Source organism: Streptomyces yerevanensis, from assembly GCF_000716805.1.
Taxonomy (GTDB): Bacteria; Actinomycetota; Actinomycetes; order Streptomycetales; family Streptomycetaceae; genus Streptomyces; species Streptomyces flaveus.
In genome coordinates this window covers 1-45,125 of sequence record NZ_JNWJ01000059.1, presented here as the reverse complement: position 1 = coordinate 45,125, position 45,125 = coordinate 1, and the positions used below count along the sequence as shown (strand labels likewise).

The following is a 45,125-nucleotide window of genomic DNA, read 5'->3' as shown; positions in this document are numbered from 1 at the left end:
CCGGGCGGTGGGTGATGAAACAGGAACCACCCGAAGGCCGTCGCTCAACAACGGCGGCCAGGCGGGAATCTCCCGGCTTCAGCCGGGAGAGACGTCAATTCCTCACGGGCGTCGCTTCGGTGTCGGCCGGAGCGTAGTGATCCAGGAACATCTCTACTCCCTGTGCGATCAGCCGGTCGGTCAGGTCGGCGTCGAGTTCGGTGCCGTACGTGCTGAAGACCAGGTGCGGATAGAGCAGTAGTGAGTAGAGCTGGATGATCGCCACCTCCAAGTCTGGGATGGCGAGTCGGCCCTTGGCCACGAGCTGTTCCAGTGCGCCTGCCATGGCCGGGTGGTGGTGTCCGGGGGGCTGGTGCTGCCAAGCCCTGCCGAGCTCGGGGAAACGGTGCAGCTCACGTGCGACGAGGTTCCGCATGGCCAGGACGTCGGGGTTGTCGCGGACGCTCGCGACCCAGGCCTGGGTCGCCTCGATGAGGGCCTTGCGCAGGTCGTCGGCCTCCGCGAGCTGATCGATCGCGGCGACCAGGGTTCCGCCGAGAGGGGCGTCGAGCGCATCCGCGATGACGGCGGTGAACAGCGCTTCCTTGCTGCCGAAGTGGTTGTAGATGGTCACCTTGGAGACGCCTGCCCTGGCGGCGATGAGGTCCATGCCGGCCGAGAAGCCTTCCTTGAGGAAGGTCTCGCGCGCGGCGGCGATGATCGCCGCGCGCTTCTGCTCGGCTCGCGCTCCGGAAGGCGGACGCTTGGCGGTGGCTGCCTCGTGATCCATGGCCGTATCTTACTTGGCAACTGAACTGAACTGTTGAGTTCAGTTGAAATGAACTGTACTGTGCAGTTCATGAGTGCTGTCTCTTTCGTTCAGGCGCCGGGCCTGCCGTTCTGCCGCCGCGTAGGCGCTGGCCGGGTGCAGCAGCCGCCGCCCCTGCCGTCCGCGAGGTGCTCACCGTGGGCCCGGCCGGCGATGTTCACCATCACCTCGATCGCCCTGCTCGGCGGGTGCCTCGGCCTTGTCCTTGCGGCATGTCGTGACGATTCCGCCAGCCTTCCTGAGGAGCAGTCATGAGCCACGTACCGGAATCAGCCCACTCGGATCCACACCCGCACGGGTCCTGCTCCTCAGCAGAACACCCGCATCGATGGCGGCTGTTGGCCCTGCTCTGCCTCGCCCAGTTCATGCTGATCGCCGATGTGACCGTCATCAACGTCGCCCTGCCGACCATCGGTGACGACCTCGACCTCGGTGGCTCGGGGCTCACCTGGGTCGTCACGGCGTACACGCTCTTCTTCGGCAGTCTGCTGCTGCTCGGCGGACGGCTTGCGGACGCGATCGGAAAACTACGCTCCTTCGTGGCCGGGTTGACAGTGTTCACCGCTGCGTCCATCGCCTCCGGACTCGCGGTGAGCGGGGAGATGCTCATCGCCGCCCGATCTGCTCAGGGCATCGGTGCGGCACTGATGTCGCCGGCCGCGATGGCGCTCGTCACAGCTCTCTTCCACGGACCCGACCGCAACAAGGCCCTCGGCGTGTGGGCCGCGATCGGCGGTGCCGGATCCGCGGTGGGTGTCCTGCTCGGCGGCGTCTTCGTCTCCGGACCGGGCTGGGAGTGGGTGTTCTTCATCAACGTCCCGGTGGGGCTGGTCGCGCTCTTCGGTGTGCCGGCCTTGTTGGGCAACTCCCGTTCGCTTGTGGCGCCTTCGGGTGTCGGCAGCTCGCTCGATCTGGTGGGTGCGCTTACCCTCACCGCCGCTCCTGGGCTGCTCATCTACGGACTGGTCCGGGCCCGCGACCACGGATTCGACGCACCGGGCGCCTGGCTGCCGCTCATCGGCGCTGTGCTGGCGGCGGCTGTCTTCGTCGCGGTCGAACGGAGGGTGCGTGAACCGCTCGTACGGCTCGCGCTGTTCGCACGTCGCTCGCTCGTCGGTGGCAGCGTGGTGATGCTGGCCGCGTCGGGCCTGTTGATCGCGACCTTCTTCCTCAGCTCCTTCTATGTCCAACATGTCCTGGGCTTCAGCGCGTTGAAGACCGGACTCGTCTTCTTGCCAGTGGCCGTGGCCATCACGCTCGGAGCGCACGCCGCCTCCCATCTCGTCGCCCGGCTGGGCTGGCGGCCGGTCGGCGTTATCGCCTTTGCGCTGACCGCTGCCGGTGCGGCAGTGCTGACCCGTCTGGACGCGGGCAGCGGGGTCTGGACGGACCTCGTGCCTGGATTCGCCCTGTTGTCGCTCGCTCTTGGTACCGCTTTCGTCTGCGCCACCACGGCCGCGATGAACGGCATGCCGCACGAAGACATGGGGCTGGCCTCCGGCCTGGTGAGTACGTCGCACGAGCTCGGCGCGGCGCTCGGCGTCGCCGTCATCTCGACCATCGCCGGAGCGAGCCTGGAAGGCGGCAGGGCAGGGGCGGCGGCCGGGACAGGCGGCTTCGACAACGCTTTCACGGCCTGCGCGATCATTGCCGCCGCGGTCGCCGCCGTTGGCGCGCTGCTGCTGCCGGCGGGACGCCCGGACCCGGCGCAGGGGCCGGTCGTGGCGCACTGAAGGTTTGTCGGCACGGCTTCGGCCGTGCCGACACCATGTAAGGGCAGCCCGGTGTCGAGGGCATCGGGAGGGGCGGATCCCCTGTTCGACTGCCAGCGGGTCTTGAGCATCGTCGCCGCACTTCCGCCCGGCAAACAGGGCGTCGCCTCCGCGCTGAACGACCTCACTCGCGAAATCGGGGGAGTTCTCGGGATCGCTGTCCTCGGCAGTGTCTTCAATGCCCGTTATCGCTCGGACACCGGCGACGCGGTCTCCGCCCTGCCCGCCGCGGCGGCGATGATCGTGCTTCCCCGTCGCCGCTGAGCGCGTCGGCAACGCCCTCCGACAGTGATGCCCCCAAAGTCAGGGTGGGACGGCATGTGCTGTCAGCGGGTGATCGGTGCGGTGAGCACGTCCAGCACAGGTCCGCCGGCGATCCCAAGCCCGAGGGAGACGACTGCGGCGGCGTACGCGACGACGCGCGCCGCACGGTCGCCTTCGGCCGGCTGCGAGGACCCGCCTCGGGATACCGCGGGCACGATCCAGCGCAGGTAGTAGAAGAGGGACGCCACGGTGTTGGCGGCGGCCAGGGCGACGAGCCAGGCGTAGCCGCCGTCGAAGGCGGCGCTGAAGGCTTCGAGTTTGCCGAGGAAGACAGAGGTCGGCGGTGTGCCGACGAGTCCCAGGAGGCAGATGACGAGGCTCGCGGCCAGCAGCGGGTGCTCCTTGGCGAGGCCCCGGTAGTCGTCCAGCGTGTGGGCGCGGGGGAGGGCGCAGACCACGGCGAAGGCGCCGAGGTTGGTGACGGTGTAGGCCGCGAGGTAGTACAGCAGCGCCTGTTGAGCGAGGTCCGAGCGGCCGGCCACGGCCACCGGCATGAGCAGATAGCCGACCTGACTGATCGTCGAGTACGCGAGCAGCCGCTTGACGTCCTGCTGGAAGAACGCACCGAGGTTGCCCAGCGTCATGGACGCGGCGGCTAGTACGGCGATCAGCGCCGGCCAGGGCAGCGGACTGCCCGCGAAGACCGCGTCACCGAGCCGGAAGAGCGCGGCAAGTGCCCCTGTCTTCGGCAGGGTTGTGAGGAGCGCGGCGACCGGGGGACTGCTGCCCTGCACGGCGTCGGGGACCCAGAAGTGCGCCGGCACACCCCCGGCCTTGAACAGCACGCCCGCCAGCAGCCCGATCGCCCCGGTGGCGATCAGCACCTCGGGTGCGTCGCGCAGCGCCTCCCCGAGCATCGGATACGCGGTCCCGCGCCCGGTCGCGTACAGGACGGTGATGCCGGTCAGCATGAGTACGCCGAGCAGGGCGCCGACCACGTAGAACTTGAGGGCGGCTTCGGTGCCCGGCCCGTCCTTGCGGAACCCGGCGAGGGTATAGGCGGGGATGCTCGCCAGCAGGTACGCGGCGGCGAGCAGCAGCAGGTCCTGCGCCCCGGCCATCATCAGCGCGCCGAGGGCGGCCAGCTGCACCAGAACGTAGAACTCGCTCTCCCTCGGATCCGCTCGCAGCGGACCGAAGGACACGCCGAGTACGAGGAGTGTGCCGCCGAGCACGACGATCCGGGACGTGCTGGTCACCGGATCGATGGTGAAGGCGTCACCGAAGGCGGTCCTGGCGGGCTCGGCGGCGGCCACCGCCGCGGCGACGATCCCCGCCACACACGCGACGGCCGCCAGCAGCCCCACGGCCCACTGCCGGGCGCGCGGCAGCCAGGAGCCGAGCAGCAGCCCGAGTACGGCCGAGGCTGCCAGCAGCACCTCGGGGAGGAGGTAGAGGGGGTTCTCGTTCATCTCGGTCATCGGGCGAGCAACTCCAGGACGGACCGCGAGGCCGGCTCGATGACGTCGAGCATGAAGCGGGGCGCCACGCCGAGGACCACGGCCAGCACGAGCAGCGGCACGACGGCGGCGCTCTCGTGCGCCCGGATCTCGGGGAACACCCGCGGCGTACCCGGCGCGTCGGGCAGCCGCAGTGGCCCGGTGAACACCTGCCGCAGCGCGCGCAGGAACAACCCGGCGGTGAGCAGGATGCCGAGCACCGAGAGGGACGTGGCCAGTGGCCGTGGCCCGAGGCTGCCCGTGAAGATCTGGAACTCGGCGATGAAGCCGGAGAAGCCCGGCAGCCCGAGCGAGGCGAAGGCGGCGACGCCCGTCATGGCGGCGAACGCCGGTGCCACGGCGGCGAGTCCGGAGTACGCGCCCATGTCATAGGTACGTCCGCGTTCGTACAGCACGCCCGCGAGCAGAAAAAGCGCACCGGTGAGCAGGCCGTGGCTGACCATCTGTGTCACCGCGCCGGTGACGGCCAGGGACCGGGCCTGCTCGGAACCGTCCGCCGTCGCGGCGGCCGCGCCGACCGCCAGCACGATGTACCCCATGTGGTTCACCGAGGTGTAGGCGACCATCCGCTTGAAGTCGGTCTGCGCGAGGGCCACCAGAGCACCGTGGAGGACCGAGACGACACCGATGACGACGAGGACGATCGCGTAGCGGCGCCAGGCCTCGGGGAGCATCGGCATGGCGATACGTACGAACCCGTACGTGCCCATCTTCAGCAGCACCCCGGCGAGGATCGCCGAACCGGCGGCGGGCGCCTCGACGTGGGCCGGCGGCAGCCAGGTGTGGAAGGGCACCGTCGGCGTCTTCACCGCCAGGCCGACGACGACGGCCAGCAGCACCAGGGCTCCGTAGACGGAGCGCCCGGCGAGCGGGTTCTGCTCCGTCAGCTCCACCATGTCGAAGGTGTGGGGCTCCGCCGCGAGGTAGAGGCCGATGAAGCCGAGCAGCAGGGCGAGTGACCCGATGAAGGTGTAGAGGAAGAACTTCAACGCCGCGCGGGCCGCGTGCCGGTGACCCCATCCGGCGATGACGAAGTACATCGCCACGATGGACAGGTCGAAGAAGACGAAGAAAAGGATCAGGTCGAGGGCCGCGAACAGGCCCAGGCAGGTGGTCTCCAGGAAGAGGAACAGCGCGGCGAACTCGCGGATACGGCGGTTCTCGCGCAGGGAGTACACCGCGCAGGCGAGGAACAGCAGGCCGGTCAGGGCGAGCAGTGGAAGCGACAGCCCGTCGACGCCGACGTGGTAGCCGACGCCGGCGCTGGGGATCCAGTGGGCGCGCTCCTCGTACTGCATCCCTTCCGCGGAGTCGTATCCGGCCCACAGGCCGATGACCAGGGCGAGTTCGACGGCCGACACCGCCACCCAGACGACGCGGAACACCGTCGGTGAGGTGCGGCGCGGCAGGGCGAACAGGAGCAGTGCCACGGCCGTGGGCGCGAAGACGAGGGCGGTCAGCAAGGGGGTCACCTCACGAGGACGAACACGACGGCGAGGACGGTGAAGGCGGCGACGGCCTGGGCGAGGTACTGGTGCAGTTGACCGGTCTGCGGGCGGCGGGACCAGCGTCCGAGGGCCCGGGTCCCGGCGGCGACCGCGCCCACGGTGCCGTCGACGGCCCGCTCCACGACATCGTCCGTCCAGCGTGCGAGCCGTACGGCGGCCGCGGCGGAACCGTCCACGGCGCGGTCGAGGACCCGGTCGTCGAAGGCCGTCGCCGCCCGGGCGAGCCGCATCGTCGGCGCGACGAGGAGGACATGCGCGGCACGTTCGAGGCCCAGCCAGTCACGGAAACCCGTCTTCGCCCGCTGGGGCAGGGGCAGTTGGCGTGAGCCCCAGACCCAGGCGACGGCCGCCGCGAGGAGGGCCAGTGTGCCCGAGAGCGCGAACTCCCAGGGATGCGGGGAGGGTTCGATTCCAGCGGGGAGACCGAGTACGCGCTCCACGCTGTCGCGCAGGGGAGCGAAGGCCAGTGGCGTCAGCGCGACACACGCCAGGGCCAGCAGGACCAGGGGCGCCACCGCTCCGCCGGGGATGGGCCGGGCATCGGGGCGGGACACAGCGGGGCGCCACAGGTACCACAGGACCTTGGCGCTGTAGACCGCGGACAGTACGGCGCCGGCGAGCCCGGTGGCGTACAGCCAGGGGCTGCTCTCCAGAGCGCCGGCGAGCAGGACGTCCTTGGCGGCCCAGAGCGAGAGCGGCGGTAGCCCGGCCAGGGAGAGCGCGGCCACGGTGAAGGCCACACCGGCTGCCGGGTGCCGGCGCGCGGCGCCCATCAGCCCGGGGAGTCGCTGCGTGCCCAGTGCGGTCAACCACGCGCCCGCCCCGAGGAAGAGCAGACTCTTCGCCCCCGCGTGGGCGATGAGCTGGAGTGTGCCGCCAGAAGCGGCATGAGCCCCCGCCGCGAGCACCATGAAGCCGATCTGCGCGCACGTCGACGCGGCGAGCAGCTGCTTGAGATCGGTCTGCGCCACCGCGACGAGCCCGAGGAAGAGGGCGGTGGCCGCGCCGGTCCACGCGACCACGTCGTCACCCCAGCCGGAAGCGTCCAGTAGCGGCCCGGTCCGCAGCAGCAAGTACGCCCCGGCGACGACCATGGTCGCCGAGTGCAGCAGCGCGGACACCGGGCTCGGACCCTGCATGGCCTTCGACAGCCAGAAGCTGAAAGGCAGTTGGGCGGACTTGCCGAAGGCGGCGACGATCAGGCCCGCGGCGACGAAGGACAGCCACGGCTCCTCGGCGCGCGCCAGCCCGTCGAGTGACAGCGCCGAGTCATGACCGCTCGCGAGCGCCGCGCCCGCCGCCAGATAGAGGCCGAGGTCAGCGGTACGGGTGGTGAGGAACGCGGTGTCGGCCGCGCTCGTACGCTCCGGATCCCGCCACCAGTAGCCGATCAGCGCCCACGAGGTGGCGCCCATGACCTCCCAGCCCATCAGCAGGACGGGCAGGGTCGTGGCGGTCACCGTGACGAGCATGCTCCCTGCGAACAGCAGCATCAGCCCGAAGAAGCGCGCCCGCGCCTCGCCCGCCCCGAACTCCGCCGCGCTGAAGAGGAGTACGGCGAGCGTGACCGCGGTGATCGTGACGGCCAGCAGTCCGGACAGCCCGTCCACCGCGAACCGCACCGGCAGTCCGTCGAGGAACGGCGCCCGCGCGGACGGATGCCGGAACGCCGCGGCGACGGCCAGCCCCAGGGCGGCGACCGCGGCAGCGAGCGCCATGCCCGGCGCGGCACGATCGGCCCGCCGCCCGACCATCAGGAGCAGCGCACCGGCACCGAGCGGCAGGACGACCAGCGCCCACATCAGGGCGCTCACTCCTTCAACTCCGCCGCCATGTCGGTCATGTCGACCTCCCGCGACCGGAACAGCGCGGTGACCACGGCGAACCCGACCGCCATCTCCAACGCCATCGCCGTGACCGCCAGGACGATCAGCACCTGACCGTCGGCCGCCGCAGGCGCGATGTAGTGCCAGGCGGCCGCGGCGGCCAGGATGACCCCGCCCAGCATCAGCTCGAGCCCCATCATCAGCATCACGATCGACTGCTGGGTGAGAGCCCCGAACAGGCCGACGCAGAACAGCGCCGCGGCCACCAGCAGAAGCAGTTCCAGAGTCACCGGCCGACACCGCCCCGTACGGGATCGTCCGCGTGCCGTGCCCGCAGATCGTCGCCCAGCCGGTCGTACCGCCCCCGTCGGGTGGCCAGCACCACCGTGGCGACGATCGTCGCGAACAGCGCCAGGCCGAGCGTCATCATGGTGAGCATCTGCGGGCCCATCAGGGACATGCCGAGTTCCATGGTCGGATCGGCAGGGGCCTTGCCCCGGCGCGCGGGCCAGGGAGCCAGCAGGATTCCGGCGGCCAGAAGCGCGAAGACCAGACCGCAGACGACGGCCGCGCCCTTCTTGTTGTGCATCATCGTCATCGGCATGAGCCCGGCCGGGTTCATCATGTACATCACCATGAAGACCGCCATGATGGCCATCTCGATGGTCATCATCAGCACGATGACGATGCCCAGATAGTCGAGCCCCAGCAGGATGACCAGACCGCCCACACACAGCAGCGAGGTCAGCAGGGAGAACGTCGCTCTGGCCATGGAGTCGAAGCGGAACACCCACACGCCGCTGACGACCGCAAGGACGGCCAGGATCCAGAAGACCGCGACATCCATTTGCGTACGTCACCTCGCTCTCGTCACGGAGTTCACGGAGTTCATGGAGTTCATGGAGTTCATGGAGTTCACCGGTTCAGCACCACCACGGCCACCACCAGCGCCTGAGCGATGGCGAGCGGGGTCAGCACGACCCAGGCCAGCTCCAGATAGCGCTCCATGCGCAGGGTGGGAATCCTGCGCCGGGCCCAGACCAGGAAGGCCAGCACGGCGGCCGTCTTGAGTAGGGTCCATGCCCAGCCGGGCAGCAGTGGCCCGTGCCCGCCGCCGAGGAAGAGCGGCACGCTGAACGCCGCTGCCACGACCAGCAGCAGCCATCGGCCGCCGAGGAAGAGCACGCGGTCCGCGCCCGACAGTTCGGCGGCCGCACCGCCCGCCACGTCCTGTCCGGCGGGCTGGTCGAACGGACCCCAGAAGGCCATCGCCATGGCGCTGAGCAGATAGATCCCGAAGGCCGCCGGCATCCACACCGCGAACCACAACTCCGCCTGGACGTCGACGACTTCGCCGACCCGCAGCGACTCCGCCCCGAGCGCGGCCGTGGTGATGGCCAGCATGTGCGGGAGCTCGTACGCCAGCCCCTGTGCGAGGAAGCGGTAGCCGCCGATGAGCGAGAGGGTCGAGTTCGGCCCCCAGCCCGCCAGCCACACCGCTGCCCAGGCCAGCGCCTCCATCGCGTTGAACCAAACGATCCCGTCCGGCAGATCGCTCACCGACCGGAAGCCGAGCGGCAGTACGACGGCGGCCAGGACCGCGGCGACGGGAAGCAGGGCCGCACCGATGCGGGCGAGCGGTACATCGGACGCGCGCGTCCGCCGCGGCTGCTGCACCAGCTGCCGCAGTACCTCACGGCCGGGACCTGCCGCCCGTACGGCCACCTCGCGGAGTGACGCGGGCCGCCCGGTCCGAGCACCGGCCGCGAGTACGGCATCGACGCCGGCCGTCACCAGCGCCACCGCGACCAGGAGGGCAGGCAGGACGAAGACCGCCCACAGCGGCGTGCGTTCAGCCATGGAGCATCCCTGCAGCCGGTACGTGCGCGAGCTCGTCGGGGTCCGGGTCCAGGCTCGCGACGATGATCCGCGCGCACGCGAACTCGATGCCCTCGAGCAGGCCGGGCAGGACGTCCAGCAGCGCCTGCGACGGGGGCACGGGCCCGTCGACGCGCCCGCGGGGCCCGATGGCCTCGGCCCCGTCCAGGTCCAGCGTCTCGGTGTCGTCGCAGGCCGCCGCGCTCCGCCCGACCGCGTCGAGCCACACGAGCATGCGGCTGTGCGCATCGCCGTCAGCGACCAGGGCCGGTCCGGTCACTCCGGCGTGACGCGCCTGCCCCGTACGCAGTACCCCGAGCCCCGTCGTGAGTCGGCGCAGGGTCCACGAGCGCTCGGCCCGACGGATCAAGGGACGTACGAGAGAGGTGAGTTCGGCGGCGTCGGCCCCAGCCAGGGCTCGATCGCGTACGTACCGGGTACGGGCGGCCATGTCGGCCCACCCGGCCACGGCGAAGAACCTGCCCAGGCTGTCCAGATGCGCCGCACACAGCCGTCGTGCCGCGTCGCCCTTCGAGACACGTTCACCGGCGGCGGTCCGCAGCCAGGGTTCGTCCCAGAAGTCCCAGGAGGGGGGACGCGGAGACGGCGGAACGGGCACCGTCTCGACGGTCACCTCCTGAACGACGTCACCCTGCAGAGCCATACGCAGAATCAGCCCCGCGGGCCAGTCGGCGAGCGCGGGCCCGAGCGGCACGTGCAGCCGGTCGAGCCTCAACCCGTCCCGGTCATCGGCCCGGTCGGCCATGGGCAAGCCATCCACGAGACCGCCCATGTCGTGGCCGGCGTGCCCGTGATGTCCACCGTGCATGTCGTGACCGCCATGCATGTCGTGGTCGCCGTGCGCCTCGTCTCCGCCGTGCATGTCGTGACCGCCATGCTCGTCGTGTGCCTCGTGTGCCTCGTGTGCCTCGTGTGCCTCGTGTGCCTCGTGTGCCTCGTGTGCCTCGTGTGCCTCGTGTGCCTCGTGTGCACGATGCATGTCATGACCGTCGTGCTCATCATGCGTCTCGTGTCCGGTGTGCATGTCGTGATCGCCGTGGTCACCGTGTACCTCGTGCCCGCCGTGCTCTGCGTGCTCGTCCGCCTCCGGCCGCTCGCCATGCCCGGCGTCCGCACCATGATCATGGTCCGAGGTTTCGGCCGGGCCTCGGAGTTGGCCGTGCGCAAGCTCGGTCAGTCCGCGATCGAGGGCGTCGGCGGTGCGGTCGGGATGCGTGACCTCCACTCGGGCTTTGGGTGCCGGAATGGCGTGCCACAGGTTCTCGACCCAGTCACTCTCCTCGGCCTCGCGATCACCCAGGACCACCAGCAGGTCCGCCGCCGCTGGAGCGCTCACACTCGGCCATCCGCGACGCGCCAACTCCGCCTCGACGGCGAGCCGCTCCCGCGTGGCACTGGGACAGACCGCGAGCAGAACTCCCGGCCGGGACACGGCCGTTCGTAGCAGCCTGCGCCTCAACTCCACCGGAACGCCCCTTCCCGCCAGGCGTATCCGACACCCGCGAGCAGCACGCCCAGGAAGAGGAACATCTCGACGACCGCGGTCGTGCCGACGGCCGAGACGACCTTTGTCCACGGGTACATGAAGAGCATCTCCATGTCGAACGCGAGGAAGACCATCGTGACGGGGTACCAGCGCACGTGGAACCGGGAAAGGGGATGCTCCCGCGGTTCGAGACCTCCGCTGAACGGGCCGGTGTGCAGCGGCTCGCGGACGGCCCGCAGTGTGATGGAGAGGGCGTGCAGCAGAACGACGGCTGCGACGACGAGCACGAGCAGGATCAGTACCGGTTGCCAGTCGGATGTCTGCACACGGCCCCCTTGTCGACGATTGCTCCCGACGGTTACCCCTTCGGCAACGTGGCAGCCAACCGTGACGTGCGGAACGTACGACACCAGGGCTGACGAGGTGCTTCGCTCCGGCGTCAACTGCCTCCAGCGGTGGTGTCCGTCAACGGCGTACGCCGTGCCAGCCCTCCAGAGCCGGTGCCCACGGGCCAGGATCGCCAGGTGAGTGATGGTGATACGACGGGAAGTTAGCATACCCCCTCCGGGTACACCAGGACGGCTGTGCCCGGTGGAGCGGCCATCACGAAGGCACGGCGCAGACGTTCGCGGTGCGGCGCAACCGCCGGACCAGCGCGTGGACGAGCAAAGCTATCGACGCCACGGCGAGCGCCGGCTGCACCGGCGCAAAGTACGCCAGGGCGCCGGCTCTGGTGTGTGCTGACCAGGCGGGCTATGGCATAGGCGATCGTGCCGAGAATCAGGCCGCAGGCCCACGCCTGTCGGGCAGGCCAGGAGGAGTAGTGGATACAGGAATTGAGGCATCGGGCCTCCCGGGTGGGCCGTGGGTCGCTCGCCGAGCCCGCTAAAGAATCTACTAAGGAGTTTAGGTAATTGGGAAGGTCGGCGCCAGCCTGGCGTATGACGTTCCGGAATGTGGAGATCTGCTCACCAGATGTCAAGAGAGCTTGCGGCCACCGCTCGGTCCCTCGAAGGGGGCTGCCCTTCTGAAGGACCGTGCGGTGGCCGTCGAGTCGCCCGTGTCCACGGCGGTATCACACAGTTCCAATGGCCTCCTAGGTGCTCACGGATTCGTCCCGCGGCCGGGCAGCGGGCTCGTGCGTCCGCCGGCCGTTCGTGGACCTGCTGCCGCGCATGAGCAGTGCTGTCAGCAGGCCACCGGCGGCCGCGATGGCGGCGGCTGCCAGGAACGCGGCGCTGAATCCATCGGTGAGGGTCGGCAGGTCGCCGAGTTCGCCCGCACCCTGTGACGTGGCGAGCGCCGTGAGCGCGGCCAGGCCGAGGGCGGAGCCCACCTGGTAGGTGGTGTTGACGATGCCGGAGGCCAGGCCCGCCTGCTCCTGGGGTACGCCCGACATGGCGGCCATCATCGCCGGGATGTACGCCAGTGACATGCCGAGCGCGGCCACCAGCGAGGCCGGCAGGACATCCACCACGAACGTGCCGGTCGGCTCTACGGCGGCCAGCCACAGCAGGCCCGCGGCGAGGACGAACAAGCCTCCCACGATCAGCGGCTTCGGGCCGAAGCGGCCGAGTAGTCGCGCGGTGACCATCGTCATGAAGAGCATCAGCAGACCGGTCATCGGCAGCAGCGCGGCGCCGCTGGCGAAGGCCCCGTAGCCGAGTACCTGCTGCAGGTAGAGGTTGAGGAAGTACCACATCGGGATCCAGGCCGCGCCGAGCAGCGTCATCGCCAGGTTCGACGGGGCGAGGCCAGGGGTGCGCCACACGCCGAGAGGCATCAGCGGCGCCTTGATCGAGCGCTGGATGACGAGGAACAGGCCGAGCAGCAAGGCGGCGCCGATCAGCTCCAGGACGGTCTGACCCGCGCCCCAGCCCACCTCGGGGGCCCGGACGACGGCGAACACCGCGAGCGCGAGACCGGCCGTGACGGACGCTGCACCGAGAACGTCGATGGCGCCGCGTCGGCTCGCGACCGACGGCAACAGTCCGGTGGCCAGCAGGGTGGCGACGCCGATCGGGATGTAGATGATGAACACCCAGGGCCAGCTGGCCCATTCGGTGAAGACGCCGCCGAGGAAGACGCCCGCGGTGCCGCCGGCCGGGGCGGCTGCGCCGTAGAGCGCGAGGGCCTTGCCGAGTTCCCTCGGGTCGTGGCTGAAGAGCATCATCAGCAGGGTCATGGAGGCAGGTGCGATGAGCGCGCCGCCCACGCCCTGGACGGCGCGGCCCAGGACTTCCGCCCAGGCGGTCGTCGCGGCTGCGGCCACTACGGAGCCGGCGATCAGTACGGTCCAGCCGCTTACGAAGATCCGTCGGGCGCCGAGCAGGTCGGAGAGTCGGCCGCCGAGGAGCAGTAGGCCGCCGAAAGCGATGACGTACGCGTTGAACACCCACTGGAGATCGCCCTGGGAGAAGCCGAGATCGCGCTGCATCTCGGGCAGGGCCACGCCGATGATTGAGGTGTCCATGATGACCATGAACTGGGCGGTGGCGAGCACGAGGAGTGCCCACCAGCGCCGGGGGCTGACGGTTGACATGAGGTTTCCCTCCCTCTCTCTATACCCCTAGGGGGTATGACGGGAAGGCAAGTTAGCATACGGGTGGGGGGTATGTAAGGGGGCTAGTGCTGTTTTCTTGTTACCCCCTAGGGGTATGCTCCGCTGTATGGGTATCGGAGAGCTGCCGCTGACTACCTCGAGCCGCTCCTGCCGTTCGGTATGCGGGGTGGGGTCTGCCGAAATCGTCCTGCTCAAGAGGATGTTGGGGCTGTGTCTGAGACTGCGGCTCGTCGTGTCCGGTGACTGCGCAAGGAACACCGGCTGACATGCCGAGCGGGGCCCCAGGAGGCGAGGTAGGCGTAGCCCTTGTGGACACCGATGTCGGCGATCTTGCCTTCTACCACGTTGCTCAGCTTGAGTTTGCTGACCAACCGGACGTTCTTCTGAGTGGCAGGCAGATGTCCTTCGCTGCCGCCGTGTTGGTCGTGGCCGTCAGCTGAGCGCGGCGAGCGTGCCGATGGATGCCAGCGTGTCCATGGTGGCGGCGCCGTGGCGGGTGTTCGTCCAGGCGGCCTTGTGGAAGGGGAAGGCGCCCCAGACGACGACCGGAGCGGCCAGCGTCAGCGACAGCCGCTGCCAGTTGTCGAACTGCAGGGCCGGCACCATCGCCATCAGGACCACGGGCACGGTGAGAACCAGTGACACGTACAGACGTTGCCGGAGGGGCAGCAGTTCACCGTCCGCCGCCGGAGCGGCCTGCGCCTCCTGGGCCTCGCCTGCGGTGCCGGACGCGGGCAGGGGCGGCTCCTCGGCGGTGTAGCCGGTCTTCTCGACGGTGGCGATGAGGTCGGTGACCTCGGCGCCTTCCGGGAACGAGACCTTCGCCTTCTCGGTGGCGTAGTTGACGGTCGCCGTGACGCCGCCCATGCGGTTGAGCTTCTTCTCGATGCGGGCCGCGCACGAGGCGCAGGTCATGCCGCCGATGGAGAGCTCGACCTCGGAGGTGGGGGCGGGTGCTGTGTCGGGGACTGCCTTCTCGGGAGCCGTGCTGGTCATGGGCGCATTTCCAGGGGCGAGGCCGGGACGTACGGCGTCCGTATCAGCGGAGCGGTACGTCCCGGCGGGGAAGAATCGCGTGTCCGGGGCCGGGGCCCCGGAGGCGGTAGTCAGACGCGGCCGACGAGTTCGTAGCCGGCCTCGTCGACGGCGGCGCGGACGGCCGCCTCGTCGAGCGGCGCGGCGGAGGTGACGGTGACCTCGCCGGTCTTGGCGACGGCCTTGACCGCGGTGACGCCGTCCAGAGCGGATACCTCCTGGGAGACGGAGCTCTCGCAGTGGCCGCAGGTCATGCCGGACACCTTGTAGGTGGTGGTGACACCGGCGCCCTCGATGTCGACCGTGGCGCCGGAACCGCAGGAGCCGCAGCAAGAGCCGGAGCTGGAGCTGGAGTTCGTCTGGGTGGTCATGGCTACTTCCTCGGAGTGTGGGTGTGTGGACTGCTTTCAGGGAGGGGTGTTGTCCCCGGCCCTGTCCGCGACATCGAACACTATACCCCCTAGGGGTATCTCCGTAACCTGTGGGGCTGCATACACGGTCGGTCCAGCCGGTTTCTGTCTCGCCAACCGTTGAGTAGATGTCGCGGCCCGCGATGACACCCGCTGCGAAAAGGGCTGTCGCTGCCGAAGCGGAGGATTCTGGTGGCTGCTCGCCGAGCCGGTACTGGACCGGGCGGTGAACTCAAGGCGGCTTGCGAGGGTGCGAGGGGTACGAAACCCGCCGCGGCCGAGATCTTCTCCCGTTCCACGCAGGACGCGGGTCTGCAGGTGACAGCCGTCCTCACCTCTTCGCCGTGGAGTACGCGATCCTGCATTGCCGGGGTTCGGACGAGGCGCCCTGGCGGCGGTCGTTGGCGGGTGCTGCCCTTCCTCCGTTCCCCGTCCAACCGCCGAATGCGAAACGGCTTCGCGGATGCCGGCCCCTGTTGAGCGATACAGGTCCCTGCCGAGCTGTACGAGCCTGTGCTGAGGCCACTCCGTGGGGCGTGATGCCGATCACGGTGCCGCGCTCGCCCATGCGCGGCGTCGTCCTACCGGTCGGCGACGACTCGACCGGCTTTCACGCGGCCATCATCAGCAGCATCGCGGACATGGTCGCGCCCATGCCGATATGCGCTGCCAGCGCCGCGTCGTGCGCGGCTCCGAGTTTGCGGCGCCGCCCGTGGCCTGACCGCTGGCCCGTCCTGGTCCTGTCCCACACCGAGAGCGTCAGCGACGCCAGGTAGACGAGCACGGTGTCCGGCATGGCGAGCAGCCAGCGGCCCCAGCCTCCCCGGGAGCCGGCACCCCGACCACCTCGCCGCGTGCCCCGGATCCTCGCCCACACGGACGCGCCGATCGACAGCAGGAAGTAGACGGCGAGAGCCGCGACCACGAAGCGCCATACAGAACTGGATCCGGCGGAGGAACCGGCGTCGGCCGCGGCGTTCGTCATGCCCGGCATGTCCATTCCGTGCATGGACCCCATGTCGTGCGTGGACTCCATGCCGTGCGTGTGATCCATGCCCTCCATCTCGTGCGTGCTCGTCGCGCTCGCCGTGTTCTCCATGCCCGGCATGTGGGCCATGGAGTGCCCGCCGCCCAGCGCGAGCACCGGACCGGACGACGTGCTCGTCATGGCCAGCGTCATGATCACCATGCCGAAGCTACCGACGATCAGGTGCACCCAGTGACGGCCGTGCTTCCACCCCCCAGTGCGCGCGTGCTTGACCGCCATCGCCACACCCCCGAGCCCGAGGATGCCGAACGCCACCGCCCACCACATGCCGTAGCCCGCGTACCAGCCGACCGTCGCCGGCAGGGCCATGGCCGCCATGCACAGCCCCATCAGCAGGTCGCCGCCCGCCGCGAACCGGGTCTCACCGCTGGTGGTCGCCATCCGGACCGCGCTGACGGCGGCCACCAGGGCGGAGACCAACGCGATGGCCCAACTGAGCGCGAGGATTCCCATCTTCACCTTCCCGTTCGTTCGAGCCGGCGGGCCTGCGCTGCTGGCGCCGCCTCGTCGTACGAAGCACCGCGAGGCGCCACGTGGGGCGTTAACTGCTAGTGCCCTTAGTACGTTTCGGAGTCGGAGGGCGTTCAGGCGGCCGGTGGGATTGCGTACCGCGGTCCGGTCGACGGCTTGTAGGAGTACCGGAACGGCCTGCGGCCGGACGGCCTCAACCGAAGTCGTTGACCTGGTCGACCGTCCTGGGGCCGGTGTCGGCCCTTCCCGGGAGACCTTGATGAAGACCTGGCCGAAGACAGCTGGCTTCGCCGCGACGCTCGCCGTCGTGTTCGGCGCGGCATACGGCGTGGGCAGCCTCGCCGGATCCGACGACGCGGATACCGAACCGGGTACGCAGACCGGCCGTGAGACCGAGGGGGCGGAGGCCGGCGGCGCGGACGACGCCGCAGAAGTACCCGAGGGGCTGCAGGTCTCGGCCCACGGCTACTCGGTCGACCTGAAGACCCCGCGGATCGAGCGCGGGCGCAGCGCCGAGATCCGGTTCGCCATCCTCGACGCGCAGGGGCGGCCGGTCACCGATGCCGATGCCGATGACATGGTGTGAGCGGGACTGTGACTGCTGGCGCTGCCCCAGTCTGCGCGCCCAGCGAAGCCGCGGCCGGCTCCGACTGCCCGGGCTGGTCGAGGGCGCCTTTTCCTCGCGGCGGACGACCGGGACTGTTCTCAGGAAGTACTAAGGTGATTCGTGCTTCCGCTGCCGCATCGACGGCACAGCGGACCCCGGTCGCGCTCGCGCGCGACCGGACGATGAGCGTGGCCGTGGATGGTGCGACAGGAAGCAGCGCGCAAGTGCTGGCACCGCCCGCGGCCACGTCTCGGACGAACTCCAGACCTTGTTGGGCGACGGCCCCGGGGTTGCCGGTAGCGGCCTCAAGGTCGACCTGACCGGGCGGGATTGCCATCTCGCTGATGCCGGCGCTCCTGTTGGGGCTCGGTCCTTGCCCGCGGGCGGACTCGTCGTACGGAGGGCTCCGGGCCGAGAAAGATCTCATCGGGCCGTGAAGCCGCAAGTACCCCCGGGGGGTAGGATGCGACTCCGGTGACCAGTCGGCACGGCACAGGTGGAACTCATGGCGATACGGGCGGCTCACAGCGGCGGCATGGCCGTCCGCTGGGCGTACGGGGTGTTCCTCACCCTGTGCGTCGCGCTGGCCGTGCTCGTCCATCACGAGACGTCCATGACGTCCGCCTCGCCCATGTCCGGCTCTGCTCGCATGCCGGCTTCCGCCCACGCGACTCAGGCGATGGCGCACACGGGTCATGTGATGGCGGGCGAGGCAACACCCTCCGCCTCGGAAACGTCCAGGCACGGCGTGGATTCCGGCGCCTGCGCCATGTCCGGTATGCAGCACTGCGCCACGGCGAGTGTCGGTTCCGTTCAGCTGGCCGCGCCAGGCCAGAGCGCGTTCGACCCGCCCGCGGACCTGGAGCGTGCCGTGGCAGGGCGTGCCCCCACCGGTACGGTCGGCCGTGCCCCGCCCGATCTGTCCGTCCTCTCGCAACTGCGCATATAGGCCGCGCCGGACGGCGCGCGATGTGCCGTCCCTCCGCGACCACATCGGCAGTTTCGAAGCAGAGGACACAACACCATGAACAGCATCAACCGCCGCTCCGTCCTGCTCGCCGGGCTGGGAGTCGCAGGCGCCGGAGTACTCACCGCCTGCACCGATGCGAGTGGCTCCGGTAGCAGCAACGCCCTGGTCACCCCTTCCGGCTCGGCGGTCGCCGCCGCGGAGAAGAAGCGCAAGAGCACCGGACGCCAGCAGAAGGTCACCCTGACCGCGGCGCCCGCCACGATCGACCTGGGCGGCGGCGTCATGGCCAAGACCTGGGCCTTCGACGGCCGCGCCCCGGGCAAGGAGATCCGGCTCTCCGTCGGCGACACCCTCGTCGCCGAGCTGTCGAACCAGCTCCCGAACAAGACGACCACGTCCATCCACTGGCACGGCATTGCCATGCGCAACGACATGGACGGCGTGCCGCCCACCACCCAGACCGCCGTCCGGGTCGGCTCCACCTTCACGTACAGGTTCATCACCGACGCGCCCGGCACGTACTTCTTCCACCCGCACGTCGGTGTCCAGCTCGACCGCGGCCTGTATGCCCCGCTGATCGTCGAGGACCCCAGGGAGCCGCTGTCGTACGACGACGAGTGGGTCGTCCTCCTCGACGACTGGGTCGACGGGGTCACCGGCACCCCCGACGAGGTCTTCGCCGAGGTCGGGCAGGGCATGGGCGGCATGGACATGGGCACGGGGGAGAGCAGCAGTTCCAGCTCCAGCGGCATGGAGGGCCACGACATGCACGACATGGGCGGGATGGAGATGGGGGACTCGGCGTCACCCTCAGCCTCCGCGTCCTCGGACTCGGACGGCATGTCGATGAAGTTCATGCTCATGGGCGCCGAGAGCGACCTGCTCGGCGGTGATGCCGGCGACGTGAAGTACCCGCACCACCTGATCAACGGCAGGGTGGCGGCCGACCCGGACGTCTACACCGGCAAGCCCGGCAAGAAGGTACGGCTGAGGATCATCAACGCGGGCGGGGACACCGCCTACCGTGTCGCCCTCGGCGGCCACAAGCTGACCATCACCCACACCGACGGCTTTCCGGTCCAGCACCAGGAGGTGGATGCCCTGCTGGTCGGTATGGGCGAGCGCTACGACGTCCTCGTCACTCTCGGGGACGGGGTCTTCCCGCTCGTCGCCGAGGCCGAGGGCAAGAACGCGAACGGCTTCGCCCTGGTGCGCACGGGCTCGGGGAGCGCCCCGAAGCCGACCGTCCGCCCGAAGGAACTCGACGGCATGATCATGACGGCCGCCCAGCTGCGCGCCGACGACGACGTACGGCTCAAGTCTGCCAAGTCCGACGTGACGCACCAGCTCAAACTGACCGGCGGCATGGACAAGTACGACTGGGCCATCAACGGCAAGCCCTTCGACATGGACAGCCCCGAGGCGAACCCGATCATGATCGAGGAGGGTCAGCGCGTACGGCTCGACTTCGTCAACGACACCGACATGTGGCACCCGATGCACCTGCACGGCCACACGTACCAGATCGGCGCATCCGGCCCCCGCAAGGACACCGCGATCGTGCTGCCCAAGAAGAAGCTGTCGGTCTTCTTCGACGCCGACAACCCGGGTCAGTGGATGCTGCACTGCCACAACGCGTACCACGGCGAGGCCGGGATGATGGCGAACGTGGCCTACCCGGCCTGACGTTCACCTCACGCCGTCCGGGCGGGCCCATCGGCTGGCGGTGGGCGCGTCCGGACACGGCGTGCGGGATGGCTTCGCAGCTCTCCGGCCTGCGCGCGACGTCGATGACGCAGGGGAGTTGGGCGCCGTACGGCGATTGAGGAGAAGCTGACATGCCGGGCATTCAGCGGGAGCCGTGGGTGCGGAGGCCCCGCGCTTGTCGGCCCGCCGGCTATCGCGGATCAAGAAGTGCTCGGACGCCTCCTCGGGGGAGTGCGTGTCGTCACAGACGAGAGTGCAAGCAACGCGGCAGTCAGGGCCGCAAACACGACCCATGCCGGCTTGCCTCGTGGGCTACGCGGCAGAGACGTCTGCAGTGGTCCGCTAAATGCATTAGTACGTTGGCCTGGCCGGCGTCCGGACGGTCACGGTGAGATCTCACCCTCGCGGGCATCGGGTTGAGGGGCTGGCGTCGTCGGCTCTTCCTGCCTGCGCTGGCGCCTCTCTCTCCACGCCAGTTCCGCGGTCAGGATCAACACTATGGCGACTACCAGCGCCATTACGATGAGGCTGATGTTGGAGATCCCTGACAGGAGCTCGTTCTCCTCCTCCTTGATGTCTGACGCGATGTGTATGGCGCCGCTGATGCTGCTCTGGGTGTAGGCGTCGCTGTATCCGGTCATATCCCCTCCGGTCCCCCGTTCTTGGGGATGTGCGACGCCTATGTTACCCGAGCTTCTCTAAGGGGCTTAGTAGTTTCTTCATGCCGGGCCCCGCGTCTCAGTGGCCGTGTCCGTCCTCCACGCGGCCGGTCTCGGCGTCGGTTGACGCGCTCGTCTCCGGTGCCGTGGGTTCGATGGCGGGCGCCGGGGACTCCTCTGTGGTGGCGTGCTCGTCGGACGTCTCCGTACCGCCACCGTGGCTGTGTCCGCTCTCTCCAGGCGACTCGCCCAGACCGTCCGCCACCGCCCGCAGACCGAAGTAGCTGACGGCCGCAGTGAGGAGAACGGCCAGCCCCATGGGGCCGAGGATGCGACGCCAGGAGGACTGGGCGTCCTTGCGATCGCCGACGAGCTTCGGCTTCTCGCCCTAGGCCACGGTGTACAGACCGCTGTGGGTGGCGACGTACACACGCCCGTCAGCGGGGTCTACCCCCAGGCCGTGGACGTGGGACAGCGCCCCCGAGGACTCCGACGTGTCCGCCGCCGCGCCCGTGTCGACAGTGCCGCCTCCGCAGGCGGCGAGGACCATGGGGGCGATCGAAGCGCCTGCCATGGCGAGCAGGGTGCGGACGGCCGGGTATGCGGTCACTGAAGTTCCTCGGGCGGTACGAGCGTTGATGCTCAGGGCCGGCTCGCGGCGAAGAACGGCATGGAGTCCAGCGGGACGATCTCGATGTTCTTGCCGGTGCGCGGCGCGTGGATGGCCTTGCCGTTGCCGACGTACATGCCGTTGTGCTGGTTGTCGTTGTACCAGTAGATGATGTCGCCGGGCTGCAGGTCCGATCTGGCCACCTTGCGGCCTGCGTCGTACTGCTGCTTGACGGTGCGCGGGAGCGAGACGCCCGCCGCGCGCCAGGAGGCGCCCGTGAGTCCTGAGCAGTCGTAGGAGTTGGGGCCGGTTGAGCCCCATTCGTAGGGCTTGCCGAGCTGCGCGTACGCGAAGTCGAGTGCGGCCTTGCCGCGGCCGCTCGCCGGGCCGTTGTACGTAGCCGGGGAGTCGCTGGCGCCCGCGGCGGCGTCCTCGCGCTCCTGGTCGGCTTCCATCTTGGCGCGCTGGGCAGCGGTCAGGCTGTTCAGGAGTTCGCGCGCCTTGGCGAGCTTGTCCTGGACCTCGTCCTTCGTCTTGGCGGCCTTGGTGCGCGTCTCCTCCAGGGCCTTCAGACGCTTCTGGGCGGCCTCGCGTTCCTGGGCGATTTCGCGCTGTTTGCTCTGCATCGCCCGCAGGGCCTCGGCCTGCCGACTGCTCGTGCGGTCGAGCATCTGGGCCTTGTCGAGGTAGTCGTCCGGGTCACCGGACAGGAAGAGCTGCACGCTCGGGTCGATGCCGCCGCTGCGGTACTGCGCGGCCGCCAACGGGCCTATCTCCTCGCGCAGTTCGTTGATCTCCTGCTGCTTGCGGGCCAGGCGGTCCTGCGCACGGTCGGCCTCGCGCTGCAGCTTCTTCTGCTGCTCGCGGATGGCGTTGTACTGCTCGGTGGGGCCCTCAGCCTCCTCGTAGAGCCGTTCCACTTCTTTGCGGACCTCGTCCACCGTGGGGTTGGGGGCCGCCTGGCTCTGCGTCGGCAGGAGGCTGACGGCGCCGGCGGCCATGCCGAGCGTGGCGATCCTGGCGCGGCTGGGCGGCTTCGGCCGACGGTGCGTTCCCATCGTGGAGTGACTCCTCTGCGCGTCTGTGGAACGGGCGACGGGCTCTGTTCGTCGTGCGACACCAGTCGGCTTCGGCACTGTCCCCGTGGACCCGGTGCTGGGCACGGGCCGAAGCCCGTGCCCAGCACCGCATCATCGAGTGAGTTTAGAACTTAGTAGCTTAGTATTGCGCATCGCAAGTGAGCCGGAGTCACATGGGTCTCACGGGGAGCTGGAAAGCCCGGGCGTCAGCCCAGGCCGGGCGGGCAGGCGACCAGCAGCGGCAGCAGCGGCACCGTCACGACCGCGGCGGCCGCCGAACCCCAGAGGGCGGGGTGCGGGGCCTTGCGGGGGCCGAGGACTCGCTTCAGGCGGATCAGGACGTTCTGGCCGCCTGCCGCCAGCGCGCCCTTCGGAGCGCGGGCCGAGGCCATCTCGTACATCGCCGTGGCCAGCACCTCGTGGGAGTGGCTGCGCAATGCGCGGTCGTCCGCGACCATCTCCAGCAGGAGCGCCGTCTGCTCCCGGGCGTGGTGGGCCAGTGGGAGCCGGCGGAACACCGAGTGGAACGCTTCCACGGCGGCCAGGAACAGATGGTGGCGGCCCACGATATGGGCCTGCTCGTGCTCCAGTACGGCGGCGAGCTGCTCGGGGGACAGCTCGCGCACGGCCGCGTCGCTGATCACGATCCGGGGATCCCGGCCGGGAAGACAGTAGGCGGCGGGCACGTCGTACGGCAGGACGGTGGCGCTGAGCCGGGCCGAATGGCGGCCCACCAGGTCCACCGCTACCCGGTGCTCCGTCCGCACCCGACGGGCTCGTACGACATGGAAGACGAAGCTCGCGACCAGGGCGATCCCCATCACGGCGGGGACGCCGACGGCAAGCCGGTCCGCGGCGTTCGGGTCGGGCTGAGTCGTACCCACGTCCACTCCGCAGGTATGCAGCAGCCCTACCAGGCCCGCGTGCAGGTGCTCGGCCGGCATGGCCAGGCTGTACGCCGCCAGCGCGGCCCCGATCGAGAAGGAGACCGCCAGGGCGTGCCACACCGCTGCCGCCAGCGCAGGGGCCCGGTGCTGCCAGCTCCCACGCAGCATCAGGCGCGGAGCGACGAACCCCACCGCTGCCGTGTAGCCGACCAGAGCCGGGGCCGCGTTCACGACTCGGCCTTGGCCTGTCGTCCCACGGACCGCAGAGCCTTGCGCAGCGCGGCCTGTTCTTCATCGGACATGTTCTCGACGAAGTGGACCAGCGCGGCCGGGCGATCCTTGCTCTCCCCCAAACCGTCCTCCATCAGTGCGGCGGCATAGGCCTCGCGGCTGCGAACGGGTGTGTACAGCCAGGCGCGACCCTGCTTGCCCCGCAGCAGCCAGCCCTTGCCGTACAGGATGTTGGTGACGGTCATCACCGTGGTGTACGCGACGGGACGGGTCTTGTTGATGTCGTCGACGACCTCCCGCACCGTCGCCGGACGGTTCCATGTCCAGAGACGATCCATGATCTCTGCCTCGAGATCCCCCAGCCGCCGCATCGCCCTGACTTCCTTTCGCCACCGAATACGCAGATCCATAGTAGACGGCCGATCGGTCAGGATTTCGCCGCGAGGATGAACTCTCACACCCGCCCTGTGAGTTCGTAACCCGCCTCGTCGACGGCCTCGCGCACCCGAGTGTCGTCGAGCGGGGTGGCGGACGTCACGGTGACGCGGCCCGTGGGGACGTCGACCTGTACGTCGACGACGGTGTCGAGTGCTGAGACCTCGTCCGTCACGGCCTTCTCGCAGTGGCTGCATGTCATGCCGGACACGTGATACTCGGTCGTCAGTACGTCGGCCATGGCCCCTCCCGGCGAAAGTTGCAATACCCTGGCCGGGTATCACTTCTTCGTGTCTACTCTCGTGGCCTCCGGGATGCAAGAGGCTGTTGATCTATGCCTACGATGAGGCCGTGACCCGCTTCGGACAGCTCGCTCGACCGCACTCGACGGTGCGGTCCGGTGGGCTGCTCGTATGTGCTCTGCTGCTGGGCCTGCTCGGCATGCACGGAATCGGGCCGGTTCCAGACGTCACCGCTGCCTCGGGGCACGACCGGATGGTGTCGGTCGCGCACACGGACGTCATGGTGTCGATGCCGGGCGGGTGTGATCACGGCGAGGGCGGCTGTTCGGGTCACACGGACCATGCCGATCCGACCTGTGCTTCAGCCTCCGTCGCCGGAGGTCCCCTGGTGGCACCGGTGCTCCTGCCCGATGTGGCGGCCTGCGCCGGCGGGGTGGACGTGCCTGCCTCTTCGGTCGGCAGTGATCCCGACGGCGGTCGCGCTCCACCCTCACTCTCCGAACTCCAACTCCTGCGGATATAGAGCGACCCGCGCGACGCCGTACGCCCACAAGGGACGGCGCCGCGTCTCGGCATGCCCTTCACAGATCCGAACGCAGGAGTTCACTTCATGACTGCACACCGCAAGCTCATCCGCCGTACCGCTCTCGCCGCCACCGCGGGAGTGGCAGCCCTCGTCCTCGCCGCCTGTGGCGGCGGAGGGCACGACATGGGATCCATGGGCTCCGACTCCAGCCCGTCCGCGTCCGCCTCGGCCAAGGCCGGCAAGCACAACGACGCGGACGCCTCCTTCGCGACGGACATGATCCAGCACCACCGTCAGGCCGTCGAAATGGCCGACCTGGCTGCCGACCGTGCCTCTTCGCAGGAGGTCAAGGACCTCGCCACGAAGATCAAGGGCGCGCAGGACCCGGAGATCAAGACCATGTCCGGCTGGCTCACCTCGTGGGGCGAGGAGGTCCCCGCGGACATGTCCGGCATGGAGGGCCACGACATGGGTGACATGTCGTCCATGCCCGGCATGATGAGCGGCGAGGACATGGACAAGCTGGAGAAGGCCTCCGGCGCCGAGTTCGACAAGATGTTCCTCGAGATGATGATCAAGCATCACGAGGGTGCCGTCGAGATGGCCGAGACCCAGAAGGCCGACGGCAAGTACGGTCCCGCCGTGAAGCTCGCGGACGACGTGATCACGGCTCAGACCGCCGAGATCGAGCAGATGAACAAGATGCTCGGCAAGAACTGACGCGGCGGCAGAAACGGTGCGGCCCGGCGGTGCACATCGCCCGTCCGGCCGCACCGTTGTCCGTCCTCCATGGCCGTCACGCAGGGCCGAACAAGGCGTTTGCGAACAATGAAGTCGCCAGTCGTTGGGCGCGATTGGTCCCAACAGGTGCCCTGGCGTGACGTCATGTGGCTGGGTTCACGCGATGTTCTCCTGAGACGGCGTGCCGGGGCCTGGCGATCAGGTTAGGATCACAGCGTGATTACGGCCTGGTCTCCTTCTCGTATGCCGAGGAGCCGCTCATCAGCGGCTCTGTGGCGTGTGCTGGGGCTTGGCCTGTTCCTCTTCGGCTTGCTGTATACGCATGCCGCCAGCCCTGACATCACGGTCAGTCACCTCGCCTCCGACAGGGGCGTCTCGGCGTCGGGCGTTCATTTCGAGCCTCCTGCCGAACACGAAAACGTTGCGAGTGCCACGTCGGCGCAGCCTGAGGGCCATCACGACGGCCACGGACAGCAGCACGTCGATGCGGACTGTGCGATGGGGCAGCCTTCGCAGGGTCCCGCTGTGGCGGTGCCCTGCCTGTCTCCGCTGAGCTCGGAGAGCGGCGACGAGGCGTCCGGCTCTGCGCCCGCCCGTCAGGCCGCCGGGGCACGGGACTTCGTGGCTCCGAGAACGCAAACGGCGGACTCCGCGGTTCTTCGTATCTAGGTCAGCGCTTTCCCCGAACCGGTCGACCCTTTCCGGGATTTCTGGACGGCGACCGGTCATGGCGTCTGACCTCCTGCGCACAGCGCCCCACAGCGTGGCGCGGGGACGGTCGACGGCCCTCTTCCCTCACCCCCACCGATCCCTGCCCTGACCGGGAGAGTTCCCGTACAGGCAGTGACCGTCGCGCGGAGGACCTGTGCCGCCCACCCCTGGCCTTTTCCGTGCCCATGCGTCATGGGTACGTCCACTCCGGAGGAGTCGACTCGTCCGGGGCACGCTGTACGCCCTGCTGTTCATGCTGCTGACGTGCCTCGCCGATCAACACCATGCGCCGGAGTCGCCCGCTCGCTCAGCCGCAGCGTCGAGTGAAGCCCCTCTGCCCGCGGAGGGCTCCGATGGCGAGAATCTCGACCCGTCCGAGTCTCCCGACCGCTGCCACGGTCCCCGCCTCGTGCAGACCGTCTCCCAGCAGTCGTCCCCTCGGGTCCCGCCGCCCGCCGTCACCGCGCTGTCGCTGACGGACACCGCAGCAACTCCCGTGCGTCAGCCCCCTGGTGCCATCCGAAGACTGCTGCCCAGTGGCGGCCGGTCCGCTCTCACCGCCATCTGCCGGTGGCGCATATAGGAGCCACCCCGCGGGCCGGCCTGGTCGCCCCGCCGCGCGGCGTGCCTTGTCCGTCGCGCGAGATGAGCATCCGCACGCGTCCCATATCGATCAGAGAGCGAAATAAATGCACTCCTTGCCCCAGAGCGACCTCACTCCTGCCGGCTCCGGCTCCGCCCTCCGGGAGCTCGTCGGCAACACCCCAGTACTGCACGTCTCCCAGCCCTTCACCGAGCCGGGTCGCGGCTTCTGGGCGAAACTGGAGGGCTTCAACCCCGGCGGCATCAAGGACCGTCCGGGTCTGCACATGGTCGAGCGCGCCCGCGCCCGCGGCGAACTCCAGCCGGGCGCCAGGATCATCGAGTCGACCAGCGGAACCCTCGGTCTGGGGCTTGCCCTGGCCGGAATGGTCTACGGGCACCCCGTCACGCTGGTCACCGACCCGGGGCTGGAGATGTCCATGACCCGGTTGCTGACCGCATACGGGGCCCAGGTCAATCTTGTCTCCGAACCGCACCCCACCGGGGGCTGGCAGCAGGCCCGCCGCGACCGGGTCGCCAGGCTGATGGAGCAGAACCCCGGCTCGTGGTGCCCGGACCAGTACAACAACCCGGACAACACCACCGCGTACACCCCGCTCGCCCTCGAACTGGCCACGGAGCTCGGCCATATCGACGTGCTGGTGTGCAGCGTGGGCACCGGCGGACACTCCGCCGGAGTTTCCCGCGTACTCCAGCAGCTCTATCCGGACCTCAAGTTGGTCGGGGTCGACACCATCGGGTCGACGATCTTCGGCCAGCCTGCCCGCCCCCGGCTGATGCGGGGCCTGGGCTCCAGCATCTATCCGCGCAATGTCGCCTACGACAACTTCAGCGAGGTGCACTGGGTCGCCCCGGCGGAGGCGGTGTGGACCTGCCGCCAGCTGGCCGCCTCCCACTACGCCACCGGCGGCTGGAGCGTCGGCGCGGTGGCGATGGTCGCCGGCTGGCTGGCCCGCAGCCTGCCCGCGGACACCCGGATCGCCGCGATTTTCCCCGACGGCCCGCAGCGCTACCTCGGCACGGTCTACGACGACGACTACTGCGCCGCCCACGGCTTGCTCGACGCCCCGCCCGCGCCCGAACCGGAGGTGATCGGCCGCTTGGACGAGAAGGAGGTCACTCACTGGACGCGGTGTGAAAACGTCATGGACCCGCTCACGCTGGTCGACTCGGAGCCGCGGTCCGAGATGGCCGATCCGCTCGACGCATCCGACGCGGAAGCCGGGGCGTCCGTGGACAGCGACGCCGCCGAGCAGCTTGACGGCGTCGACGTGCTCGTGGAGGGGAACCGGTGAGGACGACCATCGCGCAGGTTCGTTCCTACGAACGCAGTGTCCAGTTGTTGATGGTGAATCAGTTCACCATCAACCTCGGCTTCTACATGCTGATGCCGTACTTGGCCGCGTATCTGGCAGGTCCTGTGGGCCTGGCGGGCTGGCTGGTCGGGCTGATCCTCGGCGTACGCAACTTCAGCCAGCAGGGCATGTTCCTTCTCGGCGGAACGCTGGCCGACCGGCTCGGCTACAAGCCCATGATCATCGCCGGGCTGGTGCTGCGCATCGTCGGCTTCGCGACCCTTGGACTCGTGGAGTCCGTACCCGCCCTGCTGGCCGCCTCGGCGGCGACGGGCCTGGCCGGGGCGCTGTTCAACCCGGCCGTACGGGCCTATCTGGCGGCGGACGCGGGTGAGCGGCGAGTCGAGGCGTTCGCCCTGTTCAACATCTTCTACCAGGCCGGGATTCTGCTCGGCCCGCTGGTGGGCATGCTGCTGACCGGCGTGAGCTTCCGCGTCACGTGCCTTGTCGCGGCCGGGATCTTCGCTCTGCTGAGCATTGTCCAGATCCGGGCCCTGCCCGCCCGCCGGGGCGACGACGCCAAGCGCGGACAGGATCAGGAGGGCGTGCTGTCCCAGTGGCGCGGCATCGTGTCCAACCGGCCGTTCCTGCTGTTCTCGGTTGCCATGATCGGCTTCTACGTCATGCAGTTCCAGGTCTATCTCGCCCTGCCGCTGGAGGTGCGCCGCCTGGGTGGCGACGGGACTTTCGGCACGGCTGCGGTGGCGGTGCTGTTCGCCGTCTCGGGCTTGAGCACCATCCTCTTCCAGACCAAGGTGACCGCCTGGTGCAAAGCCCGCATGGAACCGGGCCGCGCACTGACATGGGGGCTGCTGACCATGGGGCTGGGGTTTGTTCCGCTGCTGGTGGCCACCGCGGTCCCGGTACCGGACGGCGGGGTGGGGCTGTGGCTGCTCGCGGCCGTGCCGCCGGCACTCTCCGCGTTGCTCCTCGCAATCGGCACGATGATCGCGTACCCCTTCGAGATGGACACCATCGTCCGCCTCTCCGGCAACCGGCTCGTCGCCACCCACTACGGCCTGTACAACACCATCTGCGGCATCGGCATCACCCTCGGAAACCTGCTGACGGGTGCCGCGCTCGACGCCGCCCGGGACGCCGGGATGTCCGCGCTGCCGTGGGTGGCGCTGTTCGCACTCGGCCTCGCCTGCGCGGCCGCCCTCTACGGGCTGCACCGTACGGGCCGCCTGGCACCACCGGTGCGCGAGGCGCAGCCAGAGCCCGCGAACACATAACACGACGTCACCTGGTGGAGGGGGCGGACGAGTTCGCTTCCGTCCCCTCCGGCCGACCACGCTCACGTTGATGGCTGGGTGCGTGCGTCGGCGTATCGTCGCCGACGGAGGCCGCTCCCGCGTTCTGGTGCTGACCACCTTCGACCTGGACGAGTACGCCCACGCCGCACCGCGCGCCGCATCCATCTGCACCCGCTTCCGCGAGCACCGGCGACCGTGACCGAGGTTACCGCCATCCAACTAACTGGCTTAGTTGTCCAGGAGATAAGGTGTGTCGACCAGCCGAGGAAAATCGGCCCGGCGGCGAGACGGAACGGCACCGCCGCTCTCGGGTACTCCGGAGAACAGGAGTTGTCGTGTCCATCGCGCCGTGCTCGGCCCACCCCGCGCTGACTCGCCGCCCGCTCCGGTCGCCCGGGGAGTGCCTGCCTCACTCGGCCACCGGAGGCGGGTAGTGGCGGACCGGCGGGATGACCGACCAGGAGCTCGGGCCGGGTCGGCGTGCACGGGCGGCCCGTCGCGGCCGATCCCTCACAGCCCGGTGCCGGCTGTTCGTCGGCACTCGGTATCCCCGGCGAGATTCTCCTCAGGTGCAGGAGGAGTCGTTGGCGCAGGCGCGGGACCTGATCGGAAGTGCTGTCGTCGGCGCTCCTCCGCCCTCGGCCCGGCTCCGGCGGCTCGGGTCTCCGCTCGGCGGAACCGGCGGCCGGGCCTGTCCTCCAGTGCACCAATGCTCGGCCCGCAGGGAACCGCCATTCCGACGGGCGGTAGGCGGCGGCTCCGGAGTGGGACCGGTGACGCAGCTTACGGAATCGCCACAAACCTCTTCTTGTCATCACCCGGCAAGCGGCCCCTGTGGGGGCCCCGCCCGCGGCACGCGGCAGTCACAGACCAGGAGAACCAGTGAGTCGCCCATCCCTTCTCGACCCACCCGCCGACACCACGTCGGCCAGTCGTCGCCGAATAGGCCGCCGTGTCGCGCTCGTTGCGGGAGCGGCGGGTGTCGGTTTCGGCGGGCTGTATCTGGTGGGCCTGCTGATCTCCGGTGACGACATCCCCGAGGGCACCCGGGTGAGCGGTGTGGACATCGGAGGGCTGAGCAGCTCGCAGGCGCGGGAGAAGCTGGACAGCAGCCTGGGTGGGGCCTGGTCGGAGCCGGTGAAGGTGCGCCTCGGCGACAGTGACGGCACCGTCCGCGTGGCAGGCATCTCATTGGACAGTGAGGAGACCGGCGCTCGTGCCGCGCAAGCGGGGTCCGACCCGTTCACCGTGATCGGCCGCCTGTTCACGAGCGGTGACCGCGAGGTCGAGCCGGTGATCCGCGTGGACGAGGCGAAAGCCCGCGCATCACTGGCCGAAGAGGCCAAGACGTACGACCGGAAGACACGGGAGGGTGGCGTCACCTTCCATGCGGGCGAGCCGGTGCCGAAGCGGCCGGGCACCGGGCGGTCCCTGGACGTGGATGGCGCGGTCGAGGCTCTGGCGTCAGCGGTCCCGGGGCAGGGGAACGAGCCGGTGCGGCTGCCGGTCCGTACGGCCGAATCCCAGGTCGGTACGGCGGAAGTGAACCGCGCGATGAAGGAGTTCGCCACCCCCGCGATGTCGGCGCCGGTCACGCTCACCGCAGGCGGCCGGGAGATCGAGATCAGCGCGGCGACGCTCGGCAAGCACCTCACCATGAAGCCGGACGGGGACAAACGGCTGACACCCCTACTGGACGGCAAGGGGCTCCTGGCTGATCCGGCGCTGGCGACTCCGCTCGCGCTGGCCGGCGACGAGGCGGTCAACGCGAAGCTGCGCCTGGATGGCGGGCGAGTGGTGGTGGCCTCGGACGGCAAGACCGGACAGGAGGTCACGGCCCAGGCAGTCCAGAAGGCCGTACTGCCGCTGCTGACCGAGACCGGGGCGGCCCGCACAGGGGTGGTGGCCACCGAGGAGGTGGAGCCCAAGCTGACCCGCGACAACGTCGGCCGCCTGGGTGTCAAGGAGCAGATGTCGAGCTTCACGGTGGACTTCGAGCCCGAGGCCTACCGCGTCACCAACGTCGGCCGTGCCGCAGAACTGATCAACGGCTCGGTCGTACTTCCCGACGAGACCTGGAGCTTCAACCGCACCGTGGGCGAGCGGACCGAGGCCAACGGATTCGTGGAAGGCATCATCATCAACAACGACCAGTTCGAGAAGGCGGCCGGAGGCGGCGTCTCCGCGGTGGCCACCACGGTCTTCAACGCCATCTTCTTCGCCGGCGTGAAGCCGGTGGAGTACGGGGCGCACTCGTTCTACATCGAGCGTTACCCGGAGGGCCGGGAGGCGACGGTGGCCTGGGGCAGCCTCGACCTGAAGTTCAGGAACGATTCGGGCAACGCCATCTACATCGACGCGCGCGCCACGGACACCTCCGTCACGATCACCTTCCTCGGCACCAAGAAGTACGACTCCGTCGAAGCGGTCAAGGGCCCGCGCGCGAACGTGAAGCAGCCGGCAACCCGCGAGGGAGCATCCGGAGAGAAGTGCGTGCCGCAGACCCCGCTCGAAGGCTTCAACGTCGCCGTCGACCGGGTCTTCAAGAACGACGGCAAGGAAGCCAAGCGGGAGACCTTCAAGACGCGGTACGTACCCCGCGACGAAGTCACCTGCGACTGAGCGACCGCCGGGTGACGAGCGCCGGACCCGGCGGCGCACTACCGGGCCGGAGTCGGCCGACAGGCTTCGCGCACCGTAGTCGGCCGCGCGAGTGGCCCATGAGTGGCGCGCGAGGCGGCCGAAAGTACGGGGATCGCGCTGCTTCAGGCGTCCCGGAACGGGACCACCGACCCGTCCCGCCGTGGGTCGGTCAAACCGGCTCGACGGCCTTCGGCGGAGTGCCCTCGCGCCGCGTCGGCCCACCCGCCGACCGAGGAATCCTCAGTCCGCAACCAGGTAGTCATACCGACGCCTCCGGGGGGCGAAGTGCCCGCCCCCGCCCCGCCCGGCGGCGCCTGCGACACGGGCCGCCATGGTCCTGCGTCGCCTCACCGCCGTCCGCGGACAGCGCCGCGCCGCCGCTCGTCCCTCACCGGCTCCCTACATCCGGCAAGGTCCACCGAACCGGGTGATTGCTCTTGCAACGAGCGTGCCGGTGTTGCCCATGTCACCTTTTCCACCCAGGAGTTCAGCATGTCCAAGGGGTGTGGGCCGGTAACGTTCCGGTGTCGGTACGAGGAAGGCATCCGGGGGTCCGGTGGTGATGCGGCGCATGGCGGCAGCAGTCGTGCTGCTGGCTGCTGTCGTCCTGCTGCACTTCGGACTGCCCCACCACTCCTCGGCCACTCCGGGCGTGGTGTCCGCCGTGGCACCCGCAGCCGAATCGGAGTCCAGGAAGGCGCAGGGTTCCGTGTCCGCCGTGGCTCATGCCGGTGCCGGGTCGCAGTACCACGAGGCCGCCGACGACGCTCTTGCCATGCCGCCCCGGGCAGTTCACCTCGTCGAGCCGCCGTCGCTCGCCGAGGACGCGAGCGCGACGATTACGTCCCTCGTCATCGTGTCCGGCATGCCGCATCCCCGTGCGGCGAGAGACGCCTGGAACCCCGGCGGCGGACTCGCGCCCGACCCCACCACCCTGCAGACCTTCCGCTGCTGATCGGCAGCGTGCTCCGCGCACCCTCCCCAACGCCGGTACGCACCACCGTCGCCGACCGAGCATTCAACCGACCGCTCGCCACGGCTCGTTGACGCCCTGGAGGGACTGCCCGCGCACCGGCCCATCGAGCTGAACCTCGCCGGGCTGCGGCACCTCGACCACGCCTGCATGAGCGCCCTGCAGAACTGGGCGGATCAGCACAACGCGCACACCGTTCAACCCGAGCGCACCCGCGCCTCCGGAGTAAAGACCGGTCCGTGGGGCGGCTCCCCTACCGCCCTACGGACCTTTCATGACATACGGGGTGAACAGTAACCAGTGTTCACCCCGTACCCCTTGTCGTACTCCTGGTCGCTGACGCGGGCGGGACCAACCCGGATACGGAGAAACCCGTGCCACACAAGCCACAGCGAGACCGCGTCGGCCATCCCCTGCCCACCGCCCGGCTGGTGCGCGGTGCCGCGCTGGCCGCGAGCCTGGCTCTGCTTCCCCTGGCCACGGCCTGCAGCGGGGGAGAGGACGACGGTTCCGCGGCCAAGAGCAAGCCGTCGAAGACATCCGCGATGTCCGCGGCCCCCGCCGCCGGTGTCGTGGCACCGGCGAAGGTCGAAGTGATCGCGGGCCTGACCGGCTGCAAGGCCAAGATCCGCATCGAGGCGGAGCAACTGCGCCAGGGCCTCTGCCACACGAAGAAGGTCGACTACCTCATCACCACCTTCCCCGAGGAGAAGTACAAAGAGACCTGGCTGGACTCTGCCGCCATCTACGGGGGCAAGTACCTCGTCGGCTCGCGCTGGGTCGTCAGCGCGAAAGAGCCGGAGATGCTGGAGGGGTTCCGCGCCAAGCTCGGCGGGACCGTTCGGGAACTGAGCGGTCTGGGCCCGAACCCGGCCCCGAGCACGTCGTAGCGACAGCGGCGTCCCCGACACCGCACACCCCCCATATGGCGGCCACGGCCGCACGTACGACCCACCTACCTGGAGGCTGCTTCATGCCCACGGCACCGCGCCGGGCCAGGACACCGCTGACCGTCATGCTCCTGGTCGGCGCCGTGCTCGCCCTCCTCCTCGGCGGCGCCGGACCGGCCTTCGCCCACGCCACCCTGACCAGGTCCGAACCGGCCGACACCTCCGTTCTCAAGACGGCCCCGAAGCAGGTCACACTCACCTTCACCGAGACCGTCAGCCTCTCCGACGGCTCGCTGCGCGTGCTGTCGCCGAAGAACGAGCGGGTCGACCGCGGTGCGATCACGCACGTGGGCAGGAAGGGGAATACCGCCCGGGTGCTGCTGCGCGGGAAACTGGCCGAGGGCACGTACACGGTGTCCTGGCGGGTCATCTCCGCGGACAGCCATCAGGTCTCCGGCGCGTTCACCTTCTCCATCGGCGCTCCCTCCGCCACCATCACCGCGCCGTCGACCGAGTCCCCGGACGACACCGCCGCGACCCGCCTCTACGACGTCTTCCGCTACGTCGCCTACGGCGGCCTCGCCCTGCTCATCGGCGTCGTCCTGTTCATCCTCGTGTGCTGGCCCGCCGGCACGGGTCTGCGCCCGCTGCGCAGGCTGCTGCTGACCGGCTGGGTGGCGCTGCTCGCCTCCACCATCGCCCTGCTGCTGCTCCGCGGCCCGTACGAGACCGGCAAGGGTCTTGGCGCGGTGTTCGACGTGACTCTCCTGGGCCGGACCCTCACGGGCAGGTCCGGACTTGCCCTGGGGGTACGGCTGTTGCTGCTCGCCGCGGCGGGCATCCTCGCCATGTGGTGGGCGACCCGGCTCCGCCGAAAGCGCGACAGGACGCGGCAGGGCCCGGCCGCCGACGCCGCCTCACCGGCGAACACGTCGTCCGCCACCCGCGCCGACGCACCCGATCCGCCTGCCGGAGAACGGCAGTTCGGGATCGGGGTCTACGGGGTGGGTGTGCTGTTCGCCGTGGGTCTGGCCCTCACCTGGGCCGTTGCCGAGCACGCCGCCACCGGTATCCAGGTCCCGTTGGCGATCCCCGTCTCCGTGCTGCACCTGCTTGCCATGGCGGTGTGGCTCGGTGGTCTGCTTGCGCTGGCCGTCGCCCTGTTCCGGGCACCTGCCGGCACGGTGATCCCGGCAGCGGCGGTGGCGCGCTTCTCCCGACTGGCGTTCACCGCGGTTGTCGTCCTGGTCGTCACCGGCGTCTATCAGTCCTGGCGGCAGGTCGGCTCCTGGGAGGCTCTGGCCGCCACCGAGTACGGCAGGCTCCTCAATCTCAAGGTTGCCGCTGTGATCCTGGTACTGACCGCGGCGGCGTTCTCCCGTCAGTGGACCGCGCAACTCGGCCACCAGCCGCAACCGCCGGAAACCCTCCCGGCGACTGCCCCTCAGCGCGCCCGCCTGGCACAGGCCGTCGGCGCCGGTGCCTCCACGGGTGGCGGCACAACCGAGGACACGGATGCCGACGGGCCGCCCGCCCCGGCCGACAGCCCCGCCCCCGCCGACTCCCCGTCCGAGTCCGACCGCCACCTGCGTGGCCTGCGCCGGTCTGTCGCCGCCGAGGCCGTCCTCGGCGTGGTGGTCCTGGCGATCACCACGGTGCTCACCGGCACCCAGCCCAGCCGCGCCGCCGTGGAGAGCGCCGCCACGACCGCCGCAGCCCAGGCTCCCAAGGCGAGCGTGGCCGTGGTCCCGTTCGATGTCGGCACACCGAACGGGCACGGCAGAGCGCAGATCACCTTCGCGCCGGGGCAAGTGGGCGACAACACCGTGGAGGCTGTCGTGTACGGGCCCGACGGGGGCCCCTCCTCGGTTCCCGAACTCCGTCTCACTCTGACCCATCGTGCCCAGCGGATCGGCCCGCTGGATGCGAAACTCGCGAACAAGGGTGGCTATTGGGCTACCGATCGCCTGCGGCTTCCCCTGCCCGGCACCTGGACCCTGCGGGTCACGGTGCGCACCACCGACATCGACCAGGTCACCGTCTCCAAGAACGTGACCATCAGGCCGTTGCCGACCTGACCCGCAGTTCGTGGTGAGCACGGGTCAGGAGGTGAGCACGGGTCAGGAACAGGCGTGGGCCGCGATTCCTTCGACGCAGAGTCGACGTATCAGCCACCGGCGGGTTCGTAGGCGCTGATGATGTACAGGGCTTCGTCGTCGATCGCGTCCTTCTCCCAGTCCAGTGAGATCCGTACCGGGTGTCCGTCGGCCGCGTACTCCGCCTTGGCCGTGTCCGCCTGGTCGCGCCGGGCCTGCTTCAGCTCCTCCAACAGCTCGCCGATGGTGGGCACTTCACCGGGCAACCGCTTCACCACCCGCCGGCTGCTCTCGTCGAGGCCGACTGCCTCCGCCACCTTGCCGTCCCGGACTGTCACCCGGAAGGTCCCGAGCAGCGACCTTTCCCCTTCGCTCGACTTCAGCGTGTAGGTGTACGAGGGGGGCTCCTCCCAGGTTGTCTCGCTCTTCGGCTCGGGCCGCTCGGTGGCGCCCGAGGACGCAGGCGTCTCGGTGCCACAGGCGACGGCCGCGCACATCAGTCCACCGATCAGTACGGCAGCGGAGACAGAGCGGGCACGGGAGCGTACGGCAGTCATGGCGGCCCCTTCGAATACGGCTACTGCTATGACGCCGATCGGCCCGCGGACGTTCGCCGGGGCATGCGGTGTTGGCGTCCGTGCGTCCGGGGGGCGGAAGCCGCTCCGCCCCCCGGGAGACGGCAGGCACGGGTCAGCTCTGCGACGCCGCGGTGCGCCGCTTCACCAGCCACCACGCACCGCCGCCCAGGACGAGCAGCGCCACGACGACCCCGCCGATGACCAGGCCCGCCGAGCTGCCCTCGTCCTCCTCTGAGGCCTTGGCGTCGGTATCGGACCCCGTGGCCGCGACATCCGACTCCGTTGCCGACGGGTTCGGGCTGGGCGTCGCACTTTCACCGGGGTCGGCGCTGGGGCTGGGGTCGGCCGGCTTGGCGCCCGGGGCCGCGGCCTTCAACTTCAGGACCGGTGCCGGCTGTTCGGGCTCCTCGCCGCCGCTGGGCAGTTCGATCCAGCGGGAGACTTCGCCGTCGCCGTAGGTCTCGACGGTCTTGAATGCGAGCTCCTTCGCGTCCGGCAGCTGCCGGATCTTGATCTTGTGCTCGGCGTCGACGCCGGCCTTCAGGGCGGGGCCGCCGACGGTGTACCCGTCGCTGGTGGCCTTCAGCTTCCAGCCCTTGGGCGCTTCGTCGAGCGTGACGTCACCGGGAGCGATGCCCTCGGGCAGTACGACGCGCAGCTCGGTGAAGCCGGCGGTGTCGGACTCGGCCTCGGAGACGAAGTCGAGGGTGGCGTTCTCGGCCAGGGCCTGGGGCTTGTCGGCCTCGACCTCCGCGTGCGCGGCGGCCGGTGCGGCCAGGGTGAGCGTGGCAGTCAGCGCGGCGGCACCGGCGAGAGCGATGCGGCGACCGGCATGGGCCGCCAGATGGGTGGACATGGACACAGGGAACTCCTTGCTGGTACGGGAAGGACCGTCCCGCGGATGCCGGGACCGGTGACGGAGCGCAAGTACTCCCGCCGCGGTGGCCCCCTGCGCACCACCGAGTGCTCCAGTACGTCGTCCCATGCTTGGGGCGCTCCCTCGAAGGAAGCGCCCGGCCGGTCGGGCAGCGTGAACATCCCCCGGCCGGTGTCGTACACCGGTCGCGGCAGCACCTGGGCCAGAGCGGTCGCGGCCGCTCTGGCGAGCGTGCGGAGTGTGCCGAGCGCGGTCGTCATCCGCGCGTCCGCCCGGTGCAGCAGCCAGGCCACGACCAGCGCGGCGGCCGCGTGCACGGTCGTCATCGCCGCCCCGGAGTGATGCCAGGCGTGACCGTCCCCCGCGGCGGCAGCGAGATGCCCGGCGTGCATGGGGTGCCCCGGCACCGCCGCCTGCGTGTCGCCGTCCGCGAAGGACAGCACCAGATGCAGCAGCCCCTGCACCGCCAGCGTGACCACCACGGTCACGGCCGGCGCGTAGCGGCGGCGCGCCAGCGGCCAGACCGCCACGAACTGGGCCACAGTTGCCGCGCCCACCAGCCGCCAGGGCACCGTGCCTTCGGCGATCGCGTGGTGACCGAAGGTCGCGAGCACGGTGCCGAGCACGGCGAACAGGCCGGTCCGCGCGCACGTTCCCGCGCGGCTGGCCCGGCCTGTTCCGGCACATCCCTCGTGCCCGGTCACGTGATCACGCGGCACGGTCGCCCGTCGTCTCTACCGGTCGACGGCCGTTCTGGCAACAGCCGTGCGACGCCGTACGGTCAGTTGCGCGCACTGAGCGCCTTGGCGAGCCGGTCCGGTGCCCGGGTGGAGAGGTAGAGGTACGGAGTGGGGTCGTCGGGGTCGAGGATCTCGACGCGCACCGCGGTGGGGATGAAGCCGCGCATCACCGTGAAGGCCCGCAGATCGGCCTTGTACGTCCGCCAGGCCCTGGCCTCCTCGCCGACGAGGACCTCCGCCTGCCCCAGCGCGATCAGCGGGATGCGGGCGTCCGCCGCGAACAGGATGTCCGAGGTGATCCGGATGCGCGCCGATCCCTGGGCACTGACGAAGAGTCCGCCGAGGCAGGTGCCGGTGACCAGCGCGATGAGCGCGGCGATCAGCCCGTAGGGCAGGAAGACCAGCGCCAGGGAGAAGCCGAACAGGGCGGCGATGGCCCACCAGGATCCGGGAGCGGTCGGGCGTTCGTCGTAGAGGAGCGGGCTGGGAGAGGTCACTGGCGTTCACCTTGTCGTGTACGTCGGGTCGGACGGGGCTGTTCACACCGGCAGGAAGGCGCCGGCGCCTGCGTGAACAAGCGCTCCTGGTCGATCGGGTACTGCATGGTGCTGCCTCCGCACTCCGTCAGTCGGACAGCCGGTTGTCGATGACGGCCTTGAACGCCTCGTAGGAGCCGGGGGTCTGGATCATGGTTCCGTCGACGAAGAAGGTCGGGGTGCCTTGAACGCCCAGCCCGAGGCCGTCGCGCTGGTCGTCCTGGACGCGTCCGGCCGTCTGCGGATCGGTGAAATCGGCGTCGAACTTCTTCATGTCCAGGCCGAGTTGCCTGGCGTAGCCGCGGAAGACGGACTCCTTCCACTCCTGCGACTCGCCCCACTCCTTCTGGGTGGTGAAGAGCTTGGTGTACATCTCCTCGAACTTGCCCTGCCGGGCGGCGGCTTCGGCGGCGCGTGCGGCCGGCTCGGCGTTGCGGTGGCCGGGCATGGGGAAGTAGCGGGCGACGAAGGTGACCCGGTCGCCGTACTCCGCGCGCAGCTTCTCCACCACCGGGTACATCGCCCCGCACGTCTCGCACTCGAAGTCCAGGAACTCCACGATGGTGAGCTCGCTCTTCTTCGGGTCGGTGAGGCGGTGGCTGGTGTCGCGGACCGGCAGGGCCTCGGCGGCGGGCTGCACGTTCACGCCGCCGGCGTCGCGGTCGTCGGGGGAGAACAGCAGGAAGGCGCCGAGGGCGGCGGCGAACGCGGCGACGAGCGCCGCGGCGACGATGAGGTGCTTCTTGAGCTTCTTCACGATTCCTCGGTGGGGGCGGAGTTGGTGGTGCGGGCGGGCTGCCGGTCGCGGGCGTGCAGGCTCGCCAGATAGGCGTTGTAGGCGGCCAGCGGGTCGTTCTCGTCGCCGCGGTCGATCTTCCGGTCGACGCGGCGGGCCTCGCGCTGGTCGGAGCGGACCCACTGGATGGCCAGGATGATCGTGGTGATCAGGACGGGGATGTCGCCGGTGGCCCAGGCGATGGCCCCGGCGTCGTACTGGTCGTCCAACGGATACTCGACCCAGGGCCGGTCGAGCGCGGACCACCAGCCCTCGCCGATCAGCGCGGTCGAGCTCATCAGCGAGATGCTGAACCAGGAGTGGAACGGCATCGTCAGGATCAGCACGAACAGACGGCCCAGATGGGGCGGCCGGTGCGGTCCGGGGTCGATGCCGATGACGACCCAGAAGAACAGCAGTCCGACGGCCAGGAAATGCACCAGCATGAACATGTGGCCCAGATGACTGCGCATCAGGGTTTCGAAGAGCGAGCTGTAGTAGACGACGAAGGCGCTGCCGATGAACAGCACGCTCGCCACCACCGGATGCGAGACCATCCTGACGTAGCGGCTGTGCAGCAGCTTCATCAGCATCTCCCGCGGCCCGTCCGGTTCCCCCTTCGGCGCGGCGGGCAGGGCCCGCAGGGCGAGCGTGGCGGGCGCGCCCAGCACGAGCAGGATCGGCACCGTCATCGCGAGGATCATGTGCTGGCCCATGTGCACGCTGAACAGCACCTTGCCGTACACCGCCAGCCCGCTCATGGTCGCCAGCACAGTCACCATTAGGCCCAGCAGCCATGAAATGGTGCGCCCGACCGGCCATTTGTCGCCCCGGGCGCGCAACTTCAGTACGCCCGCCAGGTACAGCAGGGCGGCGGCCGCGGTGCCGAACGCGAACAGCGGGTCGAAGTGCCACTGGGTGAACAGCGGCGTCCACGGGAAGTCGCCGAGCGGTGGTGGCATGCCGAAGCCCAGCAGTTCCTCCGTGGGCGAGAGCGCGGCGTCGGCAGTGCCGGGCGCAGGGGTGCGCGACAAGCCGACCGCGAGGCCGATGGCCGCCGCCATGAGCAGGAGTTCACCGGCGGCGAGCCGGACGAACCCGCGCCACTTGCCGTCCTTGAGGGCGGACAGCGTGCGGCGGCGGTGCCACCAGCCGATGCCGCCCAGAGCGGCGAGCGCCACCGCCTTGGCGAGCAGCATCATGCCGTACCGGGTGGCGAACACATCGGCCAAGGACGGGAGCCGGACCGCGGCGTTGACGATCCCGCTGGCCGCAACCGCGAGCAGTGCCCACGCGGCGAGCGGGCTGAAGCGCCGTACCGCGTCCGGCGCCTCGCCCTCGCGGCGCGTGGCGACGATCAGGACGAAGATCAGGCCGCCCACCCACACAGCCACGCCCAGCAGATGCAGGGCGAGGCTGGTGACCGCGGCGTCGTGGTTGCCCGCCGCCGAGGAGTGCCCGGTGAACGCGGGCGGCAGCAGCCCGGCGAGCGCGGTCAGCAGCGCCAGGCGGGCCCAACGAGCCGTGCCGATGCCCACGCACAGCGTCGCGATCACGCCCGCGGCGGCCACCATCAGGGCGTACGAGCGGCCCTGGGCGTCCGTGCTGACGAAGTCCGCGAGTACGGCAGGGGATGCGACCTCGCCGACCGGCTGGGCGAACAGGTCCGAGAGCGTGAACACCAGGGCGGCGGCCGACGCTGCGGCCCACAACGCAGATGCTGCGGCAGCCCAGTTGAGGTAGCGCAGCTGGGTCGGACCGAGCCTCTTGCCGCCCGGCAGCAGCACCACGACCAGCACGAGCGCGCCGACCGTGGCCACGGCGGCGGCGTCCGCGACCGTACGGGACACCGGCAGACCCCAGGCGGTCATCGCACCGGCATCCGCAATCCCCGGGATCTCCGCCGCCGCGTCGCCACCGGCCCACACCACGACGGCGGTCACGGCGACGGCGACGCCGACCGACGCAGCCAGCACGAGAGACAGCTGCGGCATCCGCCGGGGTTTGGTTGCCTCAGCGGCCATGACCGGCTCGCCTCCGCCGTGACACGAACGCACCGATGGCTGCCACGGCAAGCGCACCGGCCGCGACGAGGATGCGGACAACTACGCCGGAGGACTCCTCGTCGCCCTGGTCCGTCACGGACTCCCGGGCCGCGCGGGGAGCCGCCCGGCCGACTGACTCCGTCGTACTCGGCGACGGGCTGGGGCTGCCCGTCTCCTTGACGGTGAAGGTGTACGAGCCCGAGACGGGGTGGCCGTCGGCGGACACGACCCGGTATCCCACCGTGTAGCGACCGGCCGGTGCGGCGGTGTCCAGCGGGAGCGTGACCGTCTTGCCCGTGATCTGCGGCTCGGCTGTCGCGGCCGAGGCGCCGTCCGGGCCGGTGACGGCGACCTTGGCGTACTTCTGGGTCATCGCGTCGCTGAAGGACAGCGTGACGCGCGGGGGCAGTCCGGCGAGCGTGGCATCGGCGCCGGGACTGCTGGTGTCGAGTTCGGTGTGGGCCGCGGCCTGCGGGGCCGGGCCGGCCAGGATCGCCAGGGCGGCGGCGGGTGCGACGAGGGTACGTGCCGCCGTGTGGGCGGCACGCCGATGGATGGCGTTCATGGTGCGGGACTCTCTGTGTCCCCCGGCGGGGTGCCTGCCGGGACGAAGGGGACCGGCCGCCGGGCGGTCATCCCCGCGTCGTGCCCGTCAGGGCAGGCAGGGGCCGCCGATCGGCATCGGCCGGACAAGGCTGAAAGGAGCGCGACCGTGGCGCGGGGGAGCCCTGCCCCCGTGCAGCCGCACCAGCAGCGCCGACATCAGCGGCGCGGTGCTCTCGGGGGCCGCGACCTGCGGACCGGTGCCGTGACGACCGCTCAACAGCGGCCACAGGAACAGCAGCAGGTGGCGTACGGCCGCCAGCAGCGGCCTGCTGTGCCACAACAGCCGCTCGGTGATGCCCAGCAGATGGGCGGCCGGCAGCAGCGTGACCAGGTGCCCGGCCAGTACGGCTCCGGGTGAGGGCCCGGCGACCACATCGTGCTCGACCAGCCGGGACAGGCCGCCGACGGAGCCGTCCTGATCCGCCACCGCCGCGCAGGCTCCGGGCAGGGAGTAGGCGGCGTGGTAGGCCAGCTGCGCGGCCGCGAGTACGGCCAGCACCTGGGCGTCCGTCAGCCGATGCCGCGTCAACACCGCCGCGCCGGGCACCGCCACCGCGGCCAGTCCGGCCACGATGATCCACCGGGGAGCATGGCACTGCACCAGCACATGTCCGGCCAGCGGCAACAGCACGCACAGCACCGCCAGCACTCCGGCCCGCAGCCCGCGCAGCCCGCGCAGCACGCCGGACGCCGGGGAGGCGGAGCCTCGCGGGCTGAGCGGACGCATCAGGTTCGGGCCTTCGAAAAGCCCCGCCCGGGATCGGGCGGGAGAGCGGATGGGCGGGCTGCGGGGCTGGAGTCCCCGTGGCGCCCTGGCAGCGTACCCACCTCACCGCCCGCTGGTTCATCGGAGGGCCGCACTCGCGACAGGGCTGCTTCGAAGCTGCTCAAGATCAGAAAGATTCCCCAGGTCAAAGGCCTGTTAACAGTCATGACAACGGTCACCGGTGCAGCCTTTGCCCATTCGGTTCGAGGCGTGTTTCCCTGACCCGGAAGACACCGGAAACGGGGAGGACACGATCATGAGCGGTCACAGTCACAACCACGGCGTCGGCAGCCACGCGGCAGGCCGGCACCGGTGGCGGCTGGCGGTGTCCTTCGCTCTGATCGGCTCCTACTTCCTGGTCGAGCTGGCCTATGGACTGCTGTCGGGCTCGCTGGCCCTGCTGTCGGACGCCGGGCACATGGCCGCCGATGTGGTGGCGCTGGGCGCGGCCCTGGTGGCGACCCGTATCGCCACCCGTTCCGATCCCACCGGCCGTCGCACCTACGGCTCCTACCGGGCGGAGGTGTTCGCCTCCCTGCTGTCGGTGCTGCTGATGCTCGGCGTCGCGGTGTACGTGGTCGTCGAGGCGATCGGCCGGATCGGCGCCGACGCGGAGGTGTCGTCCGGTCCGATGCTCGTCGTCGGGGCGATCGGCCTGGTGGTGAACCTGGTGGCGCTGTTCCTGCTGCGTTCGGGGGCGGCCGAGAGTCTGAACGTGAAGGGCGCCTACCTGGAGGTTGTTGCCGACACCGCGGGCTCGGTCGGGGTGATCGTGGCCGGCTGGCTGGTGGCCGCGACCGGGCAGCCCGTCTGGGACACCGTGGTGGCTCTCGCCATCGGCGTCTTCGTGGCCGTGCGGGCCATCGCTCTGGGGCGGGAGGTCCTGGCGGTTCTCGGGCAGCAGGCGCCGGCAGGCATGGAACCGGCTGCCGTGGCCGACGATCTGGCAACCGTCGACGGCGTACGAGAGGTGCACGACCTGCACCTGTGGACACTGACCTCCGGCATGCACGTGGCCACCGCCCACCTGGTCACCGACGACCACACAGATGGCCACACCGTGCTGGACCGGGCCGGCGATCTGCTGCGCGAGCGCCACGGTGTCGCTCACGCGACCTTGCAGGTCGAACCGGTCAGGCACGTCGGTTGCGACAAGCTCGGCTGGTAGGGCCCCGCGGAGGGCTTGCCCCGCCCTGGCCCGCTTCGGCCGCGCGCTCGCCGACCCGATCCGCTGCCGCATCCTGCTCGCACTCCGGGAGGCCCCCGCGCACCCGGCCGACCGGCTGGAGATCTCCCGCACCCGGCTGTCGAACCACCTCGCCTGCCTGCGCGACTGCGGCATCGTCATCGCCTCCCTCGCCGCGCTCGTCATCGCCATCGAACTGCAGGTACGCGTGGTCGAGGAGCCGTACCTCAGGCAGGCTCACGGTGCTGCCTACCTCGACTACGCCACCGCAGCGGGCCGCTTCATCCCCGCCATCGGACGGCTGCGGAGCATGGCCGCGCAGGCCGACTCGTAACTCCAGGCGGGAGGGAGCGCCCCGGTGGCCAGGACAGGCGTCCCGGCCACCGGCCCTTACGGACGGCGTCATCAGCGAGGCGCCGAGCCGCGCTCCTTGAGCATGTCGGCCATGAGCCTCATCTCCGACTGCTGGCCCTCGACCATCCTCTGGGCCAATTGCCGCTCCGTGAGGACCTCGCACTGCTCGGCGCAGGCGCGGGCCATGGTGACGCCGCCCATGTGGTGGTCGGTCAGCAACTGAAGGTAGAGGATCTCGGCGTCCTCGCCCTGGGCCTTGCTGAGCTGGTCGAGTTCGGCATCCGTGGCCATACCGGGCATGAGGGAGCCGTCCTTCGACTGGTGGCCCATGTGGCCGGCATCCTTCATCCAGGCCATGTAGCCGTCGGTGGACGTCTTCGGCAGGCCCCACAGGTCGAGCCAGCCGAGCAGCATGCCGCGCTGGTTGGCCTGGGTCTGCGCGATGTCGTACGCGAGGCGGCGTACGTCCTCGTCGTCGGTGCGGTCGCGGATGATGAAGGACATCTCGACGGCCTGCTGGTGGTGGACGGCCATGTCGCGGGCGAAGCCCGCGTCGGCGGAGGCGGCGGTGGGCACGTCGGACGTGCCCTCGGCGCCGGGAGCGGCCGCCGGCCAGAACACCAGGACGAGGGCGACCAGAACCGCCGCGGCGGCGACGGCCCATGGGACGGGGGAGGGTTTGCGGGCGGGTGCGTCGTCGGAATCCGTCACGTCCGGTTCCGTCACAGTCGTTTGACGTCTCTCCCGGCTGAAGCCGGGAGATTCCCGCCTGGCCGCCGTTGTTGAGCGACGGCCTTCGGGTGGTTCCTGTTTCATCACCCACCGCCCGGC

General features: G+C 69.9%; 44 protein-coding genes and 2 pseudogenes. 17 read left to right on the top strand and 29 right to left on the bottom strand.

From position 1 onward, the window contains the following. Positions 1-94: 94 nt before the first annotated feature. Positions 95-769, bottom strand: a complete 675-nt coding sequence (locus tag OP79_RS39380) for a TetR/AcrR family transcriptional regulator (RefSeq protein WP_033327522.1) — start codon at positions 767-769, stop codon at positions 95-97. A 290-nt stretch (positions 770-1,059) separates the two neighbouring features. Between OP79_RS39380 and OP79_RS39370 the strand changes: the two genes are divergently transcribed. After that, positions 1,060-2,541, top strand: coding sequence for an MFS transporter (locus OP79_RS39370; protein ID WP_033327519.1), 1,482 nt, complete (start codon positions 1,060-1,062; stop codon positions 2,539-2,541). A gap of 102 nt (positions 2,542-2,643) precedes the next feature. Beyond that, positions 2,644-2,844, top strand: coding sequence for a hypothetical protein (locus OP79_RS39365; RefSeq protein WP_033327517.1), 201 nt, complete (start codon positions 2,644-2,646; stop codon positions 2,842-2,844). A 62-nt stretch (positions 2,845-2,906) separates the two neighbouring features. On the opposite strand, the gene OP79_RS39360 is transcribed toward OP79_RS39365, so the two are convergent. From OP79_RS39360 to OP79_RS55570, 7 genes are all read right to left on the bottom strand, one after another. Beyond that, positions 2,907-4,325 (bottom strand): NADH-quinone oxidoreductase subunit N, encoded by a 1,419-nt coding sequence (locus OP79_RS39360; RefSeq protein WP_033327515.1) that lies wholly within the window; start codon positions 4,323-4,325, stop codon positions 2,907-2,909. Next, complete coding sequence (locus OP79_RS39355) at positions 4,322-5,827, bottom strand: complex I subunit 4 family protein (protein ID WP_211270944.1); 1,506 nt, start codon at positions 5,825-5,827, stop codon at positions 4,322-4,324. Before OP79_RS39355 ends, OP79_RS39360 begins: the two co-directional genes overlap by 4 nt. A gap of 5 nt (positions 5,828-5,832) precedes the next feature. Further along, the gene (locus tag OP79_RS39350) at positions 5,833-7,686 is read right to left on the bottom strand and encodes an NADH-quinone oxidoreductase subunit 5 family protein (RefSeq protein WP_033327511.1); all 1,854 of its coding nucleotides are present in this window, start codon (positions 7,684-7,686) and stop codon (positions 5,833-5,835) included. Further along, the gene (locus OP79_RS39345; RefSeq protein WP_033327509.1) at positions 7,683-7,988 is read right to left on the bottom strand and encodes an NADH-quinone oxidoreductase subunit NuoK; all 306 of its coding nucleotides are present in this window, start codon (positions 7,986-7,988) and stop codon (positions 7,683-7,685) included. Before OP79_RS39345 ends, OP79_RS39350 begins: the two co-directional genes overlap by 4 nt. After that, positions 7,985-8,545, bottom strand: coding sequence for an NADH-quinone oxidoreductase subunit J (locus tag OP79_RS39340; RefSeq protein WP_033327507.1), 561 nt, complete (start codon positions 8,543-8,545; stop codon positions 7,985-7,987). The genes OP79_RS39345 and OP79_RS39340 overlap by 4 nt, the downstream gene beginning before the upstream one ends. Positions 8,546-8,613: 68 nt before the next feature. Beyond that, entirely contained in the window at positions 8,614-9,558 is a 945-nt protein-coding gene (locus tag OP79_RS39335; RefSeq protein WP_033327505.1) for an NADH-quinone oxidoreductase subunit H, read from the bottom strand. Continuing rightward, a complete protein-coding gene (locus OP79_RS55570; protein ID WP_342669576.1) occupies positions 9,551-10,576 on the bottom strand; it encodes a hypothetical protein in 1,026 nt (341 codons plus the stop codon). The genes OP79_RS39335 and OP79_RS55570 overlap by 8 nt, the downstream gene beginning before the upstream one ends. A 3-nt stretch (positions 10,577-10,579) precedes the next feature. Here OP79_RS55570 and OP79_RS58320 point away from each other — a divergent pair, with 3 nt between their 5' ends. Next, positions 10,580-11,041 carry a hypothetical protein gene (locus OP79_RS58320; protein WP_106972594.1) on the top strand — a complete coding sequence of 154 codons (462 nt, stop codon included), beginning with the start codon at positions 10,580-10,582 and terminating at the stop codon, positions 11,039-11,041. Positions 11,042-11,052: 11 nt separating this feature from the next. Here the strand turns inward: OP79_RS58320 and OP79_RS57450 are convergent, their stop codons facing one another. From OP79_RS57450 to OP79_RS39305, 5 genes and pseudogenes are all read right to left on the bottom strand, one after another. After that, entirely contained in the window at positions 11,053-11,409 is a 357-nt protein-coding gene (locus tag OP79_RS57450) for an NADH-quinone oxidoreductase subunit A (RefSeq protein WP_033327502.1), read from the bottom strand. A gap of 770 nt (positions 11,410-12,179) precedes the next feature. Beyond that, entirely contained in the window at positions 12,180-13,625 is a 1,446-nt protein-coding gene (locus OP79_RS39320; RefSeq protein WP_033327500.1) for an MFS transporter, read from the bottom strand. Positions 13,626-14,087: 462 nt separating this feature from the next. Beyond that, positions 14,088-14,642, bottom strand: a pseudogene (locus OP79_RS39315) (cation transporter); the annotation flags it as partial. A gap of 110 nt (positions 14,643-14,752) precedes the next feature. Continuing rightward, positions 14,753-15,052, bottom strand: a complete 300-nt coding sequence (locus OP79_RS39310; protein ID WP_033327495.1) for a heavy-metal-associated domain-containing protein — start codon at positions 15,050-15,052, stop codon at positions 14,753-14,755. Positions 15,053-15,701: 649 nt separating this feature from the next. Then, positions 15,702-16,592, bottom strand: coding sequence for a DUF5134 domain-containing protein (locus tag OP79_RS39305; RefSeq protein ID WP_245685604.1), 891 nt, complete (start codon positions 16,590-16,592; stop codon positions 15,702-15,704). Positions 16,593-16,869: 277 nt separating this feature from the next. Between OP79_RS39305 and OP79_RS39300 the strand changes: the two genes are divergently transcribed. From OP79_RS39300 to OP79_RS39290, 3 genes are all read left to right on the top strand, one after another. Continuing rightward, entirely contained in the window at positions 16,870-17,196 is a 327-nt protein-coding gene (locus OP79_RS39300) for a hypothetical protein (protein ID WP_033327491.1), read from the top strand. 526 nt (positions 17,197-17,722) lie between these two features. Continuing rightward, complete coding sequence (locus OP79_RS39295) at positions 17,723-18,166, top strand: DUF6153 family protein (RefSeq protein ID WP_033327488.1); 444 nt, start codon at positions 17,723-17,725, stop codon at positions 18,164-18,166. Positions 18,167-18,241: 75 nt separating this feature from the next. Continuing rightward, a complete protein-coding gene (locus OP79_RS39290) occupies positions 18,242-19,873 on the top strand; it encodes a multicopper oxidase family protein (RefSeq protein WP_033327486.1) in 1,632 nt (543 codons plus the stop codon). 404 nt (positions 19,874-20,277) lie between these two features. Here the strand turns inward: OP79_RS39290 and OP79_RS39285 are convergent, their stop codons facing one another. The 7 genes from OP79_RS39285 to OP79_RS39255 form a co-directional block, all read right to left on the bottom strand. After that, a complete protein-coding gene (locus tag OP79_RS39285; RefSeq protein WP_033327484.1) occupies positions 20,278-20,535 on the bottom strand; it encodes a hypothetical protein in 258 nt (85 codons plus the stop codon). A 97-nt stretch (positions 20,536-20,632) separates the two neighbouring features. Continuing rightward, positions 20,633-20,872: a hypothetical protein gene (locus OP79_RS39280; RefSeq protein ID WP_033327481.1), complete on the bottom strand. Its 240-nt coding sequence runs from the start codon at positions 20,870-20,872 to the stop codon at positions 20,633-20,635. A gap of 69 nt (positions 20,873-20,941) precedes the next feature. After that, on the bottom strand, positions 20,942-21,163 hold the full coding sequence (locus OP79_RS39275; protein WP_033327480.1) for a hypothetical protein: 222 nt from the start codon (positions 21,161-21,163) through the stop codon (positions 20,942-20,944). A 32-nt stretch (positions 21,164-21,195) separates the two neighbouring features. After that, complete coding sequence (locus OP79_RS39270; RefSeq protein WP_033327477.1) at positions 21,196-22,221, bottom strand: C40 family peptidase; 1,026 nt, start codon at positions 22,219-22,221, stop codon at positions 21,196-21,198. Between the two features lie 227 nt (positions 22,222-22,448). After that, positions 22,449-23,360, bottom strand: coding sequence for a M56 family metallopeptidase (locus OP79_RS39265; RefSeq protein WP_033327476.1), 912 nt, complete (start codon positions 23,358-23,360; stop codon positions 22,449-22,451). Beyond that, complete coding sequence (locus OP79_RS39260; RefSeq protein WP_033327474.1) at positions 23,357-23,731, bottom strand: BlaI/MecI/CopY family transcriptional regulator; 375 nt, start codon at positions 23,729-23,731, stop codon at positions 23,357-23,359. Before OP79_RS39260 ends, OP79_RS39265 begins: the two co-directional genes overlap by 4 nt. 83 nt (positions 23,732-23,814) lie before the next feature. Further along, positions 23,815-24,036: a heavy-metal-associated domain-containing protein gene (locus OP79_RS39255; RefSeq protein ID WP_033327472.1), complete on the bottom strand. Its 222-nt coding sequence runs from the start codon at positions 24,034-24,036 to the stop codon at positions 23,815-23,817. A gap of 110 nt (positions 24,037-24,146) precedes the next feature. Between OP79_RS39255 and OP79_RS39250 the strand changes: the two genes are divergently transcribed. The 9 genes and pseudogenes from OP79_RS39250 to OP79_RS39210 all read left to right on the top strand — a co-directional run bounded on the left by OP79_RS39250 (position 24,147) and on the right by OP79_RS39210 (position 35,813). Then, positions 24,147-24,560 carry a DUF6153 family protein gene (locus OP79_RS39250; protein WP_033327538.1) on the top strand — a complete coding sequence of 138 codons (414 nt, stop codon included), beginning with the start codon at positions 24,147-24,149 and terminating at the stop codon, positions 24,558-24,560. An 87-nt stretch (positions 24,561-24,647) separates the two neighbouring features. Beyond that, positions 24,648-25,283, top strand: a complete 636-nt coding sequence (locus OP79_RS39245; protein ID WP_033327470.1) for a DUF305 domain-containing protein — start codon at positions 24,648-24,650, stop codon at positions 25,281-25,283. 1,421 nt (positions 25,284-26,704) lie between these two features. After that, positions 26,705-27,913 carry a PLP-dependent cysteine synthase family protein gene (locus OP79_RS39235; protein WP_033327467.1) on the top strand — a complete coding sequence of 403 codons (1,209 nt, stop codon included), beginning with the start codon at positions 26,705-26,707 and terminating at the stop codon, positions 27,911-27,913. Next, entirely contained in the window at positions 27,910-29,208 is a 1,299-nt protein-coding gene (locus OP79_RS39230) for an MDR family MFS transporter (RefSeq protein ID WP_033327466.1), read from the top strand. Before OP79_RS39235 ends, OP79_RS39230 begins: the two co-directional genes overlap by 4 nt. Before the next feature lie 88 nt (positions 29,209-29,296). Then, positions 29,297-29,392 (top strand): annotated as a pseudogene (locus OP79_RS54515) (DNA-binding response regulator); the annotation flags it as partial. Positions 29,393-30,111: 719 nt separating this feature from the next. Continuing rightward, positions 30,112-31,851, top strand: coding sequence for a VanW family protein (locus tag OP79_RS39225; RefSeq protein WP_078492289.1), 1,740 nt, complete (start codon positions 30,112-30,114; stop codon positions 31,849-31,851). A gap of 592 nt (positions 31,852-32,443) precedes the next feature. Then, entirely contained in the window at positions 32,444-32,827 is a 384-nt protein-coding gene (locus tag OP79_RS39220) for a hypothetical protein (RefSeq protein ID WP_157857439.1), read from the top strand. A gap of 392 nt (positions 32,828-33,219) precedes the next feature. Then, on the top strand, positions 33,220-33,735 hold the full coding sequence (locus tag OP79_RS39215) for a hypothetical protein (RefSeq protein ID WP_245685602.1): 516 nt from the start codon (positions 33,220-33,222) through the stop codon (positions 33,733-33,735). 83 nt (positions 33,736-33,818) lie between these two features. After that, positions 33,819-35,813: a copper resistance CopC/CopD family protein gene (locus tag OP79_RS39210; RefSeq protein ID WP_245685601.1), complete on the top strand. Its 1,995-nt coding sequence runs from the start codon at positions 33,819-33,821 to the stop codon at positions 35,811-35,813. Positions 35,814-35,902: 89 nt separating this feature from the next. Here OP79_RS39210 and OP79_RS39205 read toward each other — a convergent pair whose 3' ends face one another. The 8 genes from OP79_RS39205 to OP79_RS39170 form a co-directional block, all read right to left on the bottom strand. Further along, a complete protein-coding gene (locus OP79_RS39205; RefSeq protein WP_033327462.1) occupies positions 35,903-36,388 on the bottom strand; it encodes a DUF6174 domain-containing protein in 486 nt (161 codons plus the stop codon). A gap of 133 nt (positions 36,389-36,521) precedes the next feature. After that, positions 36,522-37,265, bottom strand: coding sequence for a DUF1775 domain-containing protein (locus OP79_RS39200; protein WP_033327460.1), 744 nt, complete (start codon positions 37,263-37,265; stop codon positions 36,522-36,524). Continuing rightward, positions 37,202-37,990, bottom strand: a complete 789-nt coding sequence (locus tag OP79_RS54505; RefSeq protein ID WP_157857438.1) for a hypothetical protein — start codon at positions 37,988-37,990, stop codon at positions 37,202-37,204. The genes OP79_RS39200 and OP79_RS54505 overlap by 64 nt, the downstream gene beginning before the upstream one ends. A gap of 77 nt (positions 37,991-38,067) precedes the next feature. Next, positions 38,068-38,523, bottom strand: a complete 456-nt coding sequence (locus OP79_RS39190) for a DUF3093 domain-containing protein (RefSeq protein WP_033327458.1) — start codon at positions 38,521-38,523, stop codon at positions 38,068-38,070. 127 nt (positions 38,524-38,650) lie between these two features. Further along, positions 38,651-39,319, bottom strand: coding sequence for a DsbA family protein (locus OP79_RS39185; RefSeq protein ID WP_033327456.1), 669 nt, complete (start codon positions 39,317-39,319; stop codon positions 38,651-38,653). Further along, the gene (locus tag OP79_RS39180; protein ID WP_051745316.1) at positions 39,316-41,361 is read right to left on the bottom strand and encodes a bifunctional copper resistance protein CopD/cytochrome c oxidase assembly protein; all 2,046 of its coding nucleotides are present in this window, start codon (positions 41,359-41,361) and stop codon (positions 39,316-39,318) included. The genes OP79_RS39185 and OP79_RS39180 overlap by 4 nt, the downstream gene beginning before the upstream one ends. After that, positions 41,351-41,947 (bottom strand): copper resistance CopC family protein, encoded by a 597-nt coding sequence (locus OP79_RS39175; RefSeq protein WP_033327454.1) that lies wholly within the window; start codon positions 41,945-41,947, stop codon positions 41,351-41,353. Before OP79_RS39175 ends, OP79_RS39180 begins: the two co-directional genes overlap by 11 nt. Positions 41,948-42,034: 87 nt before the next feature. Further along, complete coding sequence (locus tag OP79_RS39170; RefSeq protein ID WP_033327452.1) at positions 42,035-42,715, bottom strand: hypothetical protein; 681 nt, start codon at positions 42,713-42,715, stop codon at positions 42,035-42,037. Between the two features lie 295 nt (positions 42,716-43,010). Here OP79_RS39170 and OP79_RS39165 point away from each other — a divergent pair, with 295 nt between their 5' ends. Together OP79_RS39165 and OP79_RS57440 are read left to right on the top strand one after the other, a co-directional pair. Beyond that, positions 43,011-43,922, top strand: coding sequence for a cation diffusion facilitator family transporter (locus OP79_RS39165; RefSeq protein WP_033327450.1), 912 nt, complete (start codon positions 43,011-43,013; stop codon positions 43,920-43,922). 25 nt (positions 43,923-43,947) lie between these two features. Then, positions 43,948-44,274, top strand: coding sequence for an ArsR family transcriptional regulator (locus OP79_RS57440; RefSeq protein ID WP_169786243.1), 327 nt, complete (start codon positions 43,948-43,950; stop codon positions 44,272-44,274). Between the two features lie 71 nt (positions 44,275-44,345). On the opposite strand, the gene OP79_RS39155 is transcribed toward OP79_RS57440, so the two are convergent. Further along, positions 44,346-45,005: a DUF305 domain-containing protein gene (locus tag OP79_RS39155; protein WP_051745314.1), complete on the bottom strand. Its 660-nt coding sequence runs from the start codon at positions 45,003-45,005 to the stop codon at positions 44,346-44,348. Positions 45,006-45,125 lie beyond the last annotated feature (120 nt).

Excerpts from the sequence above, each read along its gene's own strand:
- OP79_RS39305 (WP_245685604.1), bottom strand. The coding sequence starts at position 16,592 with ATGGGAATCCTCGCGCTCAGTTGGGCCATCGCGTTGGTCTCCGCCCTG.
- OP79_RS39285 (WP_033327484.1), bottom strand. The coding sequence starts at position 20,535 with ATGACCGGATACAGCGACGCCTACACCCAGAGCAGCATCAGCGGCGCC.
- OP79_RS39175 (WP_033327454.1), bottom strand. The coding sequence starts at position 41,947 with ATGAACGCCATCCATCGGCGTGCCGCCCACACGGCGGCACGTACCCTC.
- OP79_RS39320 (WP_033327500.1), bottom strand. The coding sequence starts at position 13,625 with ATGTCAACCGTCAGCCCCCGGCGCTGGTGGGCACTCCTCGTGCTCGCC.
- OP79_RS39280 (WP_033327481.1), bottom strand. The coding sequence starts at position 20,872 with ATGGGGCTGGCCGTTCTCCTCACTGCGGCCGTCAGCTACTTCGGTCTG.
- OP79_RS39290 (WP_033327486.1), top strand. The coding sequence starts at position 18,242 with ATGAACAGCATCAACCGCCGCTCCGTCCTGCTCGCCGGGCTGGGAGTC.
- OP79_RS39200 (WP_033327460.1), bottom strand. The coding sequence starts at position 37,265 with ATGTCCACCCATCTGGCGGCCCATGCCGGTCGCCGCATCGCTCTCGCC.
- OP79_RS39300 (WP_033327491.1), top strand. The coding sequence starts at position 16,870 with ATGAAGACCTGGCCGAAGACAGCTGGCTTCGCCGCGACGCTCGCCGTC.
- OP79_RS39270 (WP_033327477.1), bottom strand. The coding sequence starts at position 22,221 with ATGGGAACGCACCGTCGGCCGAAGCCGCCCAGCCGCGCCAGGATCGCC.
- OP79_RS39380 (WP_033327522.1), bottom strand. The coding sequence starts at position 769 with ATGGATCACGAGGCAGCCACCGCCAAGCGTCCGCCTTCCGGAGCGCGA.
- OP79_RS39170 (WP_033327452.1), bottom strand. The coding sequence starts at position 42,715 with ATGCGTCCGCTCAGCCCGCGAGGCTCCGCCTCCCCGGCGTCCGGCGTG.
- OP79_RS39360 (WP_033327515.1), bottom strand. The coding sequence starts at position 4,325 with ATGACCGAGATGAACGAGAACCCCCTCTACCTCCTCCCCGAGGTGCTG.
- OP79_RS39245 (WP_033327470.1), top strand. The coding sequence starts at position 24,648 with ATGACTGCACACCGCAAGCTCATCCGCCGTACCGCTCTCGCCGCCACC.
- OP79_RS39180 (WP_051745316.1), bottom strand. The coding sequence starts at position 41,361 with ATGGCCGCTGAGGCAACCAAACCCCGGCGGATGCCGCAGCTGTCTCTC.
- OP79_RS39235 (WP_033327467.1), top strand. The coding sequence starts at position 26,705 with ATGCACTCCTTGCCCCAGAGCGACCTCACTCCTGCCGGCTCCGGCTCC.
- OP79_RS39340 (WP_033327507.1), bottom strand. The coding sequence starts at position 8,545 with ATGGATGTCGCGGTCTTCTGGATCCTGGCCGTCCTTGCGGTCGTCAGC.
- OP79_RS39165 (WP_033327450.1), top strand. The coding sequence starts at position 43,011 with ATGAGCGGTCACAGTCACAACCACGGCGTCGGCAGCCACGCGGCAGGC.
- OP79_RS39220 (WP_157857439.1), top strand. The coding sequence starts at position 32,444 with ATGGCGGCAGCAGTCGTGCTGCTGGCTGCTGTCGTCCTGCTGCACTTC.
- OP79_RS39335 (WP_033327505.1), bottom strand. The coding sequence starts at position 9,558 with ATGGCTGAACGCACGCCGCTGTGGGCGGTCTTCGTCCTGCCTGCCCTC.
- OP79_RS39295 (WP_033327488.1), top strand. The coding sequence starts at position 17,723 with ATGGCGATACGGGCGGCTCACAGCGGCGGCATGGCCGTCCGCTGGGCG.
- OP79_RS39310 (WP_033327495.1), bottom strand. The coding sequence starts at position 15,052 with ATGACCACCCAGACGAACTCCAGCTCCAGCTCCGGCTCTTGCTGCGGC.
- OP79_RS58320 (WP_106972594.1), top strand. The coding sequence starts at position 10,580 with ATGACCGTCGTGCTCATCATGCGTCTCGTGTCCGGTGTGCATGTCGTG.
- OP79_RS39255 (WP_033327472.1), bottom strand. The coding sequence starts at position 24,036 with ATGGCCGACGTACTGACGACCGAGTATCACGTGTCCGGCATGACATGC.
- OP79_RS39370 (WP_033327519.1), top strand. The coding sequence starts at position 1,060 with ATGAGCCACGTACCGGAATCAGCCCACTCGGATCCACACCCGCACGGG.
- OP79_RS55570 (WP_342669576.1), bottom strand. The coding sequence starts at position 10,576 with ATGCATCGTGCACACGAGGCACACGAGGCACACGAGGCACACGAGGCA.
- OP79_RS39210 (WP_245685601.1), top strand. The coding sequence starts at position 33,819 with ATGCCCACGGCACCGCGCCGGGCCAGGACACCGCTGACCGTCATGCTC.
- OP79_RS39260 (WP_033327474.1), bottom strand. The coding sequence starts at position 23,731 with ATGCGGCGGCTGGGGGATCTCGAGGCAGAGATCATGGATCGTCTCTGG.
- OP79_RS39205 (WP_033327462.1), bottom strand. The coding sequence starts at position 36,388 with ATGACTGCCGTACGCTCCCGTGCCCGCTCTGTCTCCGCTGCCGTACTG.